The 55683-nt window shown below is 71.8% G+C and carries 52 protein-coding genes and 1 pseudogene (2 of these 53 cut by a window edge); 21 read left to right on the top strand and 32 right to left on the bottom strand.

Annotated elements, in window-relative coordinates:
- Positions 1–325, top strand: the 3' portion of a protein-coding gene (locus ACYF6T_RS29155; RefSeq protein ID WP_461700144.1) for a serine hydrolase domain-containing protein. Its footprint begins 842 nt before the window's first position; the window shows 325 of its 1167 coding nt (coding positions 843–1167); its start codon lies beyond the left edge, outside the window; its stop codon occupies positions 323–325.
- A gap of 130 nt (positions 326–455) precedes the next feature.
- Positions 456–1190, top strand: a complete 735-nt coding sequence (locus ACYF6T_RS29160; RefSeq protein WP_461700146.1) for a GntR family transcriptional regulator — start codon at positions 456–458, stop codon at positions 1188–1190.
- On the opposite strand, the gene ACYF6T_RS29165 is transcribed toward ACYF6T_RS29160, so the two are convergent.
- The gene (locus ACYF6T_RS29165) at positions 1168–1920 is read right to left on the bottom strand and encodes a class I SAM-dependent methyltransferase (RefSeq protein ID WP_461700148.1); all 753 of its coding nucleotides are present in this window, start codon (positions 1918–1920) and stop codon (positions 1168–1170) included. The two genes, ACYF6T_RS29160 and ACYF6T_RS29165, sit on opposite strands and share 23 nt — an antisense overlap.
- Before the next feature lie 83 nt (positions 1921–2003).
- On the opposite strand from ACYF6T_RS29165, the gene ACYF6T_RS29170 reads away from it, so the two are divergent.
- The gene (locus tag ACYF6T_RS29170) at positions 2004–2402 is read left to right on the top strand and encodes a nuclear transport factor 2 family protein (protein ID WP_461700150.1); all 399 of its coding nucleotides are present in this window, start codon (positions 2004–2006) and stop codon (positions 2400–2402) included.
- Here the strand turns inward: ACYF6T_RS29170 and ACYF6T_RS29175 are convergent.
- Complete coding sequence (locus tag ACYF6T_RS29175) at positions 2384–5671, bottom strand: polysaccharide deacetylase family protein (protein ID WP_461700151.1); 3288 nt, start codon at positions 5669–5671, stop codon at positions 2384–2386. The genes ACYF6T_RS29170 and ACYF6T_RS29175 overlap by 19 nt on opposite strands.
- A gap of 2 nt (positions 5672–5673) precedes the next feature.
- Positions 5674–6300, bottom strand: coding sequence for a hypothetical protein (locus ACYF6T_RS29180; protein WP_461700152.1), 627 nt, complete (start codon positions 6298–6300; stop codon positions 5674–5676).
- 154 nt (positions 6301–6454) lie between these two features.
- Here ACYF6T_RS29180 and ACYF6T_RS29185 point away from each other — a divergent pair, with 154 nt between their 5' ends.
- A complete protein-coding gene (locus ACYF6T_RS29185; protein ID WP_461700153.1) occupies positions 6455–7633 on the top strand; it encodes an ABC transporter ATP-binding protein in 1179 nt (392 codons plus the stop codon).
- Here ACYF6T_RS29185 and ACYF6T_RS29190 read toward each other — a convergent pair.
- The 5 genes from ACYF6T_RS29190 to ACYF6T_RS29210 all read right to left on the bottom strand — a co-directional run bounded on the left by ACYF6T_RS29190 (position 7614) and on the right by ACYF6T_RS29210 (position 13803).
- Positions 7614–9515: a hypothetical protein gene (locus ACYF6T_RS29190; protein ID WP_461700155.1), complete on the bottom strand. Its 1902-nt coding sequence runs from the start codon at positions 9513–9515 to the stop codon at positions 7614–7616. The genes ACYF6T_RS29185 and ACYF6T_RS29190 overlap by 20 nt on opposite strands.
- A gap of 296 nt (positions 9516–9811) precedes the next feature.
- On the bottom strand, positions 9812–10582 hold the full coding sequence (locus tag ACYF6T_RS29195) for an SDR family NAD(P)-dependent oxidoreductase (RefSeq protein WP_461700156.1): 771 nt from the start codon (positions 10580–10582) through the stop codon (positions 9812–9814).
- The gene (gene hisD / locus ACYF6T_RS29200) at positions 10579–11880 is read right to left on the bottom strand and encodes a histidinol dehydrogenase (protein ID WP_461700158.1); all 1302 of its coding nucleotides are present in this window, start codon (positions 11878–11880) and stop codon (positions 10579–10581) included. Before hisD ends, ACYF6T_RS29195 begins: the two co-directional genes overlap by 4 nt.
- 28 nt (positions 11881–11908) lie before the next feature.
- Positions 11909–12844, bottom strand: coding sequence for a VOC family protein (locus tag ACYF6T_RS29205; protein WP_461700159.1), 936 nt, complete (start codon positions 12842–12844; stop codon positions 11909–11911).
- Entirely contained in the window at positions 12841–13803 is a 963-nt protein-coding gene (locus ACYF6T_RS29210; RefSeq protein ID WP_461700161.1) for a fumarylacetoacetate hydrolase family protein, read from the bottom strand. The genes ACYF6T_RS29205 and ACYF6T_RS29210 overlap by 4 nt, the downstream gene beginning before the upstream one ends.
- Before the next feature lie 228 nt (positions 13804–14031).
- Here ACYF6T_RS29210 and ACYF6T_RS29215 point away from each other — a divergent pair, with 228 nt between their 5' ends.
- From ACYF6T_RS29215 to ACYF6T_RS29250, 8 genes are all read left to right on the top strand, one after another.
- Complete coding sequence (locus tag ACYF6T_RS29215) at positions 14032–14328, top strand: antibiotic biosynthesis monooxygenase family protein (protein WP_461700162.1); 297 nt, start codon at positions 14032–14034, stop codon at positions 14326–14328.
- Positions 14329–14359: 31 nt separating this feature from the next.
- The gene (locus tag ACYF6T_RS29220) at positions 14360–15484 is read left to right on the top strand and encodes an FAD-dependent monooxygenase (RefSeq protein ID WP_461700163.1); all 1125 of its coding nucleotides are present in this window, start codon (positions 14360–14362) and stop codon (positions 15482–15484) included.
- Positions 15481–16485 (top strand): amidohydrolase family protein, encoded by a 1005-nt coding sequence (locus ACYF6T_RS29225; RefSeq protein WP_461700165.1) that lies wholly within the window; start codon positions 15481–15483, stop codon positions 16483–16485. The genes ACYF6T_RS29220 and ACYF6T_RS29225 overlap by 4 nt, the downstream gene beginning before the upstream one ends.
- A complete protein-coding gene (locus ACYF6T_RS29230; protein ID WP_461700167.1) occupies positions 16482–17450 on the top strand; it encodes a cyclase family protein in 969 nt (322 codons plus the stop codon). The genes ACYF6T_RS29225 and ACYF6T_RS29230 overlap by 4 nt, the downstream gene beginning before the upstream one ends.
- Before the next feature lie 8 nt (positions 17451–17458).
- The gene (locus ACYF6T_RS29235) at positions 17459–18823 is read left to right on the top strand and encodes an FAD-binding oxidoreductase (RefSeq protein WP_461700168.1); all 1365 of its coding nucleotides are present in this window, start codon (positions 17459–17461) and stop codon (positions 18821–18823) included.
- A gap of 3 nt (positions 18824–18826) precedes the next feature.
- Complete coding sequence (locus ACYF6T_RS29240) at positions 18827–19783, top strand: fumarylacetoacetate hydrolase family protein (RefSeq protein WP_461700170.1); 957 nt, start codon at positions 18827–18829, stop codon at positions 19781–19783.
- Positions 19784–19934: 151 nt separating this feature from the next.
- On the top strand, positions 19935–20918 hold the full coding sequence (locus ACYF6T_RS29245; protein ID WP_461700172.1) for a LysR family transcriptional regulator: 984 nt from the start codon (positions 19935–19937) through the stop codon (positions 20916–20918).
- A gap of 38 nt (positions 20919–20956) precedes the next feature.
- The gene (locus ACYF6T_RS29250) at positions 20957–21727 is read left to right on the top strand and encodes an SDR family NAD(P)-dependent oxidoreductase (RefSeq protein ID WP_461700173.1); all 771 of its coding nucleotides are present in this window, start codon (positions 20957–20959) and stop codon (positions 21725–21727) included.
- Here ACYF6T_RS29250 and ACYF6T_RS29255 read toward each other — a convergent pair.
- The 8 genes from ACYF6T_RS29255 to ACYF6T_RS29290 all read right to left on the bottom strand — a co-directional run bounded on the left by ACYF6T_RS29255 (position 21702) and on the right by ACYF6T_RS29290 (position 29459).
- Positions 21702–23135: an MFS transporter gene (locus ACYF6T_RS29255; protein ID WP_461700175.1), complete on the bottom strand. Its 1434-nt coding sequence runs from the start codon at positions 23133–23135 to the stop codon at positions 21702–21704. The genes ACYF6T_RS29250 and ACYF6T_RS29255 overlap by 26 nt on opposite strands.
- Before the next feature lie 147 nt (positions 23136–23282).
- Positions 23283–24527 carry an RNA polymerase sigma factor gene (locus tag ACYF6T_RS29260; RefSeq protein ID WP_461700176.1) on the bottom strand — a complete coding sequence of 415 codons (1245 nt, stop codon included), beginning with the start codon at positions 24525–24527 and terminating at the stop codon, positions 23283–23285.
- The gene (locus ACYF6T_RS29265) at positions 24524–24862 is read right to left on the bottom strand and encodes a YciI family protein (RefSeq protein ID WP_461700178.1); all 339 of its coding nucleotides are present in this window, start codon (positions 24860–24862) and stop codon (positions 24524–24526) included. The genes ACYF6T_RS29260 and ACYF6T_RS29265 overlap by 4 nt, the downstream gene beginning before the upstream one ends.
- On the bottom strand, positions 24862–25551 hold the full coding sequence (locus ACYF6T_RS29270; RefSeq protein WP_461700180.1) for a YciI family protein: 690 nt from the start codon (positions 25549–25551) through the stop codon (positions 24862–24864). The genes ACYF6T_RS29265 and ACYF6T_RS29270 overlap by 1 nt, the downstream gene beginning before the upstream one ends.
- Positions 25552–25673: 122 nt before the next feature.
- Complete coding sequence (locus ACYF6T_RS29275; RefSeq protein ID WP_461700182.1) at positions 25674–27206, bottom strand: MFS transporter; 1533 nt, start codon at positions 27204–27206, stop codon at positions 25674–25676.
- An 11-nt stretch (positions 27207–27217) separates the two neighbouring features.
- Entirely contained in the window at positions 27218–27631 is a 414-nt protein-coding gene (locus ACYF6T_RS29280; protein ID WP_461700183.1) for a VOC family protein, read from the bottom strand.
- A 6-nt stretch (positions 27632–27637) separates the two neighbouring features.
- Positions 27638–28408: an SDR family NAD(P)-dependent oxidoreductase gene (locus ACYF6T_RS29285; protein ID WP_461700184.1), complete on the bottom strand. Its 771-nt coding sequence runs from the start codon at positions 28406–28408 to the stop codon at positions 27638–27640.
- Positions 28409–28538: 130 nt separating this feature from the next.
- A complete protein-coding gene (locus tag ACYF6T_RS29290; RefSeq protein WP_461700186.1) occupies positions 28539–29459 on the bottom strand; it encodes a zinc-binding dehydrogenase in 921 nt (306 codons plus the stop codon).
- Positions 29460–29895: 436 nt separating this feature from the next.
- Between ACYF6T_RS29290 and rho the strand changes: the two genes are divergently transcribed.
- The gene (gene rho, locus ACYF6T_RS29295) at positions 29896–31056 is read left to right on the top strand and encodes a transcription termination factor Rho (RefSeq protein WP_461700187.1); all 1161 of its coding nucleotides are present in this window, start codon (positions 29896–29898) and stop codon (positions 31054–31056) included.
- Positions 31057–31342: 286 nt separating this feature from the next.
- Positions 31343–32035, top strand: a complete 693-nt coding sequence (locus ACYF6T_RS29300; protein WP_461700189.1) for a DUF6082 family protein — start codon at positions 31343–31345, stop codon at positions 32033–32035.
- On the opposite strand, the gene ACYF6T_RS29305 is transcribed toward ACYF6T_RS29300, so the two are convergent.
- Complete coding sequence (locus tag ACYF6T_RS29305; RefSeq protein WP_207930022.1) at positions 32015–32254, bottom strand: hypothetical protein; 240 nt, start codon at positions 32252–32254, stop codon at positions 32015–32017. The two genes, ACYF6T_RS29300 and ACYF6T_RS29305, sit on opposite strands and share 21 nt — an antisense overlap.
- Positions 32255–32451: 197 nt before the next feature.
- On the opposite strand from ACYF6T_RS29305, the pseudogene ACYF6T_RS29310 reads away from it, so the two are divergent.
- Positions 32452–33282 (top strand): annotated as a pseudogene (locus tag ACYF6T_RS29310) (D-alanyl-D-alanine carboxypeptidase family protein); the annotation flags it as partial.
- An 83-nt stretch (positions 33283–33365) separates the two neighbouring features.
- On the opposite strand, the gene ACYF6T_RS29315 reads toward ACYF6T_RS29310, so the two are convergent.
- The 12 genes from ACYF6T_RS29315 to ACYF6T_RS29370 form a co-directional block, all read right to left on the bottom strand.
- Complete coding sequence (locus ACYF6T_RS29315; RefSeq protein ID WP_461700192.1) at positions 33366–34733, bottom strand: glycosyltransferase 87 family protein; 1368 nt, start codon at positions 34731–34733, stop codon at positions 33366–33368.
- The gene (mptB, locus tag ACYF6T_RS29320; protein WP_461700194.1) at positions 34730–36136 is read right to left on the bottom strand and encodes a polyprenol phosphomannose-dependent alpha 1,6 mannosyltransferase MptB; all 1407 of its coding nucleotides are present in this window, start codon (positions 36134–36136) and stop codon (positions 34730–34732) included. Before mptB ends, ACYF6T_RS29315 begins: the two co-directional genes overlap by 4 nt.
- A 171-nt stretch (positions 36137–36307) precedes the next feature.
- A complete protein-coding gene (locus ACYF6T_RS29325) occupies positions 36308–37237 on the bottom strand; it encodes a glutaminase (RefSeq protein WP_461700195.1) in 930 nt (309 codons plus the stop codon).
- A 45-nt stretch (positions 37238–37282) separates the two neighbouring features.
- Entirely contained in the window at positions 37283–38695 is a 1413-nt protein-coding gene (gene aspA / locus ACYF6T_RS29330) for an aspartate ammonia-lyase (protein ID WP_461700197.1), read from the bottom strand.
- 120 nt (positions 38696–38815) lie between these two features.
- The gene (locus tag ACYF6T_RS29335) at positions 38816–39832 is read right to left on the bottom strand and encodes an asparaginase (protein ID WP_461700199.1); all 1017 of its coding nucleotides are present in this window, start codon (positions 39830–39832) and stop codon (positions 38816–38818) included.
- Positions 39833–39863: 31 nt separating this feature from the next.
- The gene (locus tag ACYF6T_RS29340; protein WP_461700200.1) at positions 39864–41321 is read right to left on the bottom strand and encodes an amino acid permease; all 1458 of its coding nucleotides are present in this window, start codon (positions 41319–41321) and stop codon (positions 39864–39866) included.
- Complete coding sequence (locus tag ACYF6T_RS29345) at positions 41318–41995, bottom strand: FadR/GntR family transcriptional regulator (protein WP_461700235.1); 678 nt, start codon at positions 41993–41995, stop codon at positions 41318–41320. Before ACYF6T_RS29345 ends, ACYF6T_RS29340 begins: the two co-directional genes overlap by 4 nt.
- Positions 41996–42144: 149 nt before the next feature.
- The gene (locus ACYF6T_RS29350; protein ID WP_461700201.1) at positions 42145–42981 is read right to left on the bottom strand and encodes an undecaprenyl-diphosphate phosphatase; all 837 of its coding nucleotides are present in this window, start codon (positions 42979–42981) and stop codon (positions 42145–42147) included.
- A gap of 87 nt (positions 42982–43068) precedes the next feature.
- Complete coding sequence (gene crcB / locus ACYF6T_RS29355; RefSeq protein ID WP_461700202.1) at positions 43069–43443, bottom strand: fluoride efflux transporter CrcB; 375 nt, start codon at positions 43441–43443, stop codon at positions 43069–43071.
- Positions 43440–43820, bottom strand: coding sequence for a DUF190 domain-containing protein (locus tag ACYF6T_RS29360; RefSeq protein ID WP_461700204.1), 381 nt, complete (start codon positions 43818–43820; stop codon positions 43440–43442). Before ACYF6T_RS29360 ends, crcB (ACYF6T_RS29355) begins: the two co-directional genes overlap by 4 nt.
- Positions 43817–44278: a fluoride efflux transporter CrcB gene (crcB, locus tag ACYF6T_RS29365; RefSeq protein ID WP_461700206.1), complete on the bottom strand. Its 462-nt coding sequence runs from the start codon at positions 44276–44278 to the stop codon at positions 43817–43819. Before crcB (ACYF6T_RS29365) ends, ACYF6T_RS29360 begins: the two co-directional genes overlap by 4 nt.
- Positions 44279–44447: 169 nt before the next feature.
- On the bottom strand, positions 44448–45446 hold the full coding sequence (locus ACYF6T_RS29370; RefSeq protein WP_461700207.1) for an SMP-30/gluconolactonase/LRE family protein: 999 nt from the start codon (positions 45444–45446) through the stop codon (positions 44448–44450).
- Between the two features lie 224 nt (positions 45447–45670).
- Between ACYF6T_RS29370 and ACYF6T_RS29375 the strand changes: the two genes are divergently transcribed.
- Positions 45671–46519 (top strand): ribonuclease BN, encoded by an 849-nt coding sequence (locus ACYF6T_RS29375; RefSeq protein ID WP_461700208.1) that lies wholly within the window; start codon positions 45671–45673, stop codon positions 46517–46519.
- Positions 46520–46660: 141 nt separating this feature from the next.
- On the opposite strand, the gene ACYF6T_RS29380 is transcribed toward ACYF6T_RS29375, so the two are convergent.
- The 3 genes from ACYF6T_RS29380 to ACYF6T_RS29390 form a co-directional block, all read right to left on the bottom strand.
- Positions 46661–46948 (bottom strand): ArsR family transcriptional regulator, encoded by a 288-nt coding sequence (locus tag ACYF6T_RS29380; RefSeq protein ID WP_461700209.1) that lies wholly within the window; start codon positions 46946–46948, stop codon positions 46661–46663.
- Positions 46949–47145: 197 nt separating this feature from the next.
- Positions 47146–48705, bottom strand: a complete 1560-nt coding sequence (locus tag ACYF6T_RS29385) for a glycosyl hydrolase 53 family protein (RefSeq protein WP_461700211.1) — start codon at positions 48703–48705, stop codon at positions 47146–47148.
- 132 nt (positions 48706–48837) lie between these two features.
- The gene (locus ACYF6T_RS29390; RefSeq protein WP_461700212.1) at positions 48838–50859 is read right to left on the bottom strand and encodes a beta-galactosidase; all 2022 of its coding nucleotides are present in this window, start codon (positions 50857–50859) and stop codon (positions 48838–48840) included.
- Between the two features lie 230 nt (positions 50860–51089).
- Here ACYF6T_RS29390 and ACYF6T_RS29395 point away from each other — a divergent pair, with 230 nt between their 5' ends.
- The 5 genes from ACYF6T_RS29395 to ACYF6T_RS29415 all read left to right on the top strand — a co-directional run.
- Entirely contained in the window at positions 51090–52418 is a 1329-nt protein-coding gene (locus ACYF6T_RS29395) for an ABC transporter substrate-binding protein (RefSeq protein ID WP_461700214.1), read from the top strand.
- On the top strand, positions 52415–53341 hold the full coding sequence (locus ACYF6T_RS29400; RefSeq protein ID WP_461700216.1) for a carbohydrate ABC transporter permease: 927 nt from the start codon (positions 52415–52417) through the stop codon (positions 53339–53341). The genes ACYF6T_RS29395 and ACYF6T_RS29400 overlap by 4 nt, the downstream gene beginning before the upstream one ends.
- Entirely contained in the window at positions 53338–54243 is a 906-nt protein-coding gene (locus ACYF6T_RS29405) for a carbohydrate ABC transporter permease (protein WP_461700218.1), read from the top strand. Before ACYF6T_RS29400 ends, ACYF6T_RS29405 begins: the two co-directional genes overlap by 4 nt.
- Complete coding sequence (locus tag ACYF6T_RS29410) at positions 54240–55271, top strand: LacI family DNA-binding transcriptional regulator (protein WP_461700219.1); 1032 nt, start codon at positions 54240–54242, stop codon at positions 55269–55271. Before ACYF6T_RS29405 ends, ACYF6T_RS29410 begins: the two co-directional genes overlap by 4 nt.
- A gap of 206 nt (positions 55272–55477) precedes the next feature.
- A protein-coding gene (locus tag ACYF6T_RS29415) for a VOC family protein (RefSeq protein WP_461700220.1) crosses the window boundary here: on the top strand, positions 55478–55683 show its 5' portion. Its footprint extends 145 nt past the window's final position; 206 of the gene's 351 nt are visible here — the first part of the coding sequence; its start codon is at positions 55478–55480; its stop codon lies beyond the right edge, outside the window.

The following is a 55683-nucleotide window of genomic DNA, read 5'->3' on the forward strand; positions in this document are numbered from 1 at the left end:
CGGCTCGTACGGCGGCCACCGCTTCCTGTCCGCCGAGGCGGCGGAGCGGGTGCGCGAGGGGCAGGGCGCCTGCCGTGACCTGGTGCTCGGCGCGGGGTTCGAGCACGAGACCGAGGTGGCGCTCGGCCTGTGGCTGAGCGGACCGAACGGCTCGTACGGGCCCAATCCCCGGGCTTTCGGCCACGACGGCTTCGGCGGTTCCTGTGGCCTCAGCGACCCGGAGGCCGGCGTGTCCCTGGGGTACGTGATGAACCGGATGGGGCCGCACATCGCCGACGACCCGCGCAAGATGGCGCTGATCGACGCCCTGTACAGCGCCCTGTGAGCGAGGGAGCGCGCGGCCGGTTTCGGCCGAACCACCGGGCCGCCCTTCCCTCGTGGTTTAGACCAATGCTAGATGTGGTGGCGCAATGAGCCCGCACGGCTACGGTACGTCACCCCTGAGGAGGCGCGGCATGGCCCGCACCGACCGTCCCCGCACCACGGCACCGCCGCGTTACCGGCGGGTGGCCACCCGACTGATCGACGAACTGCGCGACGGAACCGTCCCGGCCGGTGAACGGCTGCCCAGTGAGCGGCGGTTGGCGGAGCGCTTCGGAGTGAGCAGGGAGACCGTACGACAGGCGCTGGAGGTGCTGCGCCGGGACGGGCTGGTGGCCACCGACCGGCGCGGCAGCCACGCCACGCTGTCCGGCCCGCCGGTCGGGGCGGTGCCCTCGCTGACCTTCCCGCTCGGCGCCCGCAGCGCCGAGCCGGGCGCCGCGGACCGGGCCACGGTCGCCTGGGAGGCTCCCCCGCCGCAGCACGCCGAGGCATTGGGGCTCGCGCCCGACCGGCCGACGCTGGTGCACCGCTACGAGGCCGTGGGTGCCGACGGCCGGGGGCGGCGCAGCGCGGTGTCGTCGTTCTCCGCCGTCGCGCTCGCGGAGGTCGAGGAGCTCGCCCGTTACCGCGACCGCGCCGACGGCCCGGCCTCGGCCCAACTGCACCGCGCCTACGACTGGATGCGCCGGGCGGGCCTGACCCTGCACCACCGCGACTCCATCACCCCGCTCGCCGACGCGCCCTCGGTCCGGGTGACCCGGCGCGTGCACGACCAGTTCGCGCGCCCGCTGGAGATCACCGACCTGGTGGTGGACGCCCAACCGGAGGCACTGGTCTACGAGTTCACGCTGCCGGCGGCGGGGTGACACCGTCGGCCGAGGTGCCGGGGCGCCGGGCGACGACCATCCGCACCCGGGGGCTGCCGTCGGCGCGCCGCCCGAACTCCTCCAGGGCCTGCGACCCGACCTGGAACCCGGCGCGGCGCAGCTCCCGGCGCACCTCCCCGAGCCGGAAGGCCCGGTAGTACATGACGAACGGCGGCCGCCACACGGCGTTGCGCACGCGCATGACGGCATCGAAGCCGAGCAGCATCCAGAAGGCGAGGGACGAGGGCCGGGGCGGGGCCACCACGGGGAACGCGAACCGGCCGCCCGGCCGGAGAACGGAGTGGACCTGGGCGAACAGGCCCGGCAGCTCGCGCGGCAGGAAGTGCCCGAACGCCCCGAAGCTGACGACGAGGTCGAAGACGGGACCGAAGGGCAGTGCGCGGGCGTCCGCCCGCACCCAGGCCGCCCCCGGCGCCGCCCGTTCCCGCGCCACGGCGAGCATGCCCGCGCTGAAGTCGACGCCCACGACACCGCCCTCGCACACCCGCGCCAGCACGCCGGCCCCCGCCCCGGTCCCGCAGCACAGGTCGAGCCCGGTGCCGAAGGGGCCCATCCGCTCCAGTGCGCGGGCGACGGCGTCGAGCACCGAGTCCGGCGTCCGGAAGGGGGTGTGGTCGAACTTCGGGGCGAGCAGGTCGTAACCGCGCTCGACGGACGACAGCGCCTGGACGGCGAGTTCACGCAGGCTGGGGCCTTCGGGGCTGAACATCCGCGTCAGCCTAGTGGACGAGGGGACGGCGACTGGCTACTCTCATCATCACCTACTCAAAAAATTGACTATGAGGTGACGCGATGCGAGCCTTCCGCGAGGCGGTCGAGGCCGGCGACCTGGACGCCGTCGAGGCGCTGCTGGCCGAGGACGTCGTCTTCAGCAGCCCGGTGGTCTTCAAGCCGTACGCCGGAAAGGCGATCACGGCGTCGATCCTGCGCGCGGTCGCCCGCGTCTTCGAGGACTTCCGCTATCTGCGCGAACTCTCCGGCGGCGACGGCCACGACCACGCGCTGGTGTTCGCGGCCCGGGTGGGCGACCGGGAGCTGACCGGCTGCGACTTCATCCACCTCGACGAGGACGGCCTGATCGACGAACTCACGGTCATGGTGCGGCCGTTGTCGGGCGCCCACGCTCTGGCGGAGGCCATGGGGGCGCGGTTCGACGACATCGTGAAGGAGGCTCAGGCGCGGCTGTCCTGAGGCGGCGGGCCCGCGGGCGGCGCGGGCCGCGGCCACAGCCGCACCGGGCGTCGCGCCGCCCGGTCCTCGGCCCACCCGGCCAGCAGCACGGCGAGGGCGATCAGGGGCCAGGACACGAGGTACGGCAACCAGGTGGCGTCGAGAGGGAGCGTGTTCTCCAGCGCGGGCACCTGCCACATCCGGTCGATGAGGACCACGCCGAGGACGAGCGCCACCTCGTGCCACAGATAGACCGTCACCGCGCGCGCGTTGAGCAGCACGACAGCGCCGTGCACCGGCCGCACCCGGGTCACCCACGCGTCCGAGGTGGGCCCGAAGCGCAGCAGCAGCAGAACGAAGCCGAAGGACCACAGCGCCTGGCCGAGCGGGATCGACCCGAGGTCGTAGCCGTCCTCGGTCTGGTGGCTCATCGCGAACCAGCCGCCCACCGCCAGTACGACCGCGGCCACGGCCGCCACCCGGGCCGCGGGCAGCCGGCGTACGAGCCCGTCGCGGTGGGCGAAGCCCAGCAGCCAGCAGGCGCCGAACGTCGACAGGTCGGTGAACGGCTCCGCGATCCGCGCGGGCAGCGGCAGCAGTTCGCTCTGCGCCAGCCCTGCCAGTGCCAGGAAGCCCGCCACCGCCGGCCACGGCGCCCTGCGGAAGACGCGCAGCAGCAGGGGCGACAGGAGCACGAAGAGCAGGTAGGCGCGGATGTACCACAGCGGCGCGACGATCTGCCAGGCCCAGCCGGTGTGCGCGAACGGCGGCTCGCCCAGCGGCAGGACCCAGAACACCATCCTCGGCCAGTCCGGGCGCCAGCCCTTGAGGACCATGGCCACCACCATGACCAGACCGAACAGCCACACCGGCGGCAGCAGGCGGCGCATCCGGGCGCGCACCACGGCGGCGGCGGAGCGGTCGCCACGGTCGAGGGAACGCGCCATCAGCGAACCGGCGAGGGCGAACATCACGCCCATGGCCGGGAAGGCGAAGGTGAGCCAGGCCCAGTCGAAGGCGTGGTACGTCACCACGCGCACCAGGGCCACGGCGCGCAGGAAGTCGAGGTACAGGTTGCGGCCGCCGCTGCGGCGAGCGGTCCCCGAGGACGATCCGGCCGTGCCGGCCGCGCGGACCGCCGGCGCCGCCACGGGTGCCGGCGCCGCCGTGACCGCGCCCGTGCGGCGCAGCTTGTGCCAGCGCAGCCGGGCCCCGGTGAGGGCCGTGGTGCAGGACTGCAGCAGGACGAAGTAGAGGAGCTGGCGGTAGAAGAGCTGCTGCAACGGAAGCGCCCACAGCGCGCGCTGCCTCTCGCCGTCGATGCGCAACGCGTAGGAGGCGCACAGCAGTTGCACGCCGAGCAGGGCGCCCCAGGCGAGCGCGGTGCGCAGCGGGTCCTGGAAGAGCAGGCCGTAGACCAGGAACAGGTCGATGAGCGGGGCCAGCAGCGGGGTGAGCACGGTGAACAGCACCACCAGGGCCAGGCCGTAGCGTCCGAAGTGGCCGGCGTGGCCGCGTTCGACGAGGGCGTGGCGGTGCTTCCACATCGCCTGGAGGGTGCCGTAACTCCAGCGGTAGCGCTGCCGCCACAGCTGTCCGACGGTGCCCGGCGCCTCGGTCCAGCCGCGGGCGCGCTCCTCGTAGACGACGTGCCAGCCGGCCCGGTGCAGGGCCATGGTGAGGTCGGTGTCCTCGGCGAGGGTGTCGTCGCTCAGCCCGCCGACGCCGCGCAGGGCGGTGCGGCGGTAGGCGCCGACGGCTCCGGGCACGGTGGGGATGCAGCCGAGGACGTCGTACATCCTACGGTCGAGGTTGAGGCCCATCACGTACTCGAGGTGCTGCCAGGTGCCCAGCAGCCGGCCCGGGTTGCCGACCTTGGTGTTGCCGGCCACCGCGCCCACCCGGCGGTCGGCGAAGGGCTGCACCAGATGGTGCACGGTGGCCGGTTCGAAGACGGTGTCGCCGTCCATCATCACGACGAGCCGGTGCGCGCAGTGCGCCACACCGGTGTTGAGGGCGGCGGCCTTGCCGCGGTTGGGCTGGCGCAGGACCGTCACCCCGGGCAGCGCCAGCGACCGTACGACCTCGGCCGTGTCGTCGGTGGAGCCGTCGTCCACCACCACGACCTCGACCGGGTGCTCGCTCTTGGCCACCGACAGCACGGTCTGGGCGATGCACGCGCGCTCGTTGAAGGCGGGGATGACCACGCTGACCGGTTCGGTGATCTCCGGTCCCCAGGAGAAGCCCGGGTCGCGGCGGCGCCGGGCGTGGCGGTGGGCGAGCACCAGCATGGCGGCGAACCGCAGCAGCATGAGGGCACCCACGAAGGCCATCGCCACGGCGAGCGCGGGCACCACCCGGTCACCGACCGTCACGGCCGCCACGAAGACCCGGCCACTCCACAACTCGGCCCCGCTGACCGGATGGTGGGCGCCGGACGCGCCGAGCGCCCCGGTGACGGTGGTGAACCGGTAGCCGCGCGCCTGCAGTTGGGGGATCAGCAGGTTCAGTGCGCGCACCGTCTGGGACCGGTCGCCTCCGGAGTCGTGCAGCAGCACGACGGCACCCTGCCCGGTCAGCCGTCCGGTGACGGCGGAGGCGATGGCCTGCGCGCCGGGCCGCCGCCAGTCCTCGGTGTCGATGTCGACCAGGGCGGTGATGTACCCCTTGCCGCCGAGCCGCTGGACCACCGGCCAGGACAGGTCGTCCAGGTCGGCGGCGTGGGCGGAGTAGGGCGGGCGGACCAGCGAGCTGTGGAGGCCCGCGGCCCCCGCGAGCGCGAGCTGGGTCTGTGCCAGCTCCCGCTCGGTCCGGGAACCGGACTGGTACACGAGGTCGGGGTGGGTGAAGGTGTGCACGCCGATCTCGTGTCCGCTGTCGGCCATCCGCCGCACCAGGCCGGGTTCCCGGGTCACCGCCGAGCCGATCACGAAGAAGGTGCCCTTGACGTGGTAGCGGTCCAGCACGTCCAGGATCCGCGGTGTCCATCGGGCGTCCGGGCCGTCGTCGAAGGTCAGGGCCACCGTGCGGGCCGGGAGCCGGTGGCTGCGGGTGCCCCCGCCGGTGGTGTCGATCACGGGGCCGCCGCGCAGCACCGACGCGGGCACGTGCCCTGCCGTTACCGGCGGATGGACGCGGTGGTCGGCCGCGAACTCGCCGTGCGTGTAGCCGTGCAGCAGCAGGATGGCGCTCACCAGGGCGAGGACGAGGAGGAACGACGCGATCCGCGGCCGGGAGGCGGTGCGGCGGGCCCGGTCTCCGACGGGGCGTCTCGGCTGTCGTACGGCCATGGTCACGGCCCCGGTGAGACGGCGGACGACGAGTCGCCGGCCGGTGCGGTCGTCGGGCTCTGCGAGCCTTCGGGGCTCGGGCCGCTCGTGCTCGCGGACGGGGTCGGCGAGGCCGCGGGGGAACCGGCGGACGGGCTGCCGGACGTCGCGGGACCGGTGGCGCCCGACGAACCACCGCTCGTCGGGCTCCTCGTGGGCGCGGGGGTGGACGCCGCGCCGGGTGCGAACGCGGTCGTCGTGGGAACGGCCGGGATATCCGAGGGCGAGACGGAGGGCGTGCCGTACGTGGGACCGGCGGACGTGACCGGCACGTCCTGGCGCGTGGGCTCGCGCACGGTGCCGGGCTCCTCGGAGGGCACACCCGGAACGGGCAGCACGGTCCGCGGAGCGAACGGCGTCGCGCCCATGAAGCTCAGCCCCAGCACGACGGTGTACGCCGCGCAGAGCCCCGCCGCCGCGTACCCCGCCCGCCGCAGACGGCGCGCCCGGCGGCCGGAGGAGTCGACGAAGACGGGGTCTCCGGCGCCGGACACCGCGTCCGGACGGGCGTGTTCGGGCACGGCCAGCGGCACCGTGTCCGTCTTCGCCGAGTGCCGGGGCCGCGGCGCCTTCACCCTGGTTCGAAGCATGTACGTCCCCCCTTGGCCCTCCTCTCCAGCGTCGTCGCGGTGTGCGCGGGGGTCGCAGGGGCCGACCGGTCCGGCAAGGGGGCCGGACGGGACCTGCCGGTGCGCCCGCGCGGCGTCCGAGCCTGGAGCCAGAAGGTCTCGGGAGGGATGGATCATGGCGTCCGTCATGTTCGACAAGGCGACACGGTGCTTCGCCGGAATGGACCGCCCGGCCGTCAGCGAGCTCGATCTGGAGATCGCCGACGGCGAGTTCATGGTGCTGGTGGGGCCCTCCGGGTGCGGGAAGTCGACCAGCCTGCGCATGCTCGCCGGGCTGGAGGACGTCGACTCGGGATCGATCCGCATCGGCGAGCGGGACGTGACCCATCTGCCGCCCAAGGACCGGGACATCGCGATGGTGTTCCAGAACTACGCGCTGTACCCGCACATGACGACGGCCGACAACATGGGCTTCGCGCTGAAGATCGCGCGGATGTCCAAGGCCGGCATCCGCGAGCGGGTGCAGGAGGCGGCGACCATCCTCGACCTGCGGGAGTACCTCGACCGCAAGCCCAAGTCGCTCTCGGGCGGCCAGCGTCAGCGCGTGGCCATGGGCCGGGCGATCGTGCGCGAACCCCAGGTGTTCCTGATGGACGAGCCGCTGTCCAACCTGGACGCGAAACTGCGGGTGCAGACCCGCACCCAGATCGCGGTGCTGCAGCGGCGGCTGGGCACCACGACCGTCTACGTCACCCACGACCAGGTCGAGGCCATGACCATGGGCGACCGTCTCGCCGTGATGAAGGACGGGGTGCTGCAACAGGTGGGCACGCCCCACGAGGTGTTCACCCACCCCGCCAACACCTTCGTCGGCGGCTTCATCGGATCGCCCGCCATGAACCTGTTCCGGCTGCCGCTCACCCCGGAGGGCGTCCGGCTCGGCGGGCTGCTCGTGCCGCTGCCGCGCGCCACCGTGCGGGCCGCCGGCGCCGAGGGGGCCACCGAACTGACGCTGGGCGTACGGCCGGAACGGTTCGAGGTGCTGCCGGCGCAGGACACCGGCAGCCCCGGTCTGGACATCGTGGTCGACGCCGTGGAGGACACCGGCGCGGTCGCCTACCTGCACGCGACGGCGACGATCGGGACGCAGTCCGTGCCGCTGGTCGTCCGGCTGCCGGGCCGCCCCGACCAGGGCAAGGGGGCCCGGCTGCGGGTCACGGTGCGCGGGGACGGCGTGCACTGCTTCCACGCGGGCACCGGGCTGCGGCTTCCCCGGGACACGGAGTCCGTCACGACGGACGTGCCCGTGCCCGGGGAGGACGTGCCGCGGGACGTCACGCCACGGTCAGCGTGATCGCCCCCGTGTAGGTGCCGCCGGCGGCGATGGCCGTCTCGGTGCCGTCGACCGTCATGGTCACCGTCTTGCCGCGCGGTGCCTTGACGGCCGCGTCGGAGGCGAGGGTGAGGGAGGTCAGGTACGAGGTGCCGGTGACCGTCCAGGTCGAGCCGCCGCCCAGCTTCACGATCGCGCCGTTGTTGACGGCGGCCTGGGCGGTGTTGGTGACGATGCCCAGCTCGTAGAAGGTGGACGCGTCGATGCTGGAGACGCGGTGCTTGGCCCTCGTCGCGGAGATGACGCCCTCCACGGTGGAGTCCTCGAAGGTCAGCACCATGTTCTTGCCCTTGCGCATGCCGTTGTAGAAGTCGCCCCTCAGCGCGATGGAGGTGAAGGTGGCGGCTCCGTCGGAGGTGTGGACGGCCGTGGTGTCGAAGGAGGAGTCCTTCGTCGGCTCGTCGGTCGGCTCGGTGTAGACGCCGACGTTCATCATCTTGCCGTCGACGTTGACCGGGCCCGGGTCGTCCAGCTCGATCATCTGCAGGATGACGCCGTCGCGCGGGTTGAGCCGGGCGCCCTGGGAGCCGTCGACGGTGATGGTGGTCTGCTGGCCCTTGTTGAGGAACGTGGCCCGCTCGGAGTTGACGACGGTGCCGCCGTCCAGGGTGAGCGTCCCGGCGCCGAAGAACATGTAACCGAAGTGCCCGGAGTCCACGGTCGTGCTGCGCTCCGGGATGGCCGCCAACTCGGCCGCGCCGAGGCCGAGTCCGAGCTCGGTGTTGAGCGCGGCGACGGCCTCCGCGGTGCTGTCGCCATAGTGCACGACCGCCGCGGGGCCCGCGATGATGGTCGCGTAACTGCCCACGTCGAAGCGGGAGCCGAGGACGCGGACGGTGGCGTCGCCGATGGCGTAGGTGCCGTAGCCGTACGCACCGGTGTTGCCGACGTGGCTGTTGATCGCGGTCAGCTTGAGCCCGCTGCCGCCCTCGACCGACAGGGCTCCCCATGTCTCCGAGAAGACGGTGGAGTTGATGTAGGTGGAGGTGCTGTTCTTGCCGATCAGGTTGGTGGCGCGGACGTTTCCGTCGAGTCCGAGCATCCACGGCACCGACTCCATGTACGGCGTCTCGACGGTGGCCTGGTAGTCGGCGGGGAGTTCGCCGTTGCGGCAGCGGATCGAGGAGTTCTTGACGACGACGGTGGCGCCGTCGTTGGAGATGACGCCGGTGCGCACCACGCCCTTGGTGCCGATGCGGGCGCCGTCCACGACGAGCTTGGTGGCGGAGCCGTCGCCGACGACCGCGGCGCCGTACCCGGCGAAGTCGCAACGGCCGTTGCCGCTCAGGGAGATGGTGGGCCGATCCAGCGTGTAGGTGGCGTCCTGCACGAACACGCCGTCGAAGCACTCGCCGGTCGAGGTGATCGACACGTTGCGGGCGGCGGAGTCGGTGAGCCGGCCGCCGAGCACCGCGGACAGGACGGACCTGTCGCGGTCGACGCCGTCGCCGTCGACGTACAGGGCCTGGCGGAAGGGGAAGGTGAGCGTCTCGTACGTCACCTCGTTGGCCTCGGCCACCGTGAGGACGACGTCGCCGCGGTAGCTGCCCGGCTGGATGAGCGTGACGGTGCCGCCGGTCTCGGTCAGCAGCTGGCCGGTCTCCACGCCGTCCACGGTCATGGTGAGGCTGTGACCGTCCGGGGCGACGATCGTCCCGCCCTCCGCGATCGTCAGCCGGCTCACCCGGGTGGTCGCCGAGAGCTCGTACGTCTCTCCGGAGCCGACGGAGAGCTGGTTGCCGGTCGCCGTCGGCGCGGCGGTGGCGGAGGCGGCCGGGACCAGCAGGGCTCCTGCCGTTGCCGTGCCGGCGATCAGGAGGGAGCGTCGGGTGATCAGCGTCATGTCATGCCTTCCCACGGTTCTGGTGCGTCGTCGCGCAGGGTGACGAGTCCGCCGCCGCGACAGGGGCGACGACGGCTCGGAAAAGGGCACCTGTGGTGCGCACGAGGGAGTGAAGCAGCCGTGGGAAGCAGGGCATAGGCACTGCACACACGCATGCCGGAACCCGATGCCTGAGATCGGGCGGCCGGTTCCATGGCGGTCACACAGAGTGGTCACAGGGCGGTGCCGGGACCGTGCACGACGGCGAGGCGGGCGGCGCGCACGCCGTCCACCTCGCCGTTGGTGTTCCGTTGTGGTTACGCCGGTGCGATCATCCCCGCCGACAGGTCGATGTCGGCCCCGCACAGGCCGGGCATCGCCAGCATCGCCAGCAGGGCCCGGGCCACCTCGTCCTCCTCGACGAGACGGCCGAGCGCGGCTCGGGAGGCGAAGTCGCGTTCGGCCTCCTCGACGGTGCAGCCGGTCAGCTCGGCCGTGAGCCGGAAGTTGCGGTCCATGCGCGGACCGCGCACCGGCCCCGGGGAGAGGGAGTTGACGGAGATCCCCAGCGGGCCGACCTCCCCGGCCAGCGTCCGGGTGAGCCCCAGCAGCGCCATCTTGGAGGCGGTGTAGGGGGTGCGGTTGAGCAGGGGGCGTTTGCCGCTGACCGAGGCGACGTTGCAGACGTCCCCCCGGCCGGCCGCGATCATCGGCGGCAGGAAGGCCCGGCACATGAGGTAGACGCCGCGGACGTTGACCGCGAACACGTCGTCCCACTCGTCGGGTCCGATGTCGACGAGCGGCCGCACCGGGCCCGCGACGCCGGCGTTGTTGACGAGCAACGAGACGTCCTCACCGGCCAGTTCGGCGGCGAGGCCGGCCACCGACGACGGATCGGAGACATCGCACACCGCCGTGCGGGCCTCGCCGCCCTCCTTGGCCACCCGCTCCGCCGCGTCCGCGAGGGCCCGCTCGCCGCGGCCCACGAGGACGACCCGCGCGCCCGCGCCCGCGAGCGCCAGCGCGAAGGCCCGCCCGAGCGGTCCGCCGCCGCCGGTGACCAGCGCCGTACGGCCGACGAGGGTCATGCGTGGTTCCAGGGCAGCTCGTCCCCGGCGGCCCGCGCCGCCCGTACGTCACCGGAGCGCGCGTGTCCCTCGAACAGCTCGACCCGCGAGGCCCGTCCGCACACCCGGCCGAGCAGGGCCTGCGAGGCGGTGTCGGTGACCTCCTGGTAGGTCACCGTCTTGAGGTACTTGCCCACCCACAGGCCACCGGTGTAGCGGGCGGCGCCCCGGGTCGGCAGCACGTGGTTGGTGCCGATCACCTTGTCGCCGAAGGACACACAGGTGCCCTCGCCGAGGAAGAGAGCACCGTACTGGGTCATCCTCTCCAGCGCGAGCCGCGGCTCGGCGGTCAGCACCTCCACGTGCTCGAAGGCGAACTCGTCGGCGAGCGCATACAGTTCGTCGACCGAGTCGACGACGTGGACCTGGCCGTGGTCGCGCCAGGCGGGCTCGGCGAAGTCCCGGGTCGGCATGCCGGGCAGCAGCCGCTCGACCTCGGCGACGGTCCGCTCGGCGACCTCGCGGGAGGTGGTGATCAGCACGGCCGGGGAGTCGGGGCCGTGTTCGGCCTGGGAGAGCAGGTCGACGGCGCAGACGAACGGGTCGGCCTGCTCGTCCGCCAGGACCAGGATCTCGGTGGGCCCGGCGAACAGGTCGATGCCGATCTCGCCGAACAGTTGCCGCTTGGCCTCGGCCACGTAGGCGTTGCCGGGCCCGGCGATCAGGTTGACCGGGCGCATCGAGTCGGTGCCGACGGCCATGGCGGCGACCGCCTGCACCCCGCCGAGCAGCCAGATCTCGTCCGCGCCCGCCAGGTGCATGGCGGCGACGGTCGCGGCCGGGATCTCGCCGCGGATGGGCGGCGTGCAGGCGACCACGCGCGGCACACCGGCCACCTTGGCGGTGACGATGGTCATGTGGGCGGAGGCGGTCAGCGGGTAGCGCCCGCCCGGGATGTAGGCGCCGGCGGCCTGGACGGGGATGTGCTTCTGTCCGAGCCGCACGCCCGGCAGGGTCTCCACCTCGAACTCGCGCAGGGAGTCGAGCTGGTGGCGGGCGAAGGAGCGCACCTGGTCCTGGACGAATCGGATGTCGTCGATGACCTGCTGCGGCACCGACGCGACGATCTTCTCGACCTCCTCGTCGCTCAGCCGGAAGGAGCCGGGGCTCCAGTTGTCGAACTTCTCGGAGTACGCGCGCACGGCCGCGTCCCCGCGCTCGCGGATGTCCGCGATCACGCCGGCCACGGTTTCGCGGACCTGGTCGAGGGAGGCGGCGACCTGCGCCTTCGGCACGGCATGCTTCAGGATCTCTGCCACAACTGCGGCCTTTCTGCGGGTGGTCGGATCAGACGGGGGGCGCTTCGAAGAGCACGTCGGGGTCGTTGAACTGCTCCTTGGCGACCGATTCGCTCATCGGGTCGGCGGTGCCCCACTGGTCCTGGGTGAGCGGGTCGTCGACGTCGTGCCGGCCCGGGTGCCACAGGTCCTCTTCGAGGACGGCGAGTTCGGTGGTGTACTCCACGGTGTTGCCGTGCGGGTCGTGGAAGTAGGAGAAGGTGTTGTCGCCGGCCAGGTGGCGGCCCGGCCCCCAGGTCAGCCGGGTCCCGGCGCGCAGCGCCCGGCCCGTGCCGCGCATGTACTCCTCCACCCCGCGCATCTCGAACGAGGCGTGGTGCAGGGAGACATGGGGTCCGCGGGCGATGGCGAAGGAGTGGTGCAGCGGGCTGCACCGCAGGAAGTACATGAGGTCGCCCATGTGCGTGGAGTACAGGGTGTCGGTGAGCCGGAAGCCGAGGTGCTCGACGTAGAAGTCGCGCAGCGCCTCGGGATTCCGGGAGTTGACGACGCAGTGGGAGAGCCGTACCGGAACGGCCTCCCGTTCCTCGACCTTGCGGTGGGCGCGGGTGGCGACGTCCGCGGAGACCTCGACGACCCGGCCGTCCGGGTCGAAGAACCGCAGCCCGTAGCCGCCGCCGGGGGTGTCCAGGTCCCTGGGCTCGTGGACGAGTGGGACTCCGGCCCGGCCGAGCCGCAGCGCCAGCTCGTCCACCGCCGCCCGCGACACCGCCCCGAAGGCCACCAGGTCCATGCGCTTGCGCTGGTCCTCACGGACGCGCACCACGTACTGCTCGGGGCTGCCCTCGGCGGCGAAGAAGGCGATCCCGCCGTCGTTCGCCACCTCCGTCAGGCCCCAGGTGGTGCCGAAGAAGGTCCGCTGCCGTTCGAAGTCCGGTACGGCCAGGTCGACATGGCGCAGATGGGTGATGGGCTGGAAGCTCATGCATGGCTCCTGACGGTGTTGCGCTGGAGGCCCAGTCCCGTGATCTCCGCCTCCACGACGTCTCCCGGCGCGAGGAAGACGCCCCAGTGCGCGCCGTTGCCGGCCGGGGAGCCGGTCAGCAGCAGGTCGCCCGGGAGCAGGGTGGTGGTCGTGGAGACGTAGGCGATGAGCCGCGGGATGTCGAAGATCATGTCCTTGGTGGACTCGTCCTGCCGGACCACACCGTTGTGGCGCAGCGTGATCCGCAGGTCGTTCGGGTCGCCGACGAAGGGAGCCGGGACGAGGAAGGGGCCGGTGGGCAGGAAGGTGTCGGCGTTCTTGGCGGTGAACCAGTCGGTGCCGATGGCCTTCAGGTCGGGCCGGTAGAGGCGGTCGCGGGTGGTGAGGTCGTTGCAGATGGTGTAGGCGGCCACGTGGTCCAGCGCCTCGTCGGCCGGGATGTCGCGGCCCGCCTTCCCGATGACCAGGGCGAGTTCGAGCTCCCAGTCGTGCTGCTCGCCGAGCGCAGGGAGCACGATGTCGTCGTAGGCGCCGCACATCGCGCGCGGGGAGCCGAGGAAGACGTAGGGGACGCCGTCGCGGATCCGCTCGTCCATCATCTTCTCGGCGTCCGCACGGGCCTCCTCGGGGGTGGCGCCGTGCACGCTCTCCTTCTCGGCGGCGACCAGATCGACCACGTGCTTGCGGTAGTTGGCGCCGCTCTGCAGGATCTGGCCCGGCTCGATCGGCGGCAGCACGCGCAGCGCGGACAGGTCGTGCCAGGGGCCGTCGGCGGACCGGGCGAGCTCCTCCAGGCGGGGCAGCCAGGCGTCCCAGTCGGCCACCAGGGCGCGGGTGGAGGGCACATGGCCGGACAGGTCGCGCACGCGGGCGCCGGTGACCAGGCCCGGGAAGGGGGCGGCACTGGCGCGGAACGTGCCGAGCGCGAACGGTCCGGCGTGGGTGAGTGGATCGGGCACGGGCGGCTCTCCTCGTACGGGTGGGGTCGCCTTCGACGCTAGGCATCCCGTACGGGCGGCGGAAATGGCCGTTCGCGATGCCTGCCATCACGGGCCCGCCCGGCCCTGAACTGGGCCTCCATCGCCGTACGGGATGGATGACGTCCCCCTTGCCGATGACTCGATCCGTTGACCGTGCATCGACCGTCCACGCAGGCTCGGAGCACCCCACCACCCGAGGAGAGACACGTGGTAGTCGAGCATGCCCTGCTGACCGTGGAGGCCGGCCGGGAAGAGGAGTTCCAGGAGGTCTTCGGCAAGGCACGGCAGGTGCTGGCCGAGGCCGACGGGTTCCACTGGTCACAGCTGCTGCGCTGCGCGGAGCGGCCCCGGACCTTTCTGCTGCTGGTCGGCTGGGAGTCGGTCGAGGCGCACACCGTCGGCTTCCGCGAGTCCGACCGCTTCGGCCGCTGGCGGGCCCTGGTCGGCCCCTTCTTCGCCGAGCCGCCGGCCGTCGAGCACTACCACGTAGTCAGCCCGCGCTGACCCGTCCCTCCCTACGCCCCAAGGATCGCCCATGCCCGTACAGAAGGTGCTCGTCGTCGGCGGCGGCATCACCGGAAGTGTGCTCGCCCTCGCCCTCGCCCAGCGCGGCGCCGACGTCGACCTCGTCGAGATCTCCCCCCAGTGGTTCGGTGTGGGCCACGGCATCACCATCCAGGGCAACGCCCTCAAGGCGCTGCGCTCGATCGGCGTGCTGGAGCGGGTGCTGGAGCGGGCGGTGCCGTTCGACATCATGCGGCTGCGCCGCGCGGACGGCTCGCTGATCATGGAGCTGCCCACCCCGCACACCGGGGGCTCGGACCTGCCCTCGACGGCGGGAGCGCTCCGCTGCGACCTGCAGAGCGCGCTGTGCGACGCGGTGTACGCGCACGGCGTGCGGGTCCGGCTCGGACTGAGCGCCGAGCGGCTCGACCAGTCGCCCGGCCACGTCGACGTGACCTTCACCGACGGCTCCACCGGCCGCTACGACCTGGTCGTGGGCGCCGACGGCATCAACTCCGCGATGCGGGCCCTGATCGGCTTCCCGCACCGGCCGCGCCCGGTCGGCATGTCGATCTTCCGGGTGGTCGCCCAGCGCCCCGCCGAGATGGACTGCGCCGAGGTGTACTACGGCGGCCCGCGCTTCAAGGCCGGTTACAGCCCCATCTCCCCCGACCAGTGCTACGCCTACCTGCTGGACGAGAACCTCGACGCCTCCCTGGTCGGCCCGCGCGCCCCGCTGGCGCTGATGCGCGAGCGCGGCGCCGGCTACGACGGCACCTGGGGCAAGATCATCGCCTCGCTGCCCGACGACACGGCGGTGGACTACCGCTGGATCGAGGCGGTCCTGGTCGACGAGGACTGGCACCGCGGCCGGGCGATCGTCGTCGGCGACGCGGCACACGCCTGTCCGCCGCTGATCGCGCAGGGCGCCGCGATGTGCATGGAGGACGCGGTGCTGCTGGCGGAGCTGGTCACCGGGGACGAGCCGCTGGAGCGGGCCCTCGGCCACTTCATGGCACGGCGGCTGCCGCGGGTGCGGATGGTGCTGGAGAACTCCCTCCAGCTCGCCGAGTGGGAGATCCATCCGGGCACGCCCGGCGCCGATCCCGCCCGGATCATGTCGGAGACCCTCGAGTCGCTGACGGCGGCCGCATGAACACGCCGGTCGTCGACTTCCACGGCCATCTGGCCGTCCCGGCCGCCGACGCGCTGGTCGCCGGCACACCGGGCCTCGCCGCCGAGCAGGCGGCCGAGCAGCGCGCCCACTCCCCCGCCTCGCTGGCCGCCAACCGCGCCCAACTGAACCGTCTGGCCGACAAGTTGACGAGCGTCGAGGAGCGTCTCGCCGACCTGGACGCGATGGGCGTGGACGTTCAGGTGGTCGGCCCGATGCCGATGCACCACTACTGGGCGGACCCCGACCTCGCTGCCCGCCTCACCCGCAAGGTCAACGAGGCGGTCGCCGCGCACTGCGGTGAGGCCCCCGAGCGGCTGTACGGGCTGGGCACCGTCCCCCTCCAGCACCCGGACCTCGCCGTCGCCCTGCTGGACCGGGCGGTCACCGGACTCGGCCTGTACGGCATCAGCGTCTCCACGAGCGTCGAGGGGCGGGAGCTGGCCGATCCGGCGCACGACGACGTCTGGCGCCGGGCCGAGGAGCTGGGCGCGGTGGTCTTCGTCCACCCCTGGGGCTGCTCCCTGGGCGAGCGGCTGGCGACCCACTACCTCGGCAACACCGTCGGCCAGCCCGTGGAGACCACGGTCGCGCTCTCCCACCTGATCTTCACCGGGGTCCTCGACCGCTTCCCGCGGCTGAAGCTGGTGGCCGCGCACGGCGGCGGCTATCTGCCGACGTACATCGGACGCTCCGACCACGCCTGGCGGGTGCGCGAGGACGCCCGCGGCTGCGCCGAGCCGCCGAGCAGCTATCTGCGCCGGATGTGGTTCGACGCCCTCGTCTACACCCCGCGCGCCCTGCGGCACCTGGTCGAGGAGGTGGGCGCCGACCGGGTCGTGCTCGGCACCGACCACCCCTTCGACATGGGCGTCGACGACCCGCTGACCCGCCTGGACGCGGCCGGACTCGCCCCGGCCGACCATGCCGCGATCGCCGGCGGCAACGCCCTCGACCTGCTTCTGAAAGGACGTACCCGATGACCCTCGGCCCGATCGAGGAAGAACTCGCCAAGGCCCGCGCCGCCTACCGCAACTGGGGCCGCTGGGGCGAGGACGACGTGCTCGGCACGCTCAACTTCATCGACGACTCGCTCCGCGCCCACGCGGCGGGGCTGGTGCGGCGCGGACGTTCCTTCTCGCTGTCGCTGGAGTTCAACGAGGACGGTCCGCAGCGCGGCTTCCGCGGCCGGATCAACCCCGTGCACTACATGAAGGACACCGGCTCCGACGCGGCGGCGGGCACGCAGGGCTTCCCGCACGGCTTCGGCGGCGCGGACGACCACGTCGTGATGCCCCTCCAGGCGTCCACGCAGTGGGACGGGCTGGGGCACATCTACGACAACAAGCAGGCGTGGAACGGCCGTCCGTGCACCATCGTCAACGGAAACGGCGACTCGGTCACCGGCATCGAGCACATGCGGGACGCCTTCACCGGGCGCGGCGTGCTGCTGGACGTGGGCCGCGCGGTCGGCGACGAGCACGGCGAACTCCCGGACGGGTTCCCCATCCTGGAGGAGCATCTGCGCGCCACGATCGAGGCGCAGGGCGCCACCTCCTCGGTCCGCCGCGGCGACCTGGTGCTCGTGCGCACCGGCCAGATCGGGCGGGTTCGGCGGCTCGGCGGGTGGGGCACCTACGCGGCCGGCGACGCGCCGGGCCTGTCGTTCACCACGCTGGGCTGGCTGCACCGCACGGAGATCGCGGCGATCGCCTCGGACACCTGGGGTCTCGAGGTGCGGCCCTACGAGTTCGCCGAGCCGGCGATGTCCCCGCTGCACCAGATCGCCATCCCCAACATGGGCCTGCCGCTGGGTGAGATGTGGGACCTGGAGGCGCTGGCCGAGGACTGCGCGGCCGACGGCGTCTACGAGTTCCTGCTGGTCGCCGCGCCCCTGCCGGTCACCGGCGCGGTGGGCGCCCCCGTCAACCCGATCGCGATCAAGTGAGCACCGCCATGAACCGATTCTCCGGCACCCTGCACCTCCCCGGCGACGAGAGCTTCGAGGAGGCCTGCCTCGGGCGGGTCTTCAACGCCCGCCGCCCCGCCGACCGCAGACCCGCGGCCGTCCTGGAAGCCCGCACCGAGGACGACGTCGTCGAGGGCGTGCGCCTCGCCCTGGAGCGCGGCTGGCAGGTCGCCGTCCGTTCCGGCGGGCACAGCTGGGCCGCCTGGTCGGTGCGCGGGGACGCCCTGCTGATCGACCTCGGGGGCTTCCGCGAGATGACGTACGACCCGGACACCCGGATCGCCACCGCCACCCCCAGCGTCAAGGGCGGCGACGAACTCAACCCGTTCCTGGGCGGGTTCGGGCGCTTCTTCAACGGCGGCCACTGCCCCTCCGTCGGCATCGGCGGCTTCCTGCTCCAGGGCGGGCAGGGCTGGAACGCACGCGGCTGGGGGTGGGCGGCGGAGAACATCGTGGCGATCGACGTCGTCACCGCCGAGGGCGAGCTGGTGCGCGCGGACGAGACGCACCACAGCGACCTGTTCTGGGCGGCGCGCGGCGCGGGACCGGGCTTCTTCGGTGTCGTCACCCGCTTCCACCTGCGCACCCGCCCGCTGCCCGGACACCTCGCGCACACCGTGCACGCCTACCCCCTCGACCTCTTCGACGAGGTCATGACGTGGCTGCACGAGGCCCACCACACCGTCTCGGACCTGGTCGAGATCGTCGCCGTGACCCAGGGGCTCCCGGAGTACGACGAACACGTCCTGCTGGTCACCGGCCTGTCCTTCACCGACACCCCGGAGCAGGCCGCCGAGGCGCTGGCGCCGCTGCACGCCAACCCGTACGCGGACCGTGCGCTGTTCCGCGTGGAGGCCAGACCCACCACGCTCGCCGAGCAGATCCACGGCCAGCGGGAGGCCAACCCCGAAGGCCACCGCTACTTCGTGGACAACGCCTGGCTGACCGGAGGAGCCTCGGACGTCGTCCCGGCCATCCGCAAGGCCTTCACCGAGCACCCGACCCCGCAGACCTTCACCATCTGGTTCTCCATGGCCCCGCTGCGCGAACTGCCCGACATGGCCTTCTCGTTGCAGTCGGAGATCTACTGCGCCAGCTACGTCGTGCACGACGGGCCCGAGCGCGACGCCGAGCTGCGCGCCTGGCTGGACGAGGCGATGGCGGCGATGCAGCCGGTGACGGCGGGCCAGTACCTGGGGGATTCCGACTTCACGGTACGGCAGTTGAAGTTCATGGGCGACGAACAGTGGCGGCGGCTTCAGGAGATCCGGGCCGTGCGCGACCCCAAGGGCCTGTTCGCCGGCTACCTGAGCGCGGGAGCCGTCACCAACACCAACCACTGGGAGCAGTGAGCCATGCGTTTCGCGACATACGAGTACCAGGGCGTGGAGCGCGCCGGGGTGGTGCGGGACGGGGTGATCCACCCGCTGCCCGAGGGCGTCACCGTCCTGACACTGCTGGAGCAGCAGGTGCTCATCGCCGCCGGCGTCGAAGCGGTGCGGGAACGCAGCGAGTTGACGGTGGATCAGGTGCGGCTGCTGCCGCCGCTCAAGCCGCCCTCGATCCGGGACTTCGTCGGTTTCGAGGCGCACATCGAGGGCGTGTCGAAGTCGCTGGACGGGCTGGAGCACGTGCCGGAGGAGTGGTACCGGGCGCCCAACTTCTACTTCACCAACCCGCACGCGGCCTGCGGCGCCCACGACGACATGCCCGTCCCGGCGGGCTGCTCGGTGCTCGACTTCGAGCTGGAGGTGGGCGCGGTCATCGGGCGCGCCGGCCGCGACCTCACCCCCGAGCAGGCGCGCGAGCACATCGTCGGCTACCTGGTCTTCAACGACTGGTCGGCGCGCGATCTGCAGAAACCGGAGAAGAACCTGGGGCTCGGCTTCTCCAAGGGCAAGGACTTCGCCAACACCCTCGGCCCCTACCTGGTCACCGCCGACGAGGTGGAGGACCGGCGGGACGCGGACGGCTTCCTCGACCTGGAGATGACGGTCACCCTCAACGGGGAGCTGATCGGCCGCGACACGCTCGCCAACTGCTCGTGGACCTTCGAGGAGATGGTCGCCTACGCCGCCCGCGACACCTGGGTGCGCCCCGGGGACGTCCTCGGCTCGGGCACCTGCGGCTGGGGGGCGCTGGCGGAGTTCTGGGGCCGGCTCGGCGAGCGGACCCCGCCGCCGCTGACGCCGGGCGACGAGGTGACCCTCACCGTGGAGCGGCTCGGCACCGTCTCCAACCGGGTCGTGGCGGGACGCACCGACGCCTACCTGCCGCGGGCCCGCAAACGGGGGCGCACCCCGCGGCCGTAACCTCACACGGCGCTGACCTGCGCACATCCAGGGATCCGATAGCTGCTATCGGATCCCTGTGAGTTGTATCCGGGCCTCTTCCTCGGCGGCGGGCCCGTGGTTACCCTCCGAATTCACCGAGCTTCAACGACGCGGCCGGAAGGAAACACCCATGGGTCTCGGAGCCATCGACCTGAATCTTCTGGTGGCGTTGGAGGCGCTTCTGGAGGAGAAGAACGTCACCCACGCCGGGGTCCGTCTGTCCACCAGCCAGTCCGCGATGAGCGGCTCCCTGGCCCGGCTGCGCCGCCACTTCAACGACGAGCTGCTGATCCGGGTGGGCCGGGAGTACGAGCTGACGCCGCTGGCCGAGCGGCTGCTGCCGGTCGTGCAGGCCTCGCTGCACAAGGCGGAGGAGGCCCTCTCCCTGACCCGGCACTTCGACCCCTCGCGCAGCCGGCAGCGCTTCTCGGTCGTGATGTCGGACTATGTGATGACCATGCTGGTGGAGCCGCTGCTGCGGATCATCGCCGAGGAGGCGCCCGGCGTCCGCATCGACTTCCACCCGATCGTCGGCGGACAGCTGGAGAACGAGACCCACCTGCGCTGCCACGACCTGATGGTCGTCCCGCTCGGCTACCAGCTGCCGGGCGTCAGCGAGGCCGTCATGCATGACCGGTTCGTCTGCATCGTCGACCCGCGCAACCCCTGGCTGCGCGACGGCCGGCTCACGCTGCAGGACCTGGCGGAGATGCCGCACGCCACCTGCGCCCTCGGCAAGAGCCACACGCCCGCCGAGCGCCAGCTGGAGACCCTGGGCATCACACCGAAGGTGCAGGTCAGCACACCCGGCTTCAGCGTGCTGCCGTTCCTGGTCAGCGGCACCGAACTGGTCGCGCTGGTGCCGGAGCGGCTGGCCCTGCGCTACGAGTCGTTCGCGGGCTGTGCCGTCGTACCGACACCGTTCCCGGACGTGCCGCTCGTGGAGGCCATGTACTGGCACCACAACCGCCACTCCGACCCCGCGCACCGGTGGCTGCGCGAGACCGTGCGCCAGGTCGGCGCCTCGCTGGAGAAGCCGTCGCGCGCGCAGATCGCCCCGGTGGATGACAGGCATGAAGAAGAACCGTTTCCGGAGCTGAGCGCGGCTTCCTAGCGTGGACGGGAGGAATCCCGCACCCCACTGGAGGAACCGTGAGCCGTACGCGTCTGGCGGGCCGTACCGTCGTCGTCACCGGAGCCGCGCAGGGCCAGGGAGCCGCCGAGGCCGAGGCGGCCGCCCGCGAGGGCGCGACGGTGATCGCGACCGACGTCCTGGACGAGGCAGGCGAGAAGCTCGCCGCGTCCCTGCGTGCCGACGGCCTGGAGGTGGCCTTCCGGCACCTGGACGTGACGTCACCGCAGGACTGGGCCGCGCTCGCGGCCGGCCTGGACGTGGTGCACGGCCTCGTCAACAACGCCGGCATCCCGATGCGGGCCCGCCTCGGAGAGGTCGAACTCGCCGACTTCAACCGGGCGTTCGCCGTCAACACCACGGGCGCCCTGCTCGGCATCCAGGCCCTGGCGCCTTTGATGCCGGCGGGCTCCTCCATCGTCAACGTCGGGTCGGTCGCGGGCCTGACCGCCCATCACGCGGTGGCCTACACGACCAGCAAGTGGGCGCTGCGCGGGCTGTCGAAGGTGGCGGCACTGGAGCTGGCGCCGCGCGGCATCCGCACCAACGTCGTCCACCCCGGGTACATCGAGACCCCGCTGATGGCCTCCGCCAACCCCGTGTTCGTGAAGGCGCACGTGGCGATGACACCCCAGGGGCGCGCGGGCACCGTCGACGAGGTGGCCCCGCTGGTCGTCTACCTGCTGTCGGACGAGGCGTCGTACGTCAACGGCGCGGAGATCACGGTCGACGGCGGGTACGCGGCACACGGCGGGGTCAAGGCCATCACGAACGCGCTCGACGGGCCGTGACCAGCGCGTCCGGCTCCGGCCGCGGAGCCGGACGCCCGCGCAGCACGACCAGGGCGCAGACCACCCCGGCGAGGGCCAGGACGACGCAGGCCGTGAACGCGGCCCGGTAGCCCGCCGTCAGTGCGGCGAGCCGGTCCGGGCCGCTCGTGTACGACACGGCGACCGAGGTGGCGACGGCCACCCCGAAGGCCCCGCCGATCTGGAACGCCGCCGTGTTGATGCCGGACGCCACCCCCGACTCCCGCTCCCCCACCCCGGTCAGGGCGGCGATGGCCCCGGCGACCGCGCAGGCGCCGAGCCCGGGTCCGAAGACCAGCAGCCCCGGCAGCAGGTCGCGGACGAACCCGCCGTCCGCCGGCACCCCGGCCAGCAGCACGCTCCCCGCACCGACCAGCAGCAGCCCGCCGACCCCGACCGCCCGCGCGCCCATCCGGCCGACCAGGGCCTGACCGCCGTAGGAGCCGATGACGGCGCCGACCGGCATCACGACGTTGCACAGACCGAACGTCAGCGGCGAGTAGCCGAGCACCCCCTGCCCGTACTGGGAGAGCGTGTACGACATCCCGAACGCGCAGGCGCCGAGCAGGAAGACGACCAGGTTGGCGCCGCCGACGGAACGGGAGCGCAGCAGCGCCGGCGGCACCAGGGGGTGCGCGGAGCGGGCCTCGACGCGGATGAAGAGCGCGGCGAGCGCCGCGGCGGCCATCAGCAGGGCGAGGGTCCGGGCCGACAGCCAGCCGGCCCGGGGGGCCTCGACGACGGCGTACACACAGGCCAGCAGCGCGGCGGTGGCGGTGAGTGCGCCGGCCGGGTCGTAGGAGCGGGCCCGGGCCGCGGTACGGCTCTCGCGCAGCAGCACCGGCGTCAGGGCCAGCAGGAGCACGGCCACGGGGACGTTCAGGAAGAAGACCCACCGCCAGCCGAGGCTGCCGGTGAGCGGCCCACCGATCAGCAGGGCGGTGGTGGCGCCGAAGCCGCCGCTGCCCGACCAGACGGCGAGGGCCCGGTTGCGTTCGTGGCCCTCCTCGAAGGTGTTCACCAGCAGGGACAGCGCGCTGGGCGCCATGACGGCGGCCGACACCCCCTGCACGGCACGCGCCGCGATGAGCACACCGGCCGTCCAGGCGAGCCCGCACAGCAGCGACGACAGCCCGAACAGCAGCACACCGGTCAGGAACACGCGGCGGCGGCCCAGCAGGTCGGCGATCCTGCCGCCGAGGAGCAGCAGACCGCCGAAGGACAGCAGGTAGGCGCTCATCACCCACTGCGCGCCGTCCGCCGACAGGCCGAGCGAGGCGGTGAGGGACGGCAGGGCGAGGAGCACGATCTGCGCGTCCAGGATCACCATGAACCCGGCGAGGCACAGCAGCGCGAGGGCGTACCGGCGGCGGGTGTGGTCGGTGAGCACGGTCAGCCTCCCAGGCGCAGGCCCGCCAGCCAGACGGCGGGGGTGTCGGTGTCGTGCAGAAGCGTGCTGAGGATGCGGCGGAGCGTGCTGGTCATCGGAGCCTCCCGGAGGGTCGAGGTGGTGTCTCACCCCACCGACGAACGCGCCCTACGCCGATCGACACTCGGCGAGCCGCTTTCGCAGGAACTTCCGCTCGGCGTCGTTCTCGACCAGCTCCAGCGCCCGCTCGTAGGCCTCGGCGGCCTCTCGCACACGGCCGCCGCGGCGCAGCAGGTCGGCGCGCGTGGCGGGCAGGAGGTGGTAGCCGGCCAGGTCGCCCTCCCGCTCCAGCTCCGCGACCAGGGCCAGTCCCGCCTCCGGCCCGTCCGCCATGCCGACGGCCACCGCGCGGTTGAGGCGGACCACGGCGGAGGGCACGAAGCGGACCAGTTCGCCGTAGAGGCCGGCGATGTCGGCCCAGTCGGTGTCCTGCGCGGTGGGGGCGGTGGTGTGACAGGCGGCGATGGCGGCCTGGATCTGGTACGGCCCCGGGCGGCCCCGGCGCAGCGCGGTCTCCAGCAGCGCCGTGCCCTCGTCGATCCCGGCCCGGTCCCACGCCGTGCGGTCCTGCTCCTCCAGCGTCACCAGGTCGCCGGCCGCGTCCACGCGGGTGGCGCGGCGGGCGTCGTGCAGCAGCAGGAGGGCGAGCAGGCCGAGCACCTCGGGCTCGTCGGGCATGAGGCGGGCCAGCACCCGGGTCAGGCGGATCGCCTCCGCGCACAGGCCGACGCGGACGAGATCGGCGCCCGCGGTGGCGGCGTACCCCTCGTTGAAGAGCAGGTAGAGCACGCCGAGCACACCGGTCGTGCGCTCGGGCAGCAGGTGCGCGGGCGGCACCCGGTAGGGGATGCCGGCGTTGCGGATCTTCCGTTTGGCACGCACCAGGCGCTGCGCCATGGTCGCCTCGGGGACCAGGAACGCGCGGGCGATCTCCGGTGTGGTCAGCCCGGCGAGGGTGCGCAGGGTCAGCGCCACCCGGGCCTCGACGGGCAGCGCGGGATGGCAGCAGGTGAAGACGAGCCGCAGCCGGTCGTCCCCCACCCCGCTGTCGTCGTCGTAAGGCTCCTCGGGGACCGAGAGCATCGCCGCCTCCCGTAGTTTCGCCGCCCCGACCGCCTCCCGGCGCAGCACGTCGAGGGCGCGGTTGCGGGCGGTCGTGGTCAGCCAGGCGCCGGGGCGGCGCGGCACTCCGTCGCGCCGCCACCGGTCGAGGGCCTGGGCGAAGGCGTCCTGCGCGCACTCCTCGGCGAGGTCCCAGTCGCCGGTCACCCTGATCAGGGTGGCGACGACCTGGCCCCACTCCTCGCGGAACGCGGCGGCGACCGCCTCCTCGATCCCGTCCGTGGCACTCACTCCCAGACCGGCCGTACCTCGACCGAGCCGCCGTCGCGGGCGGCCGGGTGCCGGGCGGCCAGGGCGATGGCCTCGTCGAGGTCGGGGACGTCGATGAAGTCGAGGCCGGCGATGTACTCCTTGGTCTCGGCGAACGGCCCGTCGCTGAGCAGCACTTCGTCACCGCGCACGCGTACGGTCGTGGCGTCGGCTGCCGGACGCAGCCGGGCGCCGCCGGTGACCCGGCCCGCCCCCGCGTGTGCCCGGTAGCCGTCGAACCGGGGGTCGCCGGCGTGCTGCGCGGGGCTCTCCTCCGGACCGCCGACCGGGGAGCAGAAGAGCAGGACGTACTTCATCACGCCTCCCGCGCGGGCGAGGCGTGCTCGTGGGTGATCTGCCACCGCAGACCGGCGTCGCGGTAGCCGGTGGTCACGCGCAGCAGGTGCTCGGTGCCGGCGGCGCGCGTCCGCACCAGGGCGTGCGCGAAGCCGACGCTCTCGTCCGCGTGCACGCGCAGGTCCAGGACCTCGCGGGTGACGGGGCCGGCCGCGAACAGGTCCTGCAGCGCCTTGCCGTGGGCATCGCGGCCGTGCCGGCCGGGGTGGACGATCTCGGCGTCGGAGGCGTAGCAGGCCAGGGCGCGGTCGAGGTCCCGCTCGCCGACGGCCGCGGTCAGCTCCGCGTCGAGGGCGCGGATGGCCTTCTCGGGGTCCTCCTGCTCCCACATCGGCCAGAAGGGCCGCACCTCCATGGCGCCGATGCCGGCCACGGGGTGCTTCGCGGCGGCCTCGACCGCCTCTTCCAGGCTGTCGCACTCCAGCACGTCGAATCCGGCGACGTACTCCTTCGTCTCGGCGAACGGGCCGTCGGTGCGCAGCACCTCGCCGTCGCGCACGCGCACGGTGACGGCCTCGGCGGGCAGCGCCAGCCGGTGGCCGTGCAGGCGCACCCGGCGCTCGCCGAGCTCGTGCACCCAGGGCTCGACGGGTGCCATGCCCGAGGCGTCGGCGGTGTCGTCGCCGCAGACGAGCAGCATGTACTTCATGGGTCCTCCCGGTCCTCAAGTCGTTCCTACACCCCACCGACGAACGGGGCCGGGCGGAATCGACATCCGGGTACGCCGACGGGCCGGGACGTCTCGCCCCGGCCCGTCGACTGCGGTGTGCGCTACGCCGACGCCGTCTGCACCGTCGGCTCTCCCGCGCCCACCGCGGCTCGCGCGGTGTTCTTGCGCACCAGCAGCAGCGTGACCAGCGCGCCCAGCAGCGAGGCGCAGCCGCAGATCACCACGCCGACCGCCATGCCGTGCCCGAGCGCGCTCTGCGCGGCGGCCCGGGCGCCGTCGCTGCCCGCGTTGACCACGGCCAGCGGTCCGGCGGCCGCCTCCATGCCCGCGTCCGCGCCGCTGAGCTTGCCGACCAGGACGGAGGAGGCGGCGCTCATCGCGACCGTGCTGATGACCGCCGGGCCGAGGGCCTGGCCGAACTCGCGCACCAGGCTGGTGGCGCCGCTGGCCATGCCGGTCATGCTGAGCGGTACGGCGTTCACCGCGGCGGAGGTCAGCGAGGAGACCACGCAGATGAAGCCGATGCCGAGGAGCAGGACCGGGCCGATGAAGGCGGCCAGGGACGTGGTGGTGACGGGCAGCGCGGCGATCCAGAACTGGCCCGCGGCCATCGGCAGCAGCCCGCCCATCAGCAGCCAGCGCGGCTCGACCCGGGTGAGCATCTTGCTCAGCACGGGCGCCAGCAGCAGCGGGATCGCCTGCAGGATCACGAACGGCATGCCGGCCCGGAGCGCGCTCAGGTGCATCACGGCGCCGAGCCGGATGGAGACGCAGTACGCGGTGCCGATGAAGCCGAACATGCCGGCCAGCGCGACGACGGCCGCGGCGGCGAAGGACGGGATCCGCAGCAGGTCCAGGTTGAACATCGGGGACGCCGACCGCTTCTCGGCGACGACGAAGCCGACCAGGGCGACGAGGGCCAGGGTGAGCGTGCCGACGATCGCCGGGCTGCTCCAGCCGCGGTCGCCGCCCTCGATGACGCCCCACAGCAGCGCGGTCAGGCCGATGGCGATGGTGATCTGGCCCGGCCAGTCCAGGGTGCGGCCCTCGGGTGCCTTGGAGTCGGTGACCAGGAACAGGCAGCCGACCCCGACGACCAGCCCGAGGACGACCGGCGGCACGAACACCCAGCGGAAGTCGGCGACCGTGGCGAGGATGCCGGAGGACAGCGGACCGATCGCCGAGGCGAGGGAGATGCTCAGCGCCCAGGTCGAGACCGCTTTCGCGCGGTCCTTCTCCTCGGGCGTGGCGGCCGCGATCACCACGAGGGAGCTGGGGAAGAGCGCGGCGGCGCCGACGCCGGCGAGGGCCTGGCCGATCCAGAGCATGGTGATGTTCTGCGAGGTGGCGTTGAGGAGTTCGCCGAGCGCCAGGATGAACCCGCCGAGCACCAGCAGCCGCTTGCGGCCGAACAGGTCGCCCACCACACCGAAATTCAGCTCGAGAATGGCGGTGGGCAGAATGAACGCGGAAGTGACCCAGGCGACCTGCGAGCCCGACGCACCGAATGCGGCCTGAATGTTTCCGTTGATCGGTGAAGGCACCGTAATGCACAGCTGTGCTGCCGCCACGGCCAGACAGCAGGCTATGAGCGTCCCTTTGTCGAGTCTTTTCAGGGAGATCGATTCCGTCATCGTGCGTGCCCTCACTCTGCGTTCTTCTCTATGAGTTCGATGAGATTTCCCTCGGGGTCGGTGACCCAGGCCATGCGGATGCCGGGCTCGGGAGAGGGTCCCGGCGGCACGGCCTCGCCCGCTCCGTGGGCCACCAGGGCCGTGTAGAGGGGGTCGAGTTCGGGGGTGGTGACCGCGAAGTGCCCGTATCCCTCGGTGAGGGCGGCGGTCAGCGGGTCCGGCGCTTTCGAGCCGGGGGCGGAGCCGGGTCTGGCGAGCAGTTCCACGCGCCAGCCGTGCGGATGTTCGAGGACGACACCGCGCAGGCCGGGCCCTTCGAGGTGGAACTCGAAGACCGTCGTCAGTCCGAACGCCTTCGTGTACCAGGCGGTCAGGGCGTCCAGGTCGCGTACGTTGACGCCCACGTGGTCGAGTCGGATGGTCACGGGCGCTCAGCCCGCCATGGCGCTGTCGCCGCCGTCGACCATGAGGTTGGCGCCGTTGACGAAGGCGGCCTCGTCGGAGCAGAGGAAGGCCGCGACGCGCGCGATGTCCTCGGGCTGCCCGACCCGGCCGACCGGGATCCGCGCCTCCAGGTGGGCCTTGGGTCCCTCGGGGTCGTCCAGGAAGGGCGCGGTGGCCGCGGTGCGGGTCATGCCGGGCGCGATGGTGTTGACGCGGATGTGGTGCGGGGCGCCGGCCGCGCACAGGTGCTTGCTCATCGCCAGCACCCCGCCCTTGGCGGCGCCGTGCGGCACCATCGGCAGGAAGGGCGCGCCGCGTACGGCGGCCACGGAGGCGACGTTCAGGACGGCGCCGCCGCCGCGCGCGATCAGGTGCGGCCAGGCCGCCTGCGTGCAGAAGTACGGGATGTCCAGCTCGTTCTTGATGGTGAAGTACCAGTCGTCGGCCGGCATCGTCTCGAACGGGCCGTTGCGCAGCGCCGAGGCGTTGTTGTACAGGATGTCGATCCCGCCGAATGCCTCGACGCCGGCCTCGATCCACTCCCGCGCCCCGGCCTGCGTGGACAGGTCCACGGGGGCCAGGGACCGCATGACGCCGCCGGCCTTCTCGACGAGTTCCACGGTTTCGGCGGCGGTTTCCTCGTCGATGTCACAGCCGAATACGGTGGCGCCTTCCGCGGCGAATACAAGTGCCGCGGCCCGGCCTATTCCGGCCCCCGTTCCACTGATGAAAGCGATTTTCCCGGCCAGTCGACCCATGATTGCCCAAGTCCCTTGTTCCCGTGCCGCCGGAGTGCGGTGGTGGCAGCGTAGGTAGGGCCTGGGGCCGGAACAAGAAATCGGTCAGCGAAAGGGCATCGGGCGTTCGTATGGCTGGTATGCGGCGGGCTCAGTCCACGTCGAGGACGGCCTTGCCGCGCAGGCTCCGGTCCGCGAGCGCCTGCACCGCGTCGCCGATCTTGTCCCACGGTCCGCGCCAGCCCACCGGGACCCTCAGCTTCCCGGCGGCGACCAGGCCGAGCAGCCGTCCCAACTGCGCCTGCCGGTCCGTGAGTCCGCCGCCGTTGTAGACGGACACGATCGCCTTGGGCTCCCTGCTGCCCAGGGTCGACCCGACCGGCAGCGCGGCCTCACGCCCGGCCGCCCAGCCGACGCTCTGCAGACTGCCGCCGGGCGCCAGCAGGCCGTAGGCGGCGACGAACTGCTCCCCGCCCACGGTGTCGATCACCACGTCGACGGGTTCCGTCGCCCGGTCCACCGCGCCCACCGCCTCGTCGGCGCCGAGCTCCGCGACCCACCGCCGTCCGTCCTCGGACCCGGCCACCCCGATGACGTACGCCCCGCCGAGCGCCGCGAGCTGCACCGCGAACCCGCCCACGCCACCGGACGCGCCGGTCACCAGCACCCGGCGCCCGAGCAGCGGCCCGGCCTGTTCCAGGGCGCGCAGCGCGGTGCCCGCCGCGACCGGCAGGGTGGCCGCCTCACCGAGGTCGATGCCGTCCGGCACGACGGCCACGTCGACGGCGTCCATGGCCCGCAGCGCGCCGAAACCGCCGCCCTCGGCGAAGCCGACGACGCGTGTGCCCACGGCGGGCCCGCCGCCGTCGGCCGCGGCGCGCACCACGACGCCGGCCGCGTCGAACCCGATCACCTCACCGGGCGCCGCCTGCTGCGCGAACCACAGTTCGGCCGCGTTCAGCGAGGTGTGCCGGACCTCCACCAGGACCTGGCCGGGGCCGGGCCGGGGATCCGGGGCCTCGCCCAGCCGCAGCCGTCCGCTCACTTCGGGATCCACGATCAACGCACGCATGGGACTGTCCCCTCCGGTCGTCTGGTCGTCCTGCTGTCGACCCATCGCCCCCGCAACCGTGATCCATCCGGAGTTCTTCCTTCCTCCGTCGAACAAGGGCGGCTGGCATGTGGGCCAGGGGTGGCTGGAATAAGGGCGGCCGCCTCCGCGTTGACGCTGGCGGAACGGATTCCTGGCCACGCGCCGAGACGCCGTGGTACCGTCCAGTCAGCACCTGTGTACGCCCCGTCGGGGCGCCGGTGCGGATTCTCCTCACTCCGCCGGTCGACGGACCGGCTTCCTCGCACCACTCGTGCGCAAGCGCTTCTCGCCGCACTGCCGGTGCTGTTCCCGCCGCCCGAAGGCGCTGTGTCCGCCTTCGTCTCTCGCGGCTCACCCCTTCCTCTTCGTCCGCATGTCCCATGCCGGCCAACCGTCCTCGAAAGGACCCCCCACCATGACCACCACTCTCGAACACCCCCCTGCCACACAAGAAACCACCACCCAGGTCGCCTCCGGTGTCCTCGACATCGACGCGGGCGGGAAGGGGCACCTGCGCGCCGAGAGCCTGCAGTCCTCTCCCTCCGACCTGTCCGTCCCGCCCGCGCTGATCCGCCGTCACGGCCTGCGCAAGGGCGACCACGTCGAAGGCGTCCGCGGCACCCAGCGCGCCCTGACCGATGTCGTACGGGTCAACGGGCGCACGCCCGACGCCCTGCGCGGCCGGCGCCACTTCCGTGACCTGACCCCGCTGCACCCGCGGGAGCGGATCCGCCTCGAACACCCGGCGGCCGGCCTGACCGGTCGCGTCACCGACCTCCTCGCGCCCGTCGGCAAGGGCCAGCGCGGGCTGATCGTCGCCCCGCCCAAGACCGGCAAGACGGTACTCCTGCAGCAGATCGCGGCCGCCGTCGCGGGCAACCACCCCGAGTGCCGGCTGATGGTCGTGCTGCTCGACGAACGTCCCGAGGAGGTCACCGAGATGCGGCGCTCCGTGCGCGGCGAGGTGTACGCGTCCACCTTCGACCGGGCGCCCAAGCAGCACATCGCGCTGGCCGAGCTCGTGATCGAGCGGGCGAAGCGGCTCGTGGAGGCGGGCGAGGACGTCGTGATCCTCCTCGACTCGCTGACCCGGCTGTGCCGGGCGCACAACAACGCAGCCGCGGCCGGGGGCCGTACGCTCAGCGGCGGTGTCGACGCGACGGCGCTGATCGGACCGAAGCGGTTCTTCGGCGCCGCGCGCCTGGCCGAGGAGGGCGGCTCGCTGACGATCCTCGCCACGGCGCTGGTGGAGACCGGCTCGCGGGCGGACGACTACTTCTTCGAGGAGCTCAAGAGCACCGGGAACATGGAGCTCCGCCTCAGCCGGGAGCTGGCCTCCCGCCGGATCTTCCCGGCGGTCGACATCAACCCCTCCGGCACGCGCCGCGAGGAACTCCTCCTCTCCCAGCCGGAGTTGACAGCCGTCCGCGGCCTGCGCCGGGTCCTGCAGAACAGGGACGGCCAGACCAGCACGGAAACCCTCCTGGACCGCCTGCGCCAGACCCCGGACAACGCCACGTTCCTCCACCGCATCCAGCCGACGCTGCCGATGGTGCCGGGCGGGCAGGAGCGGTGACCGGAGCCCGGGCCTCCGCGGACATTCGGATCCGGCCCCTCCGCAAATTCACCTCAAAGGGGTAGGCGGGACTGGTGTCATCGCAAGTCGCCTCACCCCTGCACCCCCGTACCAGTGGATCATGTGTGCGCCCCCGTGTGCTTCCAGTGCCCCCGTTCGACCACCGTTTCGGGGAATTCCATTCTGGAGATAATCCCCACGGGGACGGCGTGACCTCCTCGCAAGCGCTGAGGCGCCTTCCCGCCGCGGAGTAATGATTCACTTCGTTGTCCGGTGGGGAGGCACGATGGTGAATGGACCACGCCTGCGACATGCCTTCATCGCCATAGCGGTGGCCCTGGCTTCCTGCTTGGGTGCGGTGGCGCTGACCATGCTTCTGGTTCGCATACCGGGGTTGCAGACCAGCGGCAGCGGAAACGCCGGCCAGGCGTTCGGCGCGGCGGCCGCTTTCGCCTCGTTCTTCGTTCTCTTTTACGCCGTGCGGACGTTCCGCCAACAGACCGAGGAATTTCACATGCGGCGGACGGAAATGTCCGACCAGCAGGAATTCATGCGCAACCAGCGCGCAGACGCCAGAGAAGCGCACGACAGGACGCACCACAGCTCAGCGGAGGCAACGCTCCGCGGACAGCACATCGCCCTCATGACCATGGCCATCGATAATCCCGCGCTGGCGGAGGTCTGGCCCAGTTACGGCCCGGGGATCTCCGACGAACGCAGGGCCCAGTACCTGTACGCGAACCTGATCATCAGCTGGCAGTATCTGGCGCACACCCTCAAATCCATCACGGACGATGAGGTGCTGGAAGTGATGCGTTATCTCTTCAGCAGCCCCATCATCCATGAATTCTGGTGCCAAACGAGGTCCGCGCGAAGTCAGATCACTCCCTACGGCGGGACCCTCCCCAAGTTCTACGAACTCGCGGACCTTGCCTTCGATCGACGCATCAGGCTTGACTCAGACCTGCCAGCCGGCTGAGTTGAGCACGGCACGCGGGACAATGACGAGACGCTCCCCCGGCCCGACACCCGCGCCGGCCGGAAGCTCCTGTCGAAGGTCATCGGTCACGTCCTGGCCGATGAAGGCAACGTCTCCCGTGGAAAGCGAGAAAACACCAGGGCAATTGGCATTCGCGTTGCACTGGTATCCCGAACCCGCTTCCGAGTCCATGCGTCGCGTGATGTGCACGTCGTTCAAGGTGGGCCCTTCTCACACCATGAGCCCCGCCGTTACGGCGGGGCTCATCCAACAATGAGCGGAGCATAGCCCCCACAGGACGCACGCGTGCCGATTCGCGTCAAGTCCTCAAGTCCCTTACGGCATACGGGTGTACGGAGGCGCCAACCCGGCCCTGATGCACCCCGGGGCAAACCTGTCGATTCTACGTTGATCGTATGATCATCGGTTTCTCTTCGCGGGTTGGTTTCTCGGTCTGTGGTCTGTGGGCCGCAGGCGTCCTCGTCGTCACGCCCGCCGCGGCCGCCGCCGCAGGGACCGAGCCCACGCCCGGTGGGCCGCGGGTGGCGGTGGCGGGGTCGGCGCTGTTGTACCGGGAGGGCACGCAGGTGCGGCCCCATCGCGGGGCTCCCGGCCTTCCGGACGTCTCCGCGCTGTCCTGGCTGGTCGCCGACGCCCGTACCGGCGCCGTACTCGCCGCGCACGACGCGCACCGCAAGCTGCCGCCCGCCAGCACCCTCAAGACCCTGTTCGCGCTCACCGTGCTGCCCGCCCTGCCGGCCGGCGTCCGGCACCGGGTGAGTGAGAAGGAGCTCGCGGGGATCGGCGCGGGCAGCAGTCTGGTCGGCGTCGCCGAGGGGCACGCATACACCGTCGCGGACCTGTGGCGCGGCGTGTTCCTGAACTCCGGCAACGACGCCGTCCACGTCCTCGCCGCGCTCAACGGCGGCTGGCACACCACTGCCGCCCGCATGCAGGCCAAGGCCCGGGCCCTCGGCGCCCTCGACACGCAGGTGCGGTCGCCGGATGGTTACGACACGCCGGGTCAGGTGTCGTCGGCGTACGACCTCGCCGTGTTCGGCCGGACCGGGCTGCGCAACGCGGACTTCGCGCGGTACTGCGGCACGGCCCACGCACGCTTCCCGGGCGATGGCGGAGGGTCGTACGAGATCGAGAACACCAACCGGCTGCTGACCGGCGAGGACGGTGTGGAGCGGTACCCGGGGGTCGTCGGTGTCAAGAACGGATACACCACCAACGCCGGCAACACGCTTGTCGCCGCCGCCCGGCGAGGGGGCCGCACGTTGGTCGTGACGGTGATGAATCCGCAGGAAGGGGGCGGGTTCACCGTCTATGAGGAGGCGCGGGAGCTGCTGGACTGGGGGTTCGAGGCGGCCGGGCGCGTCGATCCCGTGGGCTCGCTCGACGCGCTGCGCATCCGGCCGCGTCCGGGACCCGCCGCCGTACCCGCCGCCGCCGACGTCACGCCCGTCACCCCGGACGACGGGCCCGGGTGGCCGGAGACGGGGGCCATCTCGGCTGCCGCCGCGCTGGGGGCGGGTGCCGTGGCGCTGGTGCTGCGGGTCAAGGGCGGGCGCGGGGACGGGAGTTGACCGACCGGGAGACGCAGGAGCAGGCCGAGGGTGATCCAGGTGTAGGTGTTGCTGCCGAGGAAGCCGTCGATCCCGGACGCGTCGTCGAACCACAGCCACACGACGCTGGTGCACAGGACGGCGTACAGGGCGCCCGCCACGCGCGCGTGTCCGGTGCGGATCAGGATGGCGAAGGACGGCAGCAGCCACACGAGGTGGTGGACCCACGTGATCGGGCTGACCAGGCAGGCGGTCAGCCCGGTGAGGGCGAACGCGGTCGTCCACTCGCCCGCGGCGAGCGCCCGGCGGGCCCGCCACACCCAGACCCCGAGCACCAGCAGGACCGCCACCGCCCACACCCCGCGGCCGGGCTCGCCGAGCCGGGCCAGGATGCCCTGCAACGACTGGTTGGAGACGTAGTCGAGGCGGCCCACCCGGCTGGTGTCCCACAGGGCCTCGGTCCAGTAGAAACGGGACGCCTCCGGAGCCACCAGGGCCGCCAGCGCCGTCGCTCCGGCCGCGACGGCGGTCGCGACGGCCGCCGCACGCCGGCGGCGGCCGAGCAGGAGCAGCCCGATGAAGACGGCGGGCGTGAGCTTGATCGCCGCGGCCAGGCCGATGCCGACGCCCGCCCGGCGGCCCCGGCCGGTGGACAGCAGCCACGCGTCGGCGAGCACCAGCGCCAGCAGCAGGAGGTTGACCTGGCCGAAGCTGAACGTGTCCCGCAGGGGTTCGAACAGCGCGAGCGCACACGCGCCGAGGGCGCAGCCGTACCAGCCCAGGCGCCGCCAGCCGCCCTCGGTGAGGAAGTGCACGATCAGCGCCAGGGCCGCGAGGTTGAGCAGCAGCGCGAGGGCGATCGCCGTGCGCAGGCCGACGAGGGCCATGGGCAGCATGGCGACGGCGGCGAAGGGCGGGTAGGTGAAGCCGTACGCCGTCCCCGGGACCCGGTAGTCGTAGATGCGCCCGCCGTGGTGGATCCAGGTGTTGACGGCGCCGTAGTAGACGCGCAGGTCGAACCAGTCGCGCAGCAGCGGAACCGTCGCGGTGAAGGCGGTGACGGCGGCGGCGAGCAGCAGGACCAGGGCGAGGCGGCCGCGGTCGGTGCGGGGCGGGGCGGGGGTCATGCCGTGTGTCCCAGGGTCGGGGCCTGGGCCACCTGGTGGGCCTGCCACAGCACCACGACGGCGAGCAGGCCGCCGGAGACGGCCAGGACCAGTTCGTCGGTGCCGGCCGGTGCCCCGTTGGGCAGGGCGAGGAAGGCGACCACGCCGGTCACCACCGCCAGCCGGCGCCGCAGCGAGCTGCTGGGCGCGGCGGCGGCCAGCAGGAACAGGCCCCACAGGGCGTACCAGGGCCGGATCGCCGGGCCGAGGACGACGACCGCGGCGAGGCTCAGGCCGAGCGCGTACACCGGTGAGAGGCGTCCGCGGCGCACCCGTACGGCCCATATGACGAGCAGTGCGACGCCGGTGGCCGCGAGGCCCAGGGCCTGCCAGGCCGGTACGGCGAGCGGGGCCAGGTCGCTGCCGAGCTCGGTGAGCAGGGTCGCGGTGGCGCGGCCGAGGAGGCTGGTCAGCGCCCAGTTGTGCGGGGAGACGGGTGTCTTCAACGCTGCTATCCAGCCGTACCCCGTACCGGTCAGGGTGGTGACGGCGACCGTGGTGGCGGCCGCCGCGGCGGCGGTGGTCAGCACCGCCCGCACGGGGCCGCGGCCGGCGCGTATCTGGAGGGCGACGATCGCCGCGAGGCCGAGCACGGCGGGCGCCTTGACCAGGGCGGCGAGGCTGACGAGCACCACCCCCAGCACCGGCCGGCGGCCCAGCGCCGCGACCAGCCCGACGCCGAGCAGCCCGAGCATGATGGCGTCGTTGTGGGCACCGGCCACCAGGTGCAGCAGGACCAGCGGGTTGAGGGCGCCCAGCCAGAGCGCCGCGGCGGGGTCGGCGCCGCTGTGGCGGGCCAGGCGGGGCAGTGTTGCCGCCATCAGCGCCACGCCGAGCAGGGCGACGAGCCGCATGCCGAACAGCCCGGCGGGCAGCTGGCCGTGGGTCAGGCCCCACAGCGCCGAGGCGACGCCGAGGAAGACCGGGCCGTAGGGTGCGCCCGTGTGCTGCCACAGCGGGGAGACCTCGTCCGCGAGCGGGCCGCCGAGCTGTGCGGGACCGTAGGCGTAGACGTCCATGTGGGCGTCGACCATGGCGCCCTGGGCGAGGTAGCTGTACACGTCCCGGCTGAACAGCGGCGGCGCCAGCAGCAGGGGCGCGGCCCACACGGCGAGGACGGCCAGCAGGGCGCGCGGGGTGGGCGGTTCGCCACCGCGCACCAGCCGGCCGAGCAGCACCCAGGCGGCGATCAGGAGGACGACGCCGAAGTACACGCCGACCAGGCCGAGGGCGGCACGGGCGTTGGCGGGGGCGAGCAGCTCTCTCACGGGCAGGGCGCCGGCCGTCTCACCGCCCAGGGCGAGGAAGGCGGTACCGGCCAGGCCCAGCACCTGACAACGGCGGAGATCGACGGGGAAAGCCATGGCCAACACTCGGTCAGCGTGTCAACGCCGGATGGCCGGAAATTGACGTGCCGCCCACCCGGCGTGGGCGTGCGTGTGACCGGCGTGTGTTCGGATACGACCGCCGTAGGTTCGATACGACCGCCGCGGGTTCGAAACGACCGGCGTGGGTTCGAAACGACCGGCGTGGGCTCAGAACACCGACAGCCCCGTCAGTGTCGTGAAGCGGTCCAGTGCGGCGACCCCGGCCACCGAGTTGCCGCGCTCGTCGAGGCCGGGACTCCACACGCACAGGGTGCACCGGCCGGGTACGACGGCGATGATGCCGCCGCCGACGCCGCTCTTGCCGGGCAGGCCGACGCGGTAGGCGAAGTCGCCGGCCGCGTCGTACGTCCCGCAGGTCAGCATGACCGCGTTGACCTGCTTGGCCTGGCTGCGGGTGAGCAGCCGGGTGCCGTCGGCGCGGATGCCGTGCCGGGCCAGGAAGCCGGTGGCGAGGGCGAGGTCGGCGCAGGAGGCGGTGATGGAGCACTGGCGGAAGTACTGGTCGAGCAGGACCGGCACGGGGTTGCCGATGTTGCCGTAGGAGGCCATGAAGTGGGCCAGCGCGGCGTTGCGGTCGCCGTGCGCGGACTCCGAGGCGGCGACGTCCTGGTCGAAGTCGAGGGCCGGGTTGCCGCTCTCGGTGCGCAGGAAGCCCAGCAGTTCGCCGGCGGCGTCGCCGGTACGGGTGTGCAGGCGGTCGGTGACGACCAGGGCGCCCGCGTTGATGAACGGGTTGCGCGGGATGCCGCTCTCGTACTCCAGCTGGACGAGGGAGTTGAAGGGGTTGCCGGAGGGCTCGCGGCCGACGTGCTCCCACAGGGTGTCGCCCTCGCGGGCCAGGTCGAGGGCGAGGGTGAAGACCTTGGTGACGGACTGCGTGGAGAACGGCTCACGCCAGTCCCCGACCCCGTACACCGTGCCGTCCAGCTCGGCGACGGCCATGCCGAAGCGGCGGGGGTCGCAGGCCGCGAGCGCCGGGATGTAGTCGGCGGGACGGCCGCGGCCCGGGGTCCGCGCGATCTCCTCGGCGATGCGCTCCAGGACCGGCTGGAAGGTGAGGGACGACGTCGTTGTCATGATCACTATTGTGCCTTCCCGCCGGTCCGGATGCCGCGCCGCAGGTCAGGCGAGGGCCTGCCCGCTGCCCGCGACGACCTCCGGCCGCAGCAGGTCGGCGAGCCGCTCGGCCGGCAACAGGCCCTTCTCCAGGACGAGTTCGGCGACCCCGCGGCCGGTGGCGAGGGCCTCCTTGGCGATGTCGGTGGCGGCCGTGTACCCGATGTGCGGGTTGAGCGCGGTGACCAGGCCGATGGAGTTCTCGACCGTGGCGCGCAGCGCGTCGGTGTTGGCGGTGATGCCCGAGACGCAGCGCTCGGCGAGGGTCAGGCAGGCGTTGCGCAGATGCGTGATGCTCTCCGACAGGGAGTGCAGGATGATCGGCTCGAAGGCGTTGAGCTGGAGCTGCCCGGCCTCGGCGGCCATGGTGATGGTCACGTCGTTGCCGATCACCTCGAAGGCGACCTGGTTGACGACCTCGGGAATCACGGGGTTGACCTTGCCGGGCATGATGCTGGAACCGGCCTGCACCGGCGGCAGGTTGATCTCGCCCAGGCCCGCCCGCGGCCCGGACGACAGCAGCCGCAGGTCGTTGCAGCTCTTCGAGAGCTTGACGGCGATCCGCTTGAGCACGCCGGACATCTGGACGAACGCGCCGCAGTCCTGGGTGGCCTCGACCAGGTTGGCGGCGGTGACCAGCGGCAGGCCGGTGATCCCGGCGAGGTGGCGGCGGGCCGATTCGGCGTAGCCGGCGGGGGCGTTGAGTCCGGTGCCGATGGCCGTGGCACCCAGGTTGATCTCGTGGATCAACTCGACGGCCTCGTCAAGTCGGCTGCGATCCTCGTCAATCATGACGGCGTACGCGGAGAACTCTTGACCGAGCGTCATCGGTACCGCGTCCTGCAACTGTGTACGGCCCATCTTGAGCACGTTGCGGAACTCGACGGCCTTGCGGGCGAAGGCGTCCTGAAGTACGGACATCGCCTTGAGCAACCCGCGCACCGCGAACACCGTCGCTATCTTGACGGCCGTGGGATACACGTCGTTGGTTGACTGACCGAGGTTGACGTCCTCGTTGGGATGCAGGTACCGGTACTCCCCCTTGGCGTGTCCCATCAGCTCCAGCGCCCGGTTGGCGACGACCTCGTTGGCGTTCATGTTCGTCGAGGTGCCGGCGCCGCCCTGGACGACGTCGACGACGAACTGGTCGTGCAGCTTGCCGTCGCGGATCTCCCGGCATGCCTCGACGATCGCGGCCGCCTTGCGGGGCGCCAGCAGCCCCAGCTCCTCGTTGGCGAGCGCGGCCGCTTCCTTGACGGCGGCGAGGGCGTCGATCAGATGCGGATAGGCGGAGATCGGGGTCCCGGTGATGGGGAAGTTCTCGGTGGCGCGCAGGGTGTGCACGCCCCAGTAGGCGTCGGCCGGAACGTCACGGTCGCCGAGCAGGTCGTGTTCGCTGCGGGTGACGGCGGTGGTCATGAGGGTACGGGTCCTCTTTCGGGAAGGGGTGAGGGTGATGCGCCCCTTTCAGGGGCGCGGGGAACCGCGCGACCGGCCACATCCGGCCCGCAGCCGCCGAACAGCGAGTCCGGCACGTTCTCAGGCGCAGGCGGGCACCACGACCGGATCCAGCGACCGGACCGGCCGCACACACCCGACCGCACGCCCGCCCCCGAGCAGTGCCTCCCCCTGGAACTCGACGAGCAGCGCGGGATCGACGCCGGCGCGCGCCAGCGCCGCCGCTGTCACGGGAATCCGCGCCCGGTTCGCCCCGTCGGCGATCTTCACGGCGACCGCCCGCCCGTCCGGCAGCGCGGCCACCTCGACGCCCTCGAAGCCGTCCTTGGCGAGCAGCCCCGGCACGGCGCGCATCAGCGCGGCGACGTCGCGTCCGGAGCCGGAGGCCATCTCGGCGTGCTCGCGCATCGCGTCGGCGACGCGCGCCTCGGGCGTGCCCTCGGCGGCCGTGGTGATCCGCGCGGCGGCCCGGGCGAGACCGTGCAGGGAGACCGAGAACAGCGGCGCGCCGCACCCGTCGACGGTCACCCGGGCGATGCGCTGCCCCGTCAGGTCCTCGACGATCTCGGCGATCGCCTGCTGAAGCGGGTGCGCGGGGTCGAGGTAGTCCTCCAGCGGCCAGTCGTTGAGCACGCACGTGGAGAGCATCGCCGCGTGCTTGCCGGAGCAGTTCTGCGCGAGCCGGGAGGGCATGCGGCCCTCCCGCACCCAGGCGTCCCGCACGACCGGGTCGAACGGCATGTCGGGGACGTTGCGCAGGTGGTCCTCGGTGAGCCCGGCGAGTTCGAGGATGCGCCGGGCCCCGGCGAGGTGGCGTTCCTCGCCGGAGTGGCTGGCCGCGGCGAGCGAGAGGAGCTCGCCGTCGAGCGGGAGGCCGGCCCGGACCATGGCGACGGCCTGGACGGGCTTGAGCGCCGAGCGCGGATAGAAGGCGGCCTCGATGTCGCCGAGCTGGAAGGAGACGTCCCCGTGCGGGCCGAGGACCACGACGGAGCCGTAGTGGACGCCCTCGACGACCCCGGCGCGTATCAGGTGGGCGACGGGGGCGTGGAGGGGCTCGCGGATCTGGGGTGCGTCCGCGACGGAACTGCTGAACATCACTGCCTCTTGTCGGGGAGCGGCGCGCGGGTCACGCGCCCGCCTCGGTGGTGGGTTCGGTCTCGGGGGTCCGGCGTCCGACCCGGCCGCGGACGGCGAACCATCCGCCGACCAGGGCGCCGACGATCAGCGGCAGGCACAGCACGGTGGTGCGGCCGGCGCCTCCGTCGGCGTACATGAGGACCAGGACGGAGACGAGGAAGGCCAGCGTCACGACCTCGGTCCAGGGGGAGCCCGGCAGCCGGTAGCCGGGGCGGGACAGCTCGCCCCGCTGGGTCTTCTGCCAGAAGACGAGGTGACAGATCATGATCATGCCCCAGGTGGAGAGGATGCCGATCGCGGCGAAGTTCAGCACGATCTCGAAGGCGTCCGCGGGGACGACGAAGTTGAGACCGACGCCGAGCACACAGATGCCGCTGGTCAGCAGGATTCCGCCGAAGGGGACCTGGCTGCGGCTCATCCGGGCGGTGAACGCCGGCGCGGAGCCGCTCATCGCCATGGAGCGCAGGATGCGGCCGGTGGAGTACAGGCCGGAGTTGAGCGAGGACATGGCCGCGGTGAGGACGACGAGGTTCATCACGCCGCCGGCCGCCGGGATACCGATGTGGGAGAACACGGTCACGAAGGGGCTCTCGGCGGCGCTGTACTTGTTCCAGGGCAGCAGCATCGACAGCAGGACGACCGAGCCGACGTAGAACAGGCCCACACGCCACATGATCGAGTTGATCGCCTTCGGCATGATCTTCTCGGGGTTCTCGGTCTCGCCGGCGGCGACGCCGACCAGTTCGACGGAGGCGTAGGCGAAGACGACGCCCTGGATGATCAGCAGCATGGGCAGCAGGCCGTTGGGGAAGACGCCGCCGTTGCCGGTGATCAGGGCGGGGCCGGGGGCGGCGCCGTCGACGGGGTGCTGCGTGACCAGCAGGAAGATGCCGATGCACATGAAGATCACCAGCGCGCTGACCTTGACGATCGCGAACCAGAACTCCAGTTCGCCGAAGATCTTGACCGAGATCAGATTGACGGTCAACACGACGGCGAGGGCGATCAATGCGATCAACCATTGCGGGATGTCGGAGAACATGCCCCAGTAGTGCGTGTACGTGGCCACCGCGGTGATGTCGGCGATACCGGTGGTGGCCCAGTTCAGGAAGTACATCCAGCCCGCGGTGTACGCGCCCTTCTCGCCCAGGAACTCGCGGGCGTAGGACACGAAGGCGCCGGACGAGGGCCGGTACAGGACGAGTTCGCCGAGGGCGCGCACGACCAGGAAGGCGAAGACGCCGCAGACGGCGTACGCCACGAAGAGGGAGGGACCGGCGTCGGCCAGGCGTCCGCCGGCGCCGAGGAAGAGGCCGGTGCCGATGGCCCCGCCGATGGCGATCATGTTGACGTGCCGGGACTTCAGGCCCTTGCTGTAGCCCGCGTCTCCGGCGTCGACATGGCCGGAACGTTTCTGCACACCGTCGTGCAGGCCTTGCTCGCTCACGCCTCGGGTCCGCCTTCCGTGGGGGTGTCCGTGCGCGCGGGGCGCACGATGTCGGTGAGGGTCGTCTCGACGCGGTCGAGGTGGTGGGCCATGGCCTCCACTGCGTCGCGCTCGGAACCGTCGACCAGCGCCTCGACGATCGCCCGGTGCTCGCGGTTGGACTGCTCGCGGCGTCCGCCCAGTTCGTTGAGGAAGGCCGACTGACGCGCCAGTGCGTCACGGATCTCCTCGATGACCCGGCGGAAGACCGGGTTCTGGGCGGCCTGGGCGACGGCGAGGTGGAAGAGCGTGTCGAGGGCGACCCAGGAGGTGGTGTCGGTCTCGCGCTCCATCCGCTCCAGCAGGTGGCTCAGGTGGTCGAGGTCCTCGGGCGTACGGCGGTTCGCCGCGTATCCCGCCACCGGGATCTCGACGTGCCGGCGCACCTCCAGCAGGTCACTGGCCGCGTAGTCGCCGAAGGTGGGGTCCTCCACCGTGTTGGCGACGACGAACGTGCCCTTGCCCGTCTTGGAGACGGTCAGGCCCATCGTCTGCAGCGCCCGGAGGGCCTCGCGCAGCACGGGCCGGCTGACCTCCAGCGTGCGGCACAGCTCCGCCTCGGAGGGCAGCTTGTCCCCCACGGCGTACTCGCCGTTCTCGATGGCGGCGCGCAGATGCCCCAGGACCGCTTCCATGGCGCTCACACGCCGCGGACCCTGACTGGCTGTCTTGCTGTCTGACAGGTTCACGGGAGCGATCCTCCGGGTGACGTACGGGGGATGTCAAGGGGCGAGGGCGGGATGCGGGGCGCGAGGGCCACGTGCGGCCTCGCGCCCCGCCGCGGTCAGCTGTTCAGCGTGCCCGTGGCCAGCAGCCCGAACAGGAGCAGGCCCACGACGATCCGGTAGATCACGAAGGCGTTGAAGGAGTGCTTGGCGACGAACTTCAGCAGCCAGGCGATCGAGGCGTAGGCGACGACGAAGGAGACGATCGTGCCGACCGCGAGCGGCGCGGCGCCCACGCCCGCACCCAGGGCGTCCTTGAGCTCGTACAGGCCGGCGCCGGTGAGGGCCGGGATGCCGAGGAAGAAGGACAGGCGAGTGGCGGCGACGCGGTCCAGGTCGAGGATGAGGGCCGTGGACATGGTGGCGCCGGAGCGGGAGAAGCCGGGGAAGAGCAGTGCGAGGATCTGCGAGCTGCCCACCAGCATCGCATCCTTGAACGAGGTGTCGTCCTCACCGCGCTTGTGCCGGCCCATCTGGTCGGCCGCCCACATCACACCACTGCCGACGATCAAGGAGCCCGCGACCACCCACAGGGAGGCGAGCGGTCCCTCGATGACCGGCTTGGCGGCCAGGCCCACCAGCACGATCGGGATGGTCGCGTAGATCACCCACCAGGCGAACTTGTAGTCGTGGTGGTACCGCTCGTTCTTGTTGACCAGCCCCCTCCCCCAGGCCGAGACGATCCGCACGATGTCCTTGAAGAAGTACAGGAGCACGGCGGCGATCGCACCGACCTGGATCACGGCCGAGAAGCCGACGACGGCGTCGTCGTCGACGGGGATGTTCATGAGCCCCTCGGTGATCTTCAGATGTCCGGTGGAGGAGACGGGCAGGAACTCGGTCAGTCCCTCGACGACTCCGAGTACGGCGGCCTGGCCGACGTTGATGACGCTCATGGGATCCAGTTCTGAGGAGTTGGTCGACAGTGCTGTAGACAGTAGTGCTGTGGACAGTCTTACTACGCGCGGGTGCGATCGGGATACCTACACCCACAGCGCCTGGGCGATCGAGACCCCGGCGAACGCGGCACCGAGGCCCGCCATCACGCTCCCGACGACGTTGGCGGCAGCGTAGAGGCCGGCGCCGGTCTCGGTCAGCCTCAGGGTCTCGTACGAGAAGGTCGAGTACGTCGTCAGGGCCCCGCACAGCCCGGTCCCGAGCAGCAGTTGCAGGGAGGACCCGGCGGCGCCGGCGGCCACCGCGCCGGTCAGCAGGCCGAGGATCAGGCTGCCGGTGACGTTCACCGCGAAGGTGCCCCAGGGGAAGACGGAGTCGTGCCGGGACTGCACCGCGCGGTCGGTGAGATAGCGCAGCGGGGCGCCGACCATGGCACCGGCGACGACCAACAGCCAGTTCACAACGACTTCTTACCCTTCGCGTGCGTCTGGGCCGGGTCCGGTTCACGGCCGACGTACCGGATGACCTCGCAGTCGTCGAGGATCACCAGGCCCTCGGTGACGAGTTCGTCGAGCTGCGGCAGGAAGGCGCGCACCCGCTCCTCGGTGTCGACGATGACGATGGCGACGGGCAGGTCCTCACTCAGCGACAGCAGCCGCGAGGTGTGGATCAGGGAGGAGGCGCCGAAGCCCTCGATGCCCCGGAAGACGCTGGCACCGGCGAGGCCGGCCGCGTGGGCGCGGTGGACGATCTCCGAGTACAGCGGCTTGTGGCGGTGGGTGTCGTTCTCGCCGATGAAGACGGTCACGCGCAGCGCGCTGCCGGTCAGCCTCGTCATGGCTGCCTCCACTTCAAAACGCGGCGGGCCGCGCTCACCGCGAGCCACACCGCCGTGAGGGCCGCGAGCAGGGTCGCGGCGAGGTAGGCCAGCCCCGTGCGGGGATGGCCGGCGTCGACCAGCCGCTGGATGTCGACGGCGTAGGTCGAGAAGGTCGTGAAGCCGCCGAGCACGCCGGTGCCGAAGAAGGGACGCACCAGGCGGTGGGCGGCCCACACGTCGGTGATGACCACCATGAACACGCCGATGACCGCGCAGCCGACGACGTTGGTCCAGAAGGTCGTCCAGGGGAATCCGCCCGGCGGGGTGGGCCACCACCGCGAGGCCGCGTAGCGGGCCGAGGCGCCGACGGCTCCGCCGAGCGCGACCACCGCCACGACGGGGACCTGGGCGCGCCAGGCCGCGGTCCGGGGGGCGCGCGGGCGGGCGCGCAGGCTCTCGGCTTCCGGGGCTGTCATGGTCGTACGTCTCCTACTCGCCGGGGCCCGGGCATGCGGGCGCCGCTCCTTCGCAAGTAGGGACCGTTGGCGGCACCGACAGCCGCGGTTCGGGTACGGCGGGCCCCACCGCCGCGCCGCGAGAGTGATCGCGGCCGGGCACCAGGGTAGCGCCCGCCGCGCACGCCGGTCACTTCGGTCCCGGTGCCTCGCACAGGGCGATGCCCCGCTCCCACAGGCTGCCCAGCACCAGGTGGCCGGCGGCCTCGCAGACGCTGGTGACCATGCGGAAGCCGGAGCGGCGGCGGGTGAGGTGGTGGACGGTGGCCCCCTGGTCGTCGACGGCGAGGACGCCGATGGTCCCGGTGGGGCGCCAGGGGGCGCGTACGGCGATCCGGGCGGCGGTGCGGCGGACGGCGGGGGCGGCGGCGTGCAGCAGGTCCAGGGGCGGGACGCGGGGGCCGGCCAGGGAGACCCAGATCGGTCCGTCGGGGGCGCCGCGCCAGATGTTGTCGGGCATGCCGGGGAGGTCCTCCACGAAGGGCTCGCCGCGCCCGGCCCTGGCTCCGGTGAGCCAGTAGCGGGTGAGCCGGCAGGCGCCGGTCTCGGCGACGACCAGGAAGGACTCGTCGGCGCTCACGGCGAGACCGTTGGCGAACTGCAGCCCCTCCAGGAGTACTTCGGGGGTCTCGCTGCCGGGGGCGAGGCGCAGCAGGCGGCCCGTTCCGGTGTGTTCGACGATGTCGCCGATCCAGTGCTCCAGGGGGTAGAGGCGGCTGGAGACGGTGAAGCAGACGCTTCCGTCGGACAGGGCGACCACGTTGCTGCAGAACCGCAGCCGCTCCCCCGCCACCGAGTCGGCCAGGATGCGCACGATGCCGTCGTCGAGGCCGACGCGCAGCAGACCGAGCTCGGCGTCGCACACCAACAGGGCGTCCTCGCCGAGGAGTTCGAGGCCCAGCGGCCGTCCGCCGGTCTCGGCGAGCACCTCGACGCGGGCGGCCGAGGGCTCGGCCAGACCGTCGACGCGCAGGATGCGGCCGTCCTCGATGCCGGTGAGCACCCGGCCCCGGGCGTCGGCGACCACGTCCTCGGGGCCGCGGCCGCCGAGGGCGACGTACCGGCGCGGGACGAGCGCCGCGGGACGGTCCGTTTCGGCGGAATGGTCCGTTTCGGTGGGACGGTCCATGGAAGCCTCCCCTTCGCTGTCGGCAGGGTCCATCCTGGCAGGGCGTGTACCCCGGTGGGGCGTGCGGCGCCACCGGTCCGGTTTGCGAGGTACTCCCCTGGCCACTCGGTCAGACGGGGCAGGAGTCGAACAGCAGGAGTCGAAAGAGGTGGTCCCATGACCTGTCCGCGCCCGGAGCGCGCCGGCCGCCCCGGCAGAGGGGCCCGTCCCGTACGGCGGCCGCGTTGAGCGTGCGGGACTCCTGGCCGTGCACGGTGTGGCACCGACTGGGGCTCGCGGAGCTCCACCGGCGGGGCAGGGAGCTGGAGTTGCTGCACCGGGCCATGGGGTTCGCGACGCTCGCCCTGGTCACGCTGGCTCCGTTGCTGATCGTGATCGCGGCCGCGGATCCGCTCGGGCACGGTGGGTTCGCGCTGTGGCTGGTGGACGGCATGGACCTGTCGGGCCGCTCGGCGCAGGCCCTCTCCCATGTCTTCAGTCCGCCCCGCAAGGTGGTCAGCACCACGAGCGCGCTGAGCGTGGCGCTGCTGGCGGTGTTCGGCCTGTCCTTCGCGTCGAGCGTGCAGAACGGCTACGAGCGGGTGTGGCGGCCGTCCACCGGTCCCTGGCACCGGATCTGGCGGCAGACGGTCTGGCTGGTCATGCTGATGGTCTACCTGTACGCGCAGGTACAGACCCGCAACGTGCTGCAGGGGTCGGCCCGCATCCCGCTCAGCATGGCCGTCGGCCTGGTCTTCTTCTGGTGGGGGCCGCACTTCCTGCTCAACAGCGAGGTGCGCTGGCGTGATCTGCTCCCCGGCGCCCTCGCCACCATGGCCGGTCTGGTGGGCCTGCGCTGGTTCTCGTACCTGGTCTTCACCCCGCTGCTGGTCACCAATGCGATCAGTTACGGTCCCGTCGGCACCGTTCTGGTGGTGGAGTGCTGGCTGGTGGGCGTGGGGTTCGTGGTGTTCGGCGGCGCGCTGCTGGGACGGCTGCTGTGCGAGCGGTTCGGCGAGGTGGAGGAACCGGCGCGGCAGGACGCGGGACGGGCGGCGGCCGCGGACGGGGCGTCGCCGGGCGTGCCGGACTAGCCGGCACCTTGTGACGGCCGAGCGGGCGTGCCGGATGGGCCGACGCCTTGTGACGGCCGGCCGGTGTGGCCGGGGAGCCGCCCGCTCCACTCCCTGCGGGCGAGCGGGCGTGGCCTTTGGGCCGTCACTTCCCCGCGGCCGCTACCAGCCCTTTTCGAACATGCGCGCCACCTCGGCGATCCGCATCTCGTCGCGCCGGTAGTACGTGCGCAGCCGGATGCGTGTGGCGCGCAGCAGACCGAGGTCCCTGAGCAGGCCGAGGTGGGTGTCGGCGACCGCGCGCGGCACTCCGAGCTTGGCCGCCACGGCGTCCGCGGTGACGCCGTCCTCGACGGGATCCGCGTGCCGCTGCGGCGGGAAGTGGGCGGCCGGGTCCTTGAGCCACTCCAGGATGTCCAGACGCCTCTCGCTGACGGGAGTCCTCAGCATCTCGCCCCCTTGGGCCGGTCCACCACACACGGCGTCACACACCGTCTGCCCACTGTCCCGCGGGACAGACCGCCCTGTCCGGTACTCGCCGACCCTTGTCCGGTACCGAACGGCCCCTCGTCCGGGGCCTGTCGGACTCTGTTCCCGGATGTACGAGGGCCCGGCCGCTCCCCTGCGGCCGGGCCCTCCCCCTCGGTTCAGCGATGGCTGAACCAGCTCATGGCCGAGGTGGCCCTGTCGCTGTAGTCGAACAGGGCCTGGTTCTCCCAGCCGTTGCCGGAGGTGGCGTCGGCCGGGTCCCAGCCGTTGCCGGTGACCGCGGTCCAGGTCGCCTCCCAGTAGAAGACGCCGAGTCCCTTGTTGCCCGGGACGGCCTCGACGATGCTCGCGACCGCGTTCATCCACGCCAGCTGACCTGCCTGGGTGGCCGGGTAGCCGGTGACCAGCTCACTGGAGGTGTCGATCTGGTTCTCCAGCGAGTCGTCCTGGGCCAGGGTGAACGGGTAGGCCGTCTCGGCGACGAAGACGGGCTTGCCGTAGCGGGAGACCACGTCGTCGAGGGTGGTCTGCGCGGCGGCGAGCGAGCCGTGCCAGTAGCCGTAGTACGACAGCCCGATCACGTCGTAGCTGATGCCGTACGTCTTGGCGTTGTCGAACCACCAGCGCACCGTCGCGTCGTCGCCGGCGTTGGCCAGGTGCAGCGCCACCTGCGTGCCCGAGGAGACCGCCTTGACCGCGCTGTAGCCGGAGTTGAGCAGGCCCGCCAGCTGCGACCAGTTGTCCGTGGAGCCCTCGGACCACAGGATGCCCGCGTTGATCTCGTTGCCGACCTGGACCATGTCGGCGGTGGTGCCCTGCGCCTTCAACGCGTTCAGCACGTCGTACGTGTGGTTGTACACGTCCGTCTTGAGCTGGCTGTAGGTGTGGCTCGACCAGGCGGCGGGCTTGGTCTGCTTGCCGGGATCGGCCCAGGTGTCCGAGTAGTGGAAGTCGACCAGCAGCTTCATGCCGGCCGCCTTGACGCGCTTGGCCATGGCCAGCACGCGCGTCTTGTTGTTGTAGCCGTCGGCCGGGTTGACCCAGACCTTCAGGCGCGCGTAGTTCATGCCGGCGTTCTTCAGGATGGTGACCGCGTCGCCGGTGGTGCCGGAGCTGGTCTTGTAGACGCCGCCCAGGGCCTCGCTCTTGGCAAGGGAGGAGATGTCGGCACCCTTGATCGACAGTCCTGTTGATCCAGAGGCGAAGGTCAGGTCGTCAACATTGATCCAGTTGCCCGCGTTCGCGTCACTGTTGATGCTGACGGTGCACTGGTTGTTGGTCACCTTGATCGACGTGACGATACGGACCCAGCTGGTGGTGGACACCGGCAGATCGGTGCGCTGCTCGGAGCTGCCGCAGTTCCTCAGGGCTATGTACGCGGAGTTCTGGCCACCGCTGGAGCGCACCCACGCGGTGAGCGTGTAGCTGCCGTTGGTCAGCCCCGGCAGGTACTGGTACGTCTCCACCTTGTAGGCGGAGGCCGAGTAGTGCGAGAGGCGGTAGCTCCCGCCGTGACCGCCGGACTCGGTGTACGAGGCGCCGGTGTCGCCGTACTCGGACCAGCCGGCGGGGGTGGCCACGCCCGCGCCGTCGGACTCGAAACCGCCGTTGGTGAGGGTGCTCGCGGCGTGCGCGGCGGTGGCGGGCAGGGCGATCAGGGAGAGCCCGGCCACGAGCGGCAGCAGCAGGGCTCTGAGGGTGCGTCTGGGATGGAACATCGTCGTCCGTCGTCCCTTCGACGAATGGGGAGGGGGGATTCCCCTCCGATGGGGGTGTCCCTCCGGTGGCGCCGGAGGGAGAGCCCCTCCGCCCGCGGCTCTCGTGGCACGCGCGGGCGGAGGGGAGCCGGCTCAGCCGTCGAGTCGTACGACCCGGACGGCTCCCGCGGGGACGGCGAGGCGGCCCGCGGCGCGTTCCCCGGTCAGCAGCTCGGTGCCGTGCGCGTCCAGCGGCACCTTGGCGTCGGTGGCGGTGTGGTTGATCGCGAACAGGTAGCTGCCCGAGTCGCCGGTGCGGCGCACCACCTCGACGTCGCGCGGCAGGTCGGCGTGCGGGCCGACCCGGGCGTCCTCGGCGGCCCAGCCCAGCAGCGCGTCCAGGCCCTCGGCGCCCAGGCGGGTGGAGACGTACCAGGCGGTGCCCGCGCCGAGGCGGTGGCGGGTGACGGCCGGGTGGCCGGCGGTGAGGCCGTCGGCGTACGTCCACACGGTCTCGGCGCCGCGCGGCACGACGAACTCGGACCACACGTCGCCGCTGAGCTCGGCGCCGTCCGGGCCGGTGACCCGTACCGCCTGGTCCTTCAGCAAGGGCGAGAACTCCTCCACGGTCAGGCCGAGCACGTCGCGCAGCGCGCCCGGATAGGCGCCCTCGTGGACGGCGTCGTGTTCGTCGACGATGCCGGAGAAGTACGACACGACGAGGGTGCCGCCGCCTGCGACGTACTCCCTGAGGTTGTTCCCGGCCGCCTCCGTCATCAGGTAGAGGGCGGGCACGACGACAAGGGGATATCTCGACAAGTCGGCTTCGGGGTGGGCGAAGTCGACGGTGAGGTGGCGGTCGTAGAGGGCCTCGTAGAAGGCGTCGGCGCGCTCGCGCGGGTCGTGGTCCTCGCTGGGACGCCACTGGAGGTTCTGCGCCCACCAGGAGTGCCAGTCCCACAGCATTGCCACGTCGGCCTCGGTGCGGGTGCCGCGGATGGTGCTCAGCGAGTCCAGGGACGCGCCCAGTTCGACGACCTCGCGCCACACGCGCGTGCCGGTGCCGCCGTGCGGGAGCATCGCCGAGTGGAACTTCTCGGCGCCGCGCCGGGACTGGCGCCACTGGAAGAACATGGCGCCGTCGGAGCCGCGGGCGACGTGCGCGAGGGAGTTGCGGGCCATCTGGCCGGGGGCCTTGGCGGGGTTGCGGGGCTGCCAGTTGACGCCCGAGGTGGAGTGCTCCAGCAGCAGCCAGGGAGCGCCGCCGGCGACGGAGCGGGTGAGGTCGGCGGCCATGGCGAGGTTGACGTGGGTGCGGCGGCCGTCGGTGATCAGGTAGTGGTCGTTGGTGACGAGGTCGACCTCGCGGCCCCAGGCCCAGTAGTCGACGGAGTCGCACTGGCTGAGGGCGGTCATGAAGTTGGTCGTCACCGGGATCCCCGGCGAGAGGCGGTGCAGGATGTCGCGTTCCGCCACGAAGTTCTCGCGCATGGTGGCGTCGGCGAAGCGCTTGTAGTCCAGCGCCTGGCCGGGGTTGCCGACGGTCGGCGTCAGGCGCGGCGGGTTGATCTGCTCGAAGGCGGTGTAGCGCTGGCCCCAGAAGGCGGTGCCCCAGGCTTCGTTGACGGCTTCGACGCTGTCGTACGTCGCTTCGAGCCAGCGCCGGAAGTGGGCGGCGCAGGAGTCGCAGTAGCAGGCCGAGACGGGCACGCCGTACTCGTTGTGCACGTGCCACATCGCCAGGGCCGGGTGGTCGCCGTAGCGCTCGGCGAGCCGTGTGGTGATGCGCGCGGCGGCGGCGCGGTAGTCGGCGTTGCTGTGACAGATGGCGGCGCGGGAGCCGAACTCGTAGCGCACGCCCTCGGCGGTCACCGGCAGCGCCTCGGGGTGGGCGCGGTAGAACCAGGCCGGCGGGGCCACGGTCGGGGTGCCGAGGTCGACACGGATGCCGTTCGCGTGCAGCAGGTCGACGATCCGGTCGAGCCAGCCGAAGTCGTACGTCCCGGGTGAGGGCTCCAGCAGCGCCCAGGAGAAGATCCCGACACTCACCATGGTGACGCCGGCCTCCCGCATCAGCCGGACGTCCTCGTGCCAGACGTCTTCCGGCCACTGCTCGGGGTTGTAGTCCCCACCGAAGGCGAGCCTGGTGAGGCCCCTGGGGTTGGTCTCCGGCATGGATCTCTCCCGTTTAATCGATCATTTGGGAACGTGCACACACAGCGGTGGCGGTGTGAGCCCAACATAACCGCACAGCAACAACCATTGACAAGTGTCCGGGATGTTTCTCTACTGTGAACGCTCACAGAGCAGCATGGCAGGTCCTCGCGACGGGCGGGGGCCCCGCTCATGTGATGCGCATGGCAGGTTCCCGCACCAGGCGGGGACCCAGGTCAGGGGAGAGATCCATGCCCAACACGAAGCGCGCGCGGTTCGGTCGCTGCACAGCGTCCGCCGTCGCCGTCGCCCTAGGCGCCTCCGCACTCGCCGCCTGCGGTTCGTCCGACGACGACAGCAAGGCCGAGTCCGGCCCGGTCTCGCTGACGTACTGGACCTGGACGCCCGGCATGGACAAGGTCGTCGACCTGTGGAACAAGGGCCCGGGCAAGAAGGACCAGATCACGGTCACGGTGAAGAAGCAGGCGTCCGGCGACACGCTGGTCACCAAGATCCTCACCGCGCACAAGGCGAAGAAGGCGCCCGATCTGGTGCAGGCGGAGTACCAGGCCCTGCCGACGCTGGTCAGCAACGACGCGCTGGCCGACATCTCCAAGGACGTCGGCGACGCCAAGGGCAGGTTCGCCGAGGGCGTGTGGCAGCAGACCACGCTGGGCACGGACGCGGTCTACGCGATCCCGCAGGACATCGGGCCGATGATGTTCTACTACCGCGCCGACCTGTTCAAGAAGTACGGCCTGAAGGTGCCGACCACCTGGGACGAGTTCGCCGAGACCGCCCGCGCGCTGAAGAAGAAGGCCCCGGACAAGGACCTGACCACCTTCTCCGCCAACGACTCCGGCCTCTTCGCGGGCCTGGCCCAGCAGGCCGGCGCCAAGTGGTGGACGGCCTCCGGCGACAAGTGGAAGGTCGGCATCAACGACGCGGCGACCCAGAAGGTCGCCAGGTTCTGGGGCGGCCTGGTCAAGGAGGGCGCCATCGACAACCAGCCGATGTACACGCCGGCCTGGAACAAGGCGCTCGACACCGGCAAGCAGATCGCCTGGGTCTCCGCCGTGTGGGCGCCGGGCACGCTGACCACCGCCGCGCCCGACACCAAGGGCAAGTGGGAGATGGCGCCGCTGCCGCAGTGGTCCTCCGGTGAGAACGTCACCGGCAGCTGGGGCGGCTCCTCCACCGCCGTCACCACCGACTCCGCGCACAAGGCGGCCGCCGCCAAGTTCGCCGCCTGGCTGAACACCGACGGCACGGCCCTGCAGGCGCTGGCCAAGGAGGGCGGCATCTACCCGGCCGCCACGAACGCCCAGACCAGCGGCGCCTTCGCGACCCCGCCGGAGTACTTCTCCAACCAGCCGGACTTCTACACCAAGGCCGCCGAGATCGCGAAGACCACCGCGCCCTCGGCCTGGGGCCCGAACGTGAACGTCGCCTACGCGACCTTCAACGACGCCTTCGGCGCCGCCGCCAAGAACAAGTCGGACTTCGTCGCCGCCCTGGACACCATGCAGCAGGCCACGGTCGCCGACCTCAAGAAGCAGGGCTTCGGGGTCTCTCAGTGACCGGCACCGCACGCCGGAGGCCGTACGGGGTCAAGGGGGCCCCGTACGCCTTCCTCCTTCCCGCAACGATCCTCTTCGCGCTGTTCTTCGCGCTGCCCATCGGGTACGCGGTCTGGCTCAGCTTCCGCAAGGTGCACGTCTCCGGGCTCGGCCTGGGCGCGGGTGCCCGCAAGGAGGTCTGGGCCGGCCTGGAGAACTACACCGCGGCCTTCCAGGACAGCGAGCTGCTGCACGGCGCGCTGCGCGTCCTCGGCTACGGCCTCATCGTCGTCCCCGTGATGCTCGGCCTCGCCCTGCTGTTCGCCCTGATGCTCGACTCGGAGAAGGTGCGGTTCGCCCCCTTCACCCGGCTCGCGATCTTCCTGCCGTACGCCATCCCCGGCGTCGTGGCGGCGCTGCTGTGGGGCTTCCTGTACCTGCCGGACGTCAGTCCCTTCTACTACCTGCTCGAAAGGCTGCACCTGCCGCAGCCCGACCTCCTGGACGGCGGCCCGCTGTATCTCGCCCTGTCGAACATCGCGGTCTGGGGCGGCACCGGCTTCAACATGATCGTCATCTACACCTCGCTGCAGGCCATCCCGGCCGAGGTGTACGAGGCGGCCCGGCTGGACGGCGCCTCCCCGCTGCAGATCGCGCTGCGGATCAAGATCCCGATGGTGGCGCCCTCGCTGGTGCTGACCTTCTTCTTCTCGATCATCGCCACGCTCCAGGTGTACAACGAGCCGACCACGCTCAAGCCCCTCACCAACTCCGTCAACACGAGCTGGAGTCCGCTGATGAAGGTGTACCAGGACGCCTTCCACCGGGGGGACATCTACTCGGCGGCCGCCGAGGCCGTGATCATCGCCCTCGCCACGCTCCTGCTCTCCTTCGGGTTCCTGCGGGCCGCGAACAGGCGTCAGAAGCAGGAGGCAGCACGATGAGTTCTCTTGCCGTCCGCAAGGTCGCGCCGGCGGCGGGCACCACGCCCGGCACCGCCCAGGGTCCGCCGCTGCGCCGCCGTATCGCATGGATTCCGACATTGACGCTGTTGATCGGCGCGGTCTACATGTTGCTGCCGGTCGCCTGGGTGGTGATCGCGTCCACCAAGTCGAGCACCGAGCTGTTCTCCACCTTCACGTTCCTGCCGGGCTCGGGGTTCGTCGACAACGTCAAGGACCTCAACTCCTACCGCGACGGCGTGTACTGGAAGTGGATGGGCAACTCCGCCCTGTACGCCGGTCTCGGTGCCCTGCTGTCCACGTGTGTGTCGTCCCTCAGCGGCTACGCGCTGGCGACCTACCGCTTCCGCGGCCGTGAGGTGATCTTCAGCGTCCTGCTCGCGGGCGTGCTGATGCCGCCGGTCATCCTCGCCGTCCCGCAGTACCTGCTGCTGGCGAAGGCCGACCTCACGGACTCCTACTGGTCCGTGCTGCTGCCGCAGATCCTCTCGCCCTACGGCGTCTACCTCGCGCGCATCTACGCGGCCGCCGCCGTGCCCGCCGACGTGGTCGAGGCCGGGCGGATGGACGGGGCGAGCGAGTGGCGGATCTTCACCCGGGTCGCGCTGCCGATGATGATCCCGGGACTGGTGACCGTGTTCCTGTTCCAGTTCGTGGCGATCTGGAACAACTTCCTGCTGCCGTACATCATGCTCAGCGACGACGAGAAGTTCCCGATCACGCTGGGCCTGTACACGCTGCTCGAACAGGGCGCCAACACCCCGGCCCTGTACACGGGGGTGATCACCGGTGCGTTCCTCGCGGTCTTCCCGCTCATCGCGCTCTTCCTGGTCATCCAGCGCTTCTGGAGCCTCGATCTGCTCTCCGGGGCCGTAAAGTCATGACCATGAGCAACACGGGGGGCCGGCGCAGACCGCCGACGATCCACGACGTGGCGCGCGAGGCGGGGGTCTCACGGGGCACCGTCTCGCGGGTCCTCAACGGCGGGCACTACGTCAGTCCGGCCGCCCAGGAGGCGGTCAACGCCGCGATCCGCAAGACGGGCTACGTCGTCAACCGGCACGCCCGCTCGCTGATCACCGGGCGTTCGGACTCCGTCGGCTTCCTGCTGACCGAACCCCAGGAGCGGTTCTTCGAGGACCCCAACTTCAACGTCCTGCTCAGTGGTTGCACGCAGGCGCTGGCCGCGCACGACATCCCGTTGCTGCTGATGCTGGCGGGCACCAAGGACGAACGGCGACGCATAACGCGGTACATCACAGCCGGTCACGTGGACGGTGTGCTGCTGGTCTCCAGCCACTCGGGCGACCCGGTCGCCGAGGAACTGCGCGCGGCGGGGGTGCCGCTGGTGGCCTGCGGCAAGCCGATAGGGCTGGGATCGAAGGTGAGTTACGTGGCCGCCGACGACCGCGACGGAGCCCGGGACATGGTGCGCCACCTGCTCTCGCTCGGCCGGCGGCGGATCGGCGTGGTCACCGGGCCGCTGGACACGCCGGGCGGTGTGGAGCGGCTCGCCGGCTACCGGGAGGTGCTCGCCGAGGCGGGTGTGGAGTTCGACGAACGGCTCGTGGTCGAGGGCGACTACAGCCGGGCCAGCGGGGAGGCGGGCGGCGAGCGGCTGCTCGCGCAGGCCCCGGATATGGACGCCGTGTTCGTCGCCTCCGACCTCATGGCGCAGGGCGTGCTGACCGCGCTGGAGCGGGCGGGCCGCCAGGTGCCGCAGGACGTGGCGGTCGGCGGTTTCGACGACTCCCCCGCCGCGCTCGCCGCGCGCCCCGAGCTCACCACCATCCGCCAGCCCTGGGACCGGATCAGCGCGGAGATGGTGCGGGTGCTGCTCGCCCAGATCGGCGGCGAGGACCCGGCGGCCGTCATCCTGCCGACGGAACTGGTCAAGCGCGACTCCACGTGAGCGGGCAGAGGAGTTGATCAGGCGCGCAGTCGGCTGATCACCCGTTCGGGCGCGCCGCGCGGTGACCCGCCGGCGGCGCGCCCTTGGTGTGCCCAGCCGGTGCGCCGGGGTCGGTCAGGATCGGAGAAGCCGTCCCGCACTCCCCCGCCCTAGCGTGGAACCACCGACGAGATCCCGTCGGACCGCCGCTCGCCAAGGAGTACGCCATGACCGCCGGAGTCCAGACGATCATCTACCCCGTCAAGGACGTCGACCGGGCGAAGGCCCTGTTCCGCGCCCTGCTCGACGTGGAGCCCTACGCCGACGAGCCCTACTACGTCGGCTTCAAGGCCGCCGGCCAGGACGTGGGCCTCGACCCGAACGGACACGCCAAGGGCATGACCGGGCCGGTGCCGTACTGGCACGTCACCGA

This window comes from Streptomyces sp. 7R007, assembly GCF_054850255.1.

Excerpts from the sequence above, each read along its gene's own strand:
- ACYF6T_RS29160 (WP_461700146.1), top strand. The coding sequence starts at position 456 with ATGGCCCGCACCGACCGTCCCCGCACCACGGCACCGCCGCGTTACCGG.
- ACYF6T_RS29165 (WP_461700148.1), bottom strand. The coding sequence starts at position 1,920 with ATGTTCAGCCCCGAAGGCCCCAGCCTGCGTGAACTCGCCGTCCAGGCG.
- ACYF6T_RS29170 (WP_461700150.1), top strand. The coding sequence starts at position 2,004 with ATGCGAGCCTTCCGCGAGGCGGTCGAGGCCGGCGACCTGGACGCCGTC.
- ACYF6T_RS29175 (WP_461700151.1), bottom strand. The coding sequence starts at position 5,671 with ATGGCCGTACGACAGCCGAGACGCCCCGTCGGAGACCGGGCCCGCCGC.
- ACYF6T_RS29180 (WP_461700152.1), bottom strand. The coding sequence starts at position 6,300 with ATGCTTCGAACCAGGGTGAAGGCGCCGCGGCCCCGGCACTCGGCGAAG.
- ACYF6T_RS29185 (WP_461700153.1), top strand. The coding sequence starts at position 6,455 with ATGGCGTCCGTCATGTTCGACAAGGCGACACGGTGCTTCGCCGGAATG.
- ACYF6T_RS29190 (WP_461700155.1), bottom strand. The coding sequence starts at position 9,515 with ATGACGCTGATCACCCGACGCTCCCTCCTGATCGCCGGCACGGCAACG.
- ACYF6T_RS29195 (WP_461700156.1), bottom strand. The coding sequence starts at position 10,582 with ATGACCCTCGTCGGCCGTACGGCGCTGGTCACCGGCGGCGGCGGACCG.
- ACYF6T_RS29205 (WP_461700159.1), bottom strand. The coding sequence starts at position 12,844 with ATGAGCTTCCAGCCCATCACCCATCTGCGCCATGTCGACCTGGCCGTA.
- ACYF6T_RS29220 (WP_461700163.1), top strand. The coding sequence starts at position 14,360 with ATGCCCGTACAGAAGGTGCTCGTCGTCGGCGGCGGCATCACCGGAAGT.
- ACYF6T_RS29225 (WP_461700165.1), top strand. The coding sequence starts at position 15,481 with ATGAACACGCCGGTCGTCGACTTCCACGGCCATCTGGCCGTCCCGGCC.
- ACYF6T_RS29230 (WP_461700167.1), top strand. The coding sequence starts at position 16,482 with ATGACCCTCGGCCCGATCGAGGAAGAACTCGCCAAGGCCCGCGCCGCC.
- ACYF6T_RS29235 (WP_461700168.1), top strand. The coding sequence starts at position 17,459 with ATGAACCGATTCTCCGGCACCCTGCACCTCCCCGGCGACGAGAGCTTC.
- ACYF6T_RS29240 (WP_461700170.1), top strand. The coding sequence starts at position 18,827 with ATGCGTTTCGCGACATACGAGTACCAGGGCGTGGAGCGCGCCGGGGTG.
- ACYF6T_RS29245 (WP_461700172.1), top strand. The coding sequence starts at position 19,935 with ATGGGTCTCGGAGCCATCGACCTGAATCTTCTGGTGGCGTTGGAGGCG.
- ACYF6T_RS29265 (WP_461700178.1), bottom strand. The coding sequence starts at position 24,862 with ATGAAGTACGTCCTGCTCTTCTGCTCCCCGGTCGGCGGTCCGGAGGAG.
- ACYF6T_RS29270 (WP_461700180.1), bottom strand. The coding sequence starts at position 25,551 with ATGAAGTACATGCTGCTCGTCTGCGGCGACGACACCGCCGACGCCTCG.
- ACYF6T_RS29275 (WP_461700182.1), bottom strand. The coding sequence starts at position 27,206 with ATGACGGAATCGATCTCCCTGAAAAGACTCGACAAAGGGACGCTCATA.
- ACYF6T_RS29285 (WP_461700184.1), bottom strand. The coding sequence starts at position 28,408 with ATGGGTCGACTGGCCGGGAAAATCGCTTTCATCAGTGGAACGGGGGCC.
- ACYF6T_RS29290 (WP_461700186.1), bottom strand. The coding sequence starts at position 29,459 with ATGCGTGCGTTGATCGTGGATCCCGAAGTGAGCGGACGGCTGCGGCTG.
- rho (WP_461700187.1), top strand. The coding sequence starts at position 29,896 with ATGACCACCACTCTCGAACACCCCCCTGCCACACAAGAAACCACCACC.
- ACYF6T_RS29300 (WP_461700189.1), top strand. The coding sequence starts at position 31,343 with ATGGTGAATGGACCACGCCTGCGACATGCCTTCATCGCCATAGCGGTG.
- ACYF6T_RS29315 (WP_461700192.1), bottom strand. The coding sequence starts at position 34,733 with ATGACCCCCGCCCCGCCCCGCACCGACCGCGGCCGCCTCGCCCTGGTC.
- mptB (WP_461700194.1), bottom strand. The coding sequence starts at position 36,136 with ATGGCTTTCCCCGTCGATCTCCGCCGTTGTCAGGTGCTGGGCCTGGCC.
- ACYF6T_RS29325 (WP_461700195.1), bottom strand. The coding sequence starts at position 37,237 with ATGACAACGACGTCGTCCCTCACCTTCCAGCCGGTCCTGGAGCGCATC.
- aspA (WP_461700197.1), bottom strand. The coding sequence starts at position 38,695 with ATGACCACCGCCGTCACCCGCAGCGAACACGACCTGCTCGGCGACCGT.
- ACYF6T_RS29335 (WP_461700199.1), bottom strand. The coding sequence starts at position 39,832 with ATGTTCAGCAGTTCCGTCGCGGACGCACCCCAGATCCGCGAGCCCCTC.
- ACYF6T_RS29345 (WP_461700235.1), bottom strand. The coding sequence starts at position 41,995 with ATGGAAGCGGTCCTGGGGCATCTGCGCGCCGCCATCGAGAACGGCGAG.
- ACYF6T_RS29350 (WP_461700201.1), bottom strand. The coding sequence starts at position 42,981 with ATGAGCGTCATCAACGTCGGCCAGGCCGCCGTACTCGGAGTCGTCGAG.
- ACYF6T_RS29360 (WP_461700204.1), bottom strand. The coding sequence starts at position 43,820 with ATGACGAGGCTGACCGGCAGCGCGCTGCGCGTGACCGTCTTCATCGGC.
- crcB (WP_461700206.1), bottom strand. The coding sequence starts at position 44,278 with ATGACAGCCCCGGAAGCCGAGAGCCTGCGCGCCCGCCCGCGCGCCCCC.
- ACYF6T_RS29370 (WP_461700207.1), bottom strand. The coding sequence starts at position 45,446 with ATGGACCGTCCCACCGAAACGGACCATTCCGCCGAAACGGACCGTCCC.
- ACYF6T_RS29380 (WP_461700209.1), bottom strand. The coding sequence starts at position 46,948 with ATGCTGAGGACTCCCGTCAGCGAGAGGCGTCTGGACATCCTGGAGTGG.
- ACYF6T_RS29385 (WP_461700211.1), bottom strand. The coding sequence starts at position 48,705 with ATGTTCCATCCCAGACGCACCCTCAGAGCCCTGCTGCTGCCGCTCGTG.
- ACYF6T_RS29390 (WP_461700212.1), bottom strand. The coding sequence starts at position 50,859 with ATGCCGGAGACCAACCCCAGGGGCCTCACCAGGCTCGCCTTCGGTGGG.
- ACYF6T_RS29395 (WP_461700214.1), top strand. The coding sequence starts at position 51,090 with ATGCCCAACACGAAGCGCGCGCGGTTCGGTCGCTGCACAGCGTCCGCC.
- ACYF6T_RS29405 (WP_461700218.1), top strand. The coding sequence starts at position 53,338 with ATGAGTTCTCTTGCCGTCCGCAAGGTCGCGCCGGCGGCGGGCACCACG.
- ACYF6T_RS29410 (WP_461700219.1), top strand. The coding sequence starts at position 54,240 with ATGACCATGAGCAACACGGGGGGCCGGCGCAGACCGCCGACGATCCAC.